52 protein-coding genes, 1 rRNA gene, 1 pseudogene, 1 riboswitch and 2 other annotated features are annotated in these 57,671 nt (G+C 54.2%); of the genes and pseudogenes, 5 read left to right on the forward strand and 49 right to left on the reverse strand.

The features are described 5' to 3' along the window. From HYD27_RS25650 to HYD27_RS25735, 19 genes and pseudogenes are all read right to left on the reverse strand, one after another. Nucleotides 1-80 (reverse strand): 16S ribosomal RNA (locus tag HYD27_RS25650); the annotation flags it as partial. 729 nt (nucleotides 81-809) lie between these two features. Then, entirely contained in the window at nucleotides 810-2,363 is a 1,554-nt protein-coding gene (locus HYD27_RS25655; protein WP_219219947.1) for a LysM peptidoglycan-binding domain-containing protein, read from the reverse strand. 373 nt (nucleotides 2,364-2,736) lie between these two features. Further along, on the reverse strand, nucleotides 2,737-3,618 hold the full coding sequence (ilvE, locus tag HYD27_RS25660; RefSeq protein WP_219219949.1) for a branched-chain-amino-acid transaminase: 882 nt from the start codon (nucleotides 3,616-3,618) through the stop codon (nucleotides 2,737-2,739). Nucleotides 3,619-3,622: 4 nt separating this feature from the next. Further along, nucleotides 3,623-4,510 carry a prephenate dehydratase gene (gene pheA / locus HYD27_RS25665; protein WP_219219952.1) on the reverse strand — a complete coding sequence of 296 codons (888 nt, stop codon included), beginning with the start codon at nucleotides 4,508-4,510 and terminating at the stop codon, nucleotides 3,623-3,625. Continuing rightward, complete coding sequence (gene thrB / locus HYD27_RS25670; protein WP_219219954.1) at nucleotides 4,507-5,487, reverse strand: homoserine kinase; 981 nt, start codon at nucleotides 5,485-5,487, stop codon at nucleotides 4,507-4,509. The genes pheA and thrB overlap by 4 nt, the downstream gene beginning before the upstream one ends. A gap of 56 nt (nucleotides 5,488-5,543) precedes the next feature. Then, nucleotides 5,544-6,830, reverse strand: a complete 1,287-nt coding sequence (locus HYD27_RS25675; RefSeq protein ID WP_219219956.1) for a homoserine dehydrogenase — start codon at nucleotides 6,828-6,830, stop codon at nucleotides 5,544-5,546. Between the two features lie 184 nt (nucleotides 6,831-7,014). Then, the gene (locus HYD27_RS25680) at nucleotides 7,015-7,452 is read right to left on the reverse strand and encodes an ACT domain-containing protein (protein ID WP_219219958.1); all 438 of its coding nucleotides are present in this window, start codon (nucleotides 7,450-7,452) and stop codon (nucleotides 7,015-7,017) included. 211 nt (nucleotides 7,453-7,663) lie between these two features. After that, a complete protein-coding gene (locus tag HYD27_RS25685) occupies nucleotides 7,664-8,425 on the reverse strand; it encodes a hypothetical protein (RefSeq protein WP_219219960.1) in 762 nt (253 codons plus the stop codon). A gap of 15 nt (nucleotides 8,426-8,440) precedes the next feature. Beyond that, nucleotides 8,441-9,187, reverse strand: coding sequence for a hypothetical protein (locus HYD27_RS25690; protein WP_219219962.1), 747 nt, complete (start codon nucleotides 9,185-9,187; stop codon nucleotides 8,441-8,443). Nucleotides 9,188-9,199: 12 nt separating this feature from the next. Continuing rightward, entirely contained in the window at nucleotides 9,200-9,676 is a 477-nt protein-coding gene (locus HYD27_RS32775; RefSeq protein ID WP_309242129.1) for a zinc ribbon domain-containing protein, read from the reverse strand. A gap of 75 nt (nucleotides 9,677-9,751) precedes the next feature. Continuing rightward, nucleotides 9,752-10,353, reverse strand: a pseudogene (locus tag HYD27_RS32780) (SPFH domain-containing protein); the annotation flags it as partial. A gap of 293 nt (nucleotides 10,354-10,646) precedes the next feature. After that, nucleotides 10,647-11,957 (reverse strand): GTPase ObgE, encoded by a 1,311-nt coding sequence (obgE, locus tag HYD27_RS25700; protein WP_219219965.1) that lies wholly within the window; start codon nucleotides 11,955-11,957, stop codon nucleotides 10,647-10,649. Nucleotides 11,958-11,972: 15 nt separating this feature from the next. Next, nucleotides 11,973-12,713 carry a Spo0B domain-containing protein gene (locus HYD27_RS32205; RefSeq protein WP_228745334.1) on the reverse strand — a complete coding sequence of 247 codons (741 nt, stop codon included), beginning with the start codon at nucleotides 12,711-12,713 and terminating at the stop codon, nucleotides 11,973-11,975. A 192-nt stretch (nucleotides 12,714-12,905) separates the two neighbouring features. Next, nucleotides 12,906-13,217: a 50S ribosomal protein L27 gene (gene rpmA, locus HYD27_RS25710; protein WP_019908993.1), complete on the reverse strand. Its 312-nt coding sequence runs from the start codon at nucleotides 13,215-13,217 to the stop codon at nucleotides 12,906-12,908. Nucleotides 13,218-13,235: 18 nt separating this feature from the next. Then, complete coding sequence (locus HYD27_RS25715) at nucleotides 13,236-13,571, reverse strand: ribosomal-processing cysteine protease Prp (RefSeq protein WP_219219967.1); 336 nt, start codon at nucleotides 13,569-13,571, stop codon at nucleotides 13,236-13,238. A gap of 12 nt (nucleotides 13,572-13,583) precedes the next feature. After that, nucleotides 13,584-13,895 (reverse strand): 50S ribosomal protein L21, encoded by a 312-nt coding sequence (gene rplU / locus HYD27_RS25720; RefSeq protein ID WP_219219969.1) that lies wholly within the window; start codon nucleotides 13,893-13,895, stop codon nucleotides 13,584-13,586. Between the two features lie 14 nt (nucleotides 13,896-13,909). Then, nucleotides 13,910-13,995, reverse strand: a sequence feature (ribosomal protein L21 leader region). A 102-nt stretch (nucleotides 13,996-14,097) separates the two neighbouring features. Continuing rightward, nucleotides 14,098-15,339 carry an Rne/Rng family ribonuclease gene (locus tag HYD27_RS25725; RefSeq protein ID WP_219220054.1) on the reverse strand — a complete coding sequence of 414 codons (1,242 nt, stop codon included), beginning with the start codon at nucleotides 15,337-15,339 and terminating at the stop codon, nucleotides 14,098-14,100. 66 nt (nucleotides 15,340-15,405) lie between these two features. Beyond that, nucleotides 15,406-16,248 (reverse strand): M50 family metallopeptidase, encoded by an 843-nt coding sequence (locus tag HYD27_RS25730; RefSeq protein WP_219219971.1) that lies wholly within the window; start codon nucleotides 16,246-16,248, stop codon nucleotides 15,406-15,408. Beyond that, on the reverse strand, nucleotides 16,241-17,104 hold the full coding sequence (locus HYD27_RS25735; protein WP_219219974.1) for a M23 family metallopeptidase: 864 nt from the start codon (nucleotides 17,102-17,104) through the stop codon (nucleotides 16,241-16,243). The genes HYD27_RS25730 and HYD27_RS25735 overlap by 8 nt, the downstream gene beginning before the upstream one ends. Before the next feature lie 238 nt (nucleotides 17,105-17,342). Between HYD27_RS25735 and HYD27_RS25740 the strand changes: the two genes are divergently transcribed. After that, entirely contained in the window at nucleotides 17,343-17,570 is a 228-nt protein-coding gene (locus HYD27_RS25740; RefSeq protein ID WP_219219976.1) for a helix-turn-helix domain-containing protein, read from the forward strand. Between the two features lie 130 nt (nucleotides 17,571-17,700). Continuing rightward, nucleotides 17,701-18,552 (forward strand): EamA family transporter, encoded by an 852-nt coding sequence (locus tag HYD27_RS25745; protein WP_309242128.1) that lies wholly within the window; start codon nucleotides 17,701-17,703, stop codon nucleotides 18,550-18,552. Between the two features lie 148 nt (nucleotides 18,553-18,700). On the opposite strand, the gene minD is transcribed toward HYD27_RS25745, so the two are convergent. The 16 genes from minD to HYD27_RS25825 all read right to left on the reverse strand — a co-directional run bounded on the left by minD (nucleotide 18,701) and on the right by HYD27_RS25825 (nucleotide 36,929). Continuing rightward, nucleotides 18,701-19,495, reverse strand: coding sequence for a septum site-determining protein MinD (minD, locus tag HYD27_RS25750; RefSeq protein WP_219219980.1), 795 nt, complete (start codon nucleotides 19,493-19,495; stop codon nucleotides 18,701-18,703). Nucleotides 19,496-19,500: 5 nt separating this feature from the next. Continuing rightward, nucleotides 19,501-20,160 carry a septum site-determining protein MinC gene (gene minC / locus HYD27_RS25755; RefSeq protein WP_219219981.1) on the reverse strand — a complete coding sequence of 220 codons (660 nt, stop codon included), beginning with the start codon at nucleotides 20,158-20,160 and terminating at the stop codon, nucleotides 19,501-19,503. A gap of 82 nt (nucleotides 20,161-20,242) precedes the next feature. Beyond that, nucleotides 20,243-20,773 carry a rod shape-determining protein MreD gene (mreD, locus tag HYD27_RS25760; protein WP_219219983.1) on the reverse strand — a complete coding sequence of 177 codons (531 nt, stop codon included), beginning with the start codon at nucleotides 20,771-20,773 and terminating at the stop codon, nucleotides 20,243-20,245. Further along, nucleotides 20,773-21,651 (reverse strand): rod shape-determining protein MreC, encoded by an 879-nt coding sequence (mreC, locus tag HYD27_RS25765; protein WP_219219985.1) that lies wholly within the window; start codon nucleotides 21,649-21,651, stop codon nucleotides 20,773-20,775. The genes mreD and mreC overlap by 1 nt, the downstream gene beginning before the upstream one ends. A 58-nt stretch (nucleotides 21,652-21,709) precedes the next feature. After that, entirely contained in the window at nucleotides 21,710-22,744 is a 1,035-nt protein-coding gene (locus HYD27_RS25770) for a rod shape-determining protein (RefSeq protein ID WP_219219987.1), read from the reverse strand. 40 nt (nucleotides 22,745-22,784) lie between these two features. After that, nucleotides 22,785-23,474: a RadC family protein gene (radC, locus tag HYD27_RS25775; protein WP_219219989.1), complete on the reverse strand. Its 690-nt coding sequence runs from the start codon at nucleotides 23,472-23,474 to the stop codon at nucleotides 22,785-22,787. A gap of 15 nt (nucleotides 23,475-23,489) precedes the next feature. Then, entirely contained in the window at nucleotides 23,490-24,104 is a 615-nt protein-coding gene (locus HYD27_RS25780) for a Maf family protein (protein WP_219219992.1), read from the reverse strand. Between the two features lie 35 nt (nucleotides 24,105-24,139). After that, nucleotides 24,140-24,385, reverse strand: a complete 246-nt coding sequence (locus tag HYD27_RS25785) for a DUF4321 domain-containing protein (protein WP_074086580.1) — start codon at nucleotides 24,383-24,385, stop codon at nucleotides 24,140-24,142. A gap of 286 nt (nucleotides 24,386-24,671) precedes the next feature. Then, nucleotides 24,672-25,943, reverse strand: a complete 1,272-nt coding sequence (locus HYD27_RS25790) for an SPOR domain-containing protein (RefSeq protein WP_219219993.1) — start codon at nucleotides 25,941-25,943, stop codon at nucleotides 24,672-24,674. 166 nt (nucleotides 25,944-26,109) lie between these two features. Next, on the reverse strand, nucleotides 26,110-27,285 hold the full coding sequence (locus HYD27_RS25795; protein WP_219219995.1) for a glycosyltransferase: 1,176 nt from the start codon (nucleotides 27,283-27,285) through the stop codon (nucleotides 26,110-26,112). 192 nt (nucleotides 27,286-27,477) lie between these two features. Continuing rightward, nucleotides 27,478-28,659, reverse strand: coding sequence for a glycosyltransferase family 4 protein (locus HYD27_RS25800; protein WP_219219997.1), 1,182 nt, complete (start codon nucleotides 28,657-28,659; stop codon nucleotides 27,478-27,480). 198 nt (nucleotides 28,660-28,857) lie between these two features. Next, nucleotides 28,858-30,036 carry a GGDEF domain-containing protein gene (locus tag HYD27_RS32785; protein ID WP_219219999.1) on the reverse strand — a complete coding sequence of 393 codons (1,179 nt, stop codon included), beginning with the start codon at nucleotides 30,034-30,036 and terminating at the stop codon, nucleotides 28,858-28,860. A gap of 52 nt (nucleotides 30,037-30,088) precedes the next feature. Then, nucleotides 30,089-31,249, reverse strand: a complete 1,161-nt coding sequence (locus tag HYD27_RS25810; protein ID WP_219220001.1) for a GGDEF domain-containing protein — start codon at nucleotides 31,247-31,249, stop codon at nucleotides 30,089-30,091. Nucleotides 31,250-31,525: 276 nt separating this feature from the next. Further along, entirely contained in the window at nucleotides 31,526-32,902 is a 1,377-nt protein-coding gene (gene murC, locus HYD27_RS25815; RefSeq protein ID WP_219220003.1) for a UDP-N-acetylmuramate--L-alanine ligase, read from the reverse strand. A gap of 7 nt (nucleotides 32,903-32,909) precedes the next feature. Beyond that, the gene (locus HYD27_RS25820) at nucleotides 32,910-34,286 is read right to left on the reverse strand and encodes a bifunctional folylpolyglutamate synthase/dihydrofolate synthase (RefSeq protein ID WP_219220005.1); all 1,377 of its coding nucleotides are present in this window, start codon (nucleotides 34,284-34,286) and stop codon (nucleotides 32,910-32,912) included. Between the two features lie 6 nt (nucleotides 34,287-34,292). Beyond that, the gene (locus HYD27_RS25825) at nucleotides 34,293-36,929 is read right to left on the reverse strand and encodes a valine--tRNA ligase (RefSeq protein ID WP_219220056.1); all 2,637 of its coding nucleotides are present in this window, start codon (nucleotides 36,927-36,929) and stop codon (nucleotides 34,293-34,295) included. A 144-nt stretch (nucleotides 36,930-37,073) separates the two neighbouring features. After that, nucleotides 37,074-37,357 (reverse strand) — a binding site (T-box leader). A gap of 476 nt (nucleotides 37,358-37,833) precedes the next feature. Here HYD27_RS25825 and HYD27_RS25830 point away from each other — a divergent pair. After that, entirely contained in the window at nucleotides 37,834-38,586 is a 753-nt protein-coding gene (locus HYD27_RS25830; RefSeq protein WP_219220007.1) for a hypothetical protein, read from the forward strand. A gap of 235 nt (nucleotides 38,587-38,821) precedes the next feature. Here the strand turns inward: HYD27_RS25830 and HYD27_RS25835 are convergent, their stop codons facing one another. Further along, entirely contained in the window at nucleotides 38,822-40,204 is a 1,383-nt protein-coding gene (locus tag HYD27_RS25835) for a LysM peptidoglycan-binding domain-containing protein (RefSeq protein WP_219220008.1), read from the reverse strand. A 291-nt stretch (nucleotides 40,205-40,495) separates the two neighbouring features. Between HYD27_RS25835 and HYD27_RS25840 the strand changes: the two genes are divergently transcribed. After that, nucleotides 40,496-41,737 (forward strand): GGDEF domain-containing protein, encoded by a 1,242-nt coding sequence (locus HYD27_RS25840; protein WP_219220011.1) that lies wholly within the window; start codon nucleotides 40,496-40,498, stop codon nucleotides 41,735-41,737. A gap of 136 nt (nucleotides 41,738-41,873) precedes the next feature. Here the strand turns inward: HYD27_RS25840 and ypfJ are convergent, their stop codons facing one another. Continuing rightward, a complete protein-coding gene (gene ypfJ / locus HYD27_RS25845; RefSeq protein ID WP_219220014.1) occupies nucleotides 41,874-42,719 on the reverse strand; it encodes a KPN_02809 family neutral zinc metallopeptidase in 846 nt (281 codons plus the stop codon). A 517-nt stretch (nucleotides 42,720-43,236) separates the two neighbouring features. Here ypfJ and HYD27_RS25850 point away from each other — a divergent pair. Then, complete coding sequence (locus HYD27_RS25850) at nucleotides 43,237-43,470, forward strand: hypothetical protein (RefSeq protein ID WP_219220016.1); 234 nt, start codon at nucleotides 43,237-43,239, stop codon at nucleotides 43,468-43,470. A gap of 346 nt (nucleotides 43,471-43,816) precedes the next feature. Here the strand turns inward: HYD27_RS25850 and HYD27_RS25855 are convergent, their stop codons facing one another. The 12 genes from HYD27_RS25855 to HYD27_RS25910 form a co-directional block, all read right to left on the reverse strand. Continuing rightward, nucleotides 43,817-44,437: a hypothetical protein gene (locus HYD27_RS25855; RefSeq protein WP_219220017.1), complete on the reverse strand. Its 621-nt coding sequence runs from the start codon at nucleotides 44,435-44,437 to the stop codon at nucleotides 43,817-43,819. A 100-nt stretch (nucleotides 44,438-44,537) separates the two neighbouring features. Further along, entirely contained in the window at nucleotides 44,538-45,635 is a 1,098-nt protein-coding gene (locus tag HYD27_RS25860) for an RluA family pseudouridine synthase (RefSeq protein ID WP_219220019.1), read from the reverse strand. Then, the gene (hemL, locus tag HYD27_RS25865) at nucleotides 45,632-46,933 is read right to left on the reverse strand and encodes a glutamate-1-semialdehyde 2,1-aminomutase (RefSeq protein WP_219220022.1); all 1,302 of its coding nucleotides are present in this window, start codon (nucleotides 46,931-46,933) and stop codon (nucleotides 45,632-45,634) included. Before hemL ends, HYD27_RS25860 begins: the two co-directional genes overlap by 4 nt. A gap of 110 nt (nucleotides 46,934-47,043) precedes the next feature. Beyond that, nucleotides 47,044-48,042 (reverse strand): porphobilinogen synthase, encoded by a 999-nt coding sequence (gene hemB / locus HYD27_RS25870; protein WP_219220024.1) that lies wholly within the window; start codon nucleotides 48,040-48,042, stop codon nucleotides 47,044-47,046. Between the two features lie 167 nt (nucleotides 48,043-48,209). Further along, nucleotides 48,210-49,757 carry a uroporphyrinogen-III C-methyltransferase gene (gene cobA, locus HYD27_RS25875; RefSeq protein WP_219220026.1) on the reverse strand — a complete coding sequence of 516 codons (1,548 nt, stop codon included), beginning with the start codon at nucleotides 49,755-49,757 and terminating at the stop codon, nucleotides 48,210-48,212. Nucleotides 49,758-49,762: 5 nt separating this feature from the next. Continuing rightward, entirely contained in the window at nucleotides 49,763-50,716 is a 954-nt protein-coding gene (hemC, locus tag HYD27_RS25880) for a hydroxymethylbilane synthase (RefSeq protein WP_219220028.1), read from the reverse strand. Nucleotides 50,717-50,939: 223 nt separating this feature from the next. Continuing rightward, nucleotides 50,940-51,587: a precorrin-2 dehydrogenase/sirohydrochlorin ferrochelatase family protein gene (locus tag HYD27_RS25885; RefSeq protein ID WP_219220030.1), complete on the reverse strand. Its 648-nt coding sequence runs from the start codon at nucleotides 51,585-51,587 to the stop codon at nucleotides 50,940-50,942. 620 nt (nucleotides 51,588-52,207) lie between these two features. Next, a complete protein-coding gene (gene ccsA, locus HYD27_RS25890; protein ID WP_219220058.1) occupies nucleotides 52,208-53,032 on the reverse strand; it encodes a cytochrome c biogenesis protein CcsA in 825 nt (274 codons plus the stop codon). 5 nt (nucleotides 53,033-53,037) lie between these two features. After that, nucleotides 53,038-54,429, reverse strand: coding sequence for a glutamyl-tRNA reductase (hemA, locus tag HYD27_RS25895; RefSeq protein WP_219220031.1), 1,392 nt, complete (start codon nucleotides 54,427-54,429; stop codon nucleotides 53,038-53,040). A 373-nt stretch (nucleotides 54,430-54,802) separates the two neighbouring features. Beyond that, nucleotides 54,803-55,915 (reverse strand): NADH:flavin oxidoreductase, encoded by a 1,113-nt coding sequence (locus tag HYD27_RS25900; RefSeq protein ID WP_219220033.1) that lies wholly within the window; start codon nucleotides 55,913-55,915, stop codon nucleotides 54,803-54,805. Nucleotides 55,916-56,017: 102 nt separating this feature from the next. Continuing rightward, nucleotides 56,018-56,353, reverse strand: a complete 336-nt coding sequence (locus HYD27_RS25905; protein WP_219220035.1) for an ArsR/SmtB family transcription factor — start codon at nucleotides 56,351-56,353, stop codon at nucleotides 56,018-56,020. Between the two features lie 87 nt (nucleotides 56,354-56,440). Then, the gene (locus HYD27_RS25910; protein ID WP_219220037.1) at nucleotides 56,441-57,289 is read right to left on the reverse strand and encodes a protein phosphatase 2C domain-containing protein; all 849 of its coding nucleotides are present in this window, start codon (nucleotides 57,287-57,289) and stop codon (nucleotides 56,441-56,443) included. Nucleotides 57,290-57,537: 248 nt separating this feature from the next. Then, nucleotides 57,538-57,640: riboswitch (purine riboswitch) on the forward strand. The last annotated feature ends 31 nt before the right edge of the window (nucleotides 57,641-57,671 follow it).

Raw genomic sequence — 57,671 nt, forward strand, 5'->3', positions numbered from 1 at the left:
CCATTCCTGCTCCGCTCGACTTGCATGTATTAGGCACGCCGCCAGCGTTCGTCCTGAGCCAGGATCAAACTCTCCAAATTGGTATTCAGAAAGAGCGATTGCTCATTTTGAAACATCTGACGAGAATTTGCATTCTCTTGATGAATTCCTCAAGCGTCCAAGACGCTATGAAACCCACCGGTTTTGGAATCACCGGAGTGAATTCCGATACTCACTCGTTGTTCAGTTTTCAAAGATCAAGCTCGTTGTCGGCGCCAATTATCTCGTCACCAGCAACTTTTATAATATATCACGTTTCCTGATCCAAAGCAACACTTTTCTTTTGCAGTGTGTTAAGCTTTTAATCAATCTCCATGATTCCAATCTTCAAACTTTCATAATCCCGTTTGCGACTGGAATTATAATATAACATGGATTACCCATCAAAAACAACCCCCAATGTTCACAAACTCCAAATCAGTTCTTAAGCTCCATTGCTTCAATATATATGACTTTTCACCTATAACGAATCACAGACAAAAAGCATGCAGCGCTGCACTAGATCATGCAGGACTGCATGCTTGAAGAAAACCATCTTAGCTTATAAGTAATTTATATAGATTGAACTTGTGATTGTTATAGTTTAGGTTCGGTCGTGACTCCAGAGAATGTTTGGATTTCCGGCCGCTGCCCGCCCTGCAGATTTCTTGATTCAATACCGCTGTCCGCGGTGGAAATCCGCAGACAAAGGCGGACGCTTCCGCTCCTGCAGTTCCAAACTTCCCTTCCGCCACTCTTCCTTTGTCGATGATGTTTTAAGTTCAATCTATTTAGTTCGAAATCCATGGATTTTTGCTTTTCTTCGCTGTACTTTTGCGGGCACTATGATTGGTCCGCTGCTTCGCGGATGATTTGCTGGTATTATTCGTATTTTGACCTGAAGTTTTGACTTTTGCCGCAGATGCTTTTGCCTTCCCGCCCTTGCTCTTCACCGCGGTCTCAGAACGGCCTGCTTCCACCGCCTGCGTTGGCTCCTGCTCAATAAATTCAGGCTCCTGAATTTCGGGTACCCGGTTATGCGCATGATTCTCTACCGCCGGATATATTGGATAGGCTGGAATATTAGAGGTTATAGGAGCTGCAAAAGTACTTGGTGATACTGCGTTAGCCTGGGAAGGCATATCCACTCCATACGGTGAGACCATCCCGGGCACCGGCTGCTGCATATAACCGGGATAATTATTGAACATGGGCTGCTCATAAGCATACGGTTGAACTGATTGTAACGGCACCCCCGCACCGCAACCGCATGATGGCCATGGCAAATTCATGGATTGCCCGCCATACTGGGGAGCATAAGATGAGTTTTCATTAACTGGGCTGACATTGGTATATTCAGGCGCTGCATTGGGATACCAAGCCCCAGGGTAATTTGCTGCCGGGTACACGCCGTACGGTGAAGCATACTCCGGTATATAGCTCGCTGGTTGAGCATAGCTCGGCGCCGAGTTCATCCCCATAACAGCCATAGGTTCATAGAGCGGATAAGCTGGCGGACAATCCATGAAATATGGATTGGTATTTAACCCCGGATAGCCGAATGTATTGTCGCATGACGCTGCCTTATTTTCATGCCAGGAAGTTGGCTGAACCTCTGAATTGGACTTTTCTTCAGGCGTCTCATAAGATATTGCTTCCTGGGCGGGAACTGAAATCTGCACAAATAAACTTTGTTTTTCATGAATCATTTCGTGAACAGGCGACACTTCTGGAGCTTTATTCACAGCAGGTGACACTTGAGGGGCCTTATTCACAGTAGGCGACACTTCTGGAGCCTTGTTAACAGCAGGCGACACTTGAGGGGCCTTGTTCACAGTAGGTGACACTTCTGGAGCCTTGTTTATTATTGGAGCTGCTTCAGGCTCTTTATTCGGTGCAGGTGTTGCAGCAGGCGGCTGCTCTTTCACTCCCGTGTAATCTTTTGCCCCCAGCTTTGTTTTGTCGACTATAGTAGCATTGCTGGAGGATTGGGGCTGAATAGCAGAGGGGGTCCCCTTCTTAGGAATATTGACAATTTCACCAACCAAAAGGGCATTGGGATTCTTGAGCTGCGGATTGGCATCAATCATATCCTTCAGAGTAATTCCCCAAGCTTTGGACAGCTTCCACAAGGTATCTCCTTGCTTGACGGTATGTTTGTAGTAGACCTCATTATTTTCCGGAACCGGGACAGCAGCCGAAGGTATTTTGACCTTATCACCAATGGCAAGCACATCCGGATTGGTGATTTGCGGATTGGCTTCAATGATTTTTTGCAGCGGCACTCCGTACTTTTGCGATAATGCATACAGCGTATCGCCTGATTTGACAATGTGTATTTTCACGCAGGAATAACCTCCTAAATTTTTTTTGAGCAGTACACCCACGAACCGCTTTGCTAATTGCTTCGAAGGCATATGCTTAAGTTTGGCGAGCCTATACTTCTGTGAACGACGTTGTACTAAAATAATAGCCCAGAAGCATACCCCTAATGTCCTGAAGCCATGCATTCTGCACAGCTATGCTGCAAACTCCGGTGCCGAAAGCCTTCCTCAGGCCACTCTGCTCTCCAGCATCTTTATATGCGGTACAGCCGCCTCCTTCGTTACTACATCTTATGCAGCCCATGGGCGATTGACATCCCTAATGCAAAAAAAATCCTTTCATGCATGGCATGAAAGGATTTGTCGTGTAAAGAGAGATTTGGATTGAACCAGGTTATTCCCAAACCTTATAGCCGTCTTTGTCCACAACATTGCGGAATTCCTCAAGCAGCTGCAGTGTAATTGGGCCTGCATGGCCTGGGCCGATAATGCGTCCGTCGATTTCCCGTGCTGCGATAACTTCAGCTGCTGTTCCGGTGAAGAATACTTCATCCGCAATATACACATCATGCATGGTGAACGGCTCTTCTTTCAGAGTCAGACCCAGCTTGGCGCATAGCTCAATGATTGCCAGACGGGTAATCCCCTCAAGCGCTCCCAGGTAGCAAGGAGGTGTGTAGACAATGCCTCTTTTAACGATAAAAATATTGTCGCCGGAGCCTTCGGTTACATAACCTTGAGCATTCATCATAATCGCCTCGTCGGCCTCCGCCAAGTTGGACTGGATCTTGACCAGGATGTTATTGAGGTAGTTCAGGGATTTGATCTTCGGATTCAGCGCATCCGGGATATTGCGGCGCTGCGAGACGGAAACCGCCCGAAGTCCGTTCAGGTAGGCCTGCTCCGGATAAATGGCCAGCTGTTCAACAATAATGATGACGCTGGCTGTGGGGCAGCGGCGGGGATCCAGACCCAAATTGCCGGGGCCGCGGGAAACGATCAGACGGATATATCCATTGCGCATTTCGTTGAGACGAATCGTTTCGGCCATGGCTTCCAGCATTTCATCATAGCTCAGTGGAATTTCCAGCATGATGGACTTCGCTGAATCATACAGTCTGTCCAGATGCTCCTTGCATTTGAAAATATTGCCGTTGTAGATACGGATCCCTTCAAATATGCCGTCTCCGTATAGAAATCCGTGATCGAACACGGATACCTTTGCATTTTCTTTTGTTACATGTTGTCCATCCAGATATATCCATTGCTCAGCCATGAACTTACTGCACCTCCGCTTTCTCTTCCTCATAGGTGTATGTGGGGTAGGAGCCCAGAATCCGCACCTGACAGCCCAAGGCTTTGATCTCTTCAATCGCCCCGGGCAGCAGGACCGATTCTATCGGTTCCAGCACATCAATATAAAAGTAATAAGTACCCAATTTCTTCTTCGTCGGCCGTGACTCTATACGAGATAAATTCAGCCGCCGCCAAGCAAATGCAGCCAGCACCTGATGCAGGGCTCCCGGAAAATCCTCCGGCAGGGTCACCAGGATACTGGTCTTGTCCCCGCTGCTCTTCCGGGGAAGCTCCAGCTTCTCATGGCCCACGAGCACAAAACGCGTGTAATTGTTATTATGGTCCGTAACCTGCCGCTCTACAACCTCAAGCCCATGCGTTGCCGCACCCAGAGCTGTACCGATCGCAGCCCAGCCTTTGCCGGGATTGCCGGAAACGATCTCCACAGCTTCGGAAGTGCTTCCGACAGACTCCAGCTCAGCCCAAGGTGCGTGATCACGGATAAATTGCAGACATTGCGCCATCGCGACGGGATGGGACAGGATCTTGACCACTTTGGTATAATCCTTCTGGCCTTCAGCATCCGTAAATTCCTGAGGATTACTGATCAGATTCTGTATGGAAGGAAAAATCCACTCCGCCTGCATCGGCAGGTTCACTTCATTAATGAGCCAATCAATATGCAGGCTTACCGAACCCTCGATTGTATTCTCAATGGGAATCACGCTGTAATCGGTCACCCCGTTGGCCGTAGCCAGAAAAACATCGGAGATCAGCTTATGATGCTCAATATTTACAGGCTCATCACCGAATAAATGCAGCAGCGCTTCGTGCGATACCGAGCCCTGCGGCAACACTGCTATTGATTTCATGACTGTTTTTCTCCTTTTATCATATCCAAAAATGATTCGTTTTGCATCTGCTTTGTTTCAACCAGCTCTGCGGCTACCCCCGAAGTACAAGGCGGCAGCCAGCAGGTACGTGCGGAAATATTATGCTCCTGCATCGTTTGCTTCAAAAAAAGCTCAAGCTCAAGCTTGCGGCTCTCCTGCCGTTCAACCATGCACAGCAGTGTGGGGCCAGCACCGCTCAGGGCAATGCCGAGCGCCCCATGCCGGGTCGCTTCGGCCAGCAGCTTCTCCATGCCGGGCACCAGCGGTGCGCGGTAGGGCTGATGCAGGCGGTCCTGCATGGCCCGGCCGATCAGATCCAGCCGGCCTGCAGCCAAGGCAGCCGTCAGCAGAGAGGTCCGGCTGATGTTATATACAGCATCACCCATAGAGATCTCAGACGGGAGAACACCGCGCGCCTTGGTCGTTGCCAGCTCAAATTCGGGAATGACCACAAGAACCTCAAGCTCCTGCGGCGGCTCAATCCGGATATAATCCGCGTGCTCGCCATCCCAGACAGCGGTGATAATGCCTCCGAAGAGTGAAGCGCCGACGTTGTCGGGATGCTTTTCCAAGGCAGCGGCCATATCGAACAGCTTGGCATTGTCCAAGGGGGAACCAATCATAGCGTTCGCTGCCGCCATCCCGCCGACAATCGCCGATGCACTGCTGCCGAGTCCGCGGGTGAGCGGAATATCGGAATACATGGAGATGGAGAGCTCAGGGACGTCTACACCCGCCTCTGCAAAAACCATTTGCGCTACCTGGTAGAGCAGATTGCTTTTGTCCCGGGCTATGCCTTCCATCTCATCCCCGTAAAGATGAAATACTGTTTCCTCAGCCTCCTCCATTTCAATCCAGGCATACAGTGAAAGCGCCATGCCCAGCGTATCAAAGCCCGGCCCCAAATTGGCGGTACTGGCGGGCACTTTAACTCTAGACCTTCCGTACATACTCATAGCTGGTAGATCTCCTTCATTATTTTTGCGTGGAGCTGGGGGCAGGGACTTAAGATTTATCCTTCTACCCGGTAGTGGCTCTTAATCCGGTGAATAACCTTGAGCTGCTCCAGATGCCGCATTACTTTATTCATACTCGCTTTACTGGCATTGTGCGTCACAATAATGATCTCCGCATCCGGATTAGTCGGATTGGCCTGCTGCACCACCGAATCGAGACTGACATCATACTCGGCAAAAACCTGGGTAATCCTGGCCAGCACGCCTGCCTTGTCATCCACATGCAGCAGAAGAAAATTTTTATAAAAGATATCCTCATCGCTTTTGAGCTTCTTCTGTTTGTACGGAACAATCTGCTTCAGGCCGTTAACACCCAGCTTCAGGTTCTTAATAACTGCGACGAGATCCGCCACAATTGAGGTAGCTGTAGGCATTGCACCTGCTCCGGCGCCATAAAACATGGTTTCTCCCACGGCTTGGCCATATACATATACCGCATTGTATACACCGTTCACGGAAGCTATGGGATGGCTGGCACGGATCATGGTTGGCTGCACGCTGATGCTGAATTCATCGTCCTTGCTTTCGGCAATGCCCAGCAGCTTCAGTTCATAGCCCAGTCTTTTGGCAAAAGCGATATCCTCCTTGCTCACCCCGGAGATTCCGCTGACGCTGACATCGCTCAGCTCAACATTGGTACGGAAGCCCAGAGTCCCAAGAATAGCCATTTTGCGGGCGGCATCCAGGCCTTCCACATCGGAGGTCGGGTCAGATTCGGCATACCCCAGCTCCTGTGCCTCCTTCAGCACATCATGATATGACGCGCCCTCCTGGCTCATTTTGCTCAGTATGTAATTGGTAGTCCCATTTACGATGCCCATAATCTTTACAATTTTATCCGAGGAAAAGCCTTCGATAAGCGTGCGGATAATCGGAATCCCTCCGGCCACACTTGCCTCATAAAACACGTCGCACTGCTTTTCCTGAGCCTTGGCCAGAATCTCCGAGCCATGCAGCGCCATCAAATCCTTGTTGGCGGTTACGATGTGCTTGCCGCGCTCCAGCGCCTCAAGAATATACTCCTTCGTTCCTGCAATTCCGCCCATCACTTCAACAATGACATCAATCTCCGGGTCACGGATAACCTCCCAGGGATCATCGGTGATTTTGGCGGCATCCACTTCAATATCCCGGGGCTTCTCGGTATTCTTAACGGCAATGCGCTCAATGAGAATCGGCGAGCCAACCTGGCTGCTCAGATCCTCCTGATTCCCTTCCACGATACGGACTACACCCGTACCTACTGTTCCCAGACCCAGCAACCCTACTTTGACCGGCTTCATTACAATCCTCCTAAAAGTTTTATGCAGCATTACCTTCTTGAATATTCTTCGCAATAAAACTGGCTGCGGAAGCATGCGCTTAGTTTTGTTAGCATCGCTTCCTGATTCAGCTTCGTACAAAACACGCTGCGAAAGCATACGCTGAAAGTTTGTAAGCGTTGCTTCCTGCACCCTCGTACGCACTCTACCCCTGCCCGATAATCAAGGCGCGCTTCACTCCGGGTATCGCCTTCAGACTATCGAGCATATTGCCCAATTCCTCGTTCAAATGCGATATTTCCACAGAGATGACCACATTGGCCCGCCCCTGCAGCGGAATGCTCTGATGAATTGTTAACACATTGGCTCCATGCACAGCCACAGATCCCAGCACCTTGGACAGCATCCCTGACTCATGCTCCAGATCAATGGAGATCGTCACAATACGTTCGCGTTCCAGCTGATGGATCAGATGAATGCCATCCTTATATTTATAAAATGCGCTGCGGCTAAGCCCAACCTGTTCTACACCCTCATGTACCGTCTTGGCGTCTCCCGCCTCCAGCAGCTGCTTGACCTGCATGGTCTTCAGCACGGCGTCAGGCAATATGTCCTCGCGGACCAAATAATAGCGTTCTTTCACGAACGTCCTCACCCCAAAGACTTTTGTGTTTACCTAGTGGACATTATACGGGATGGCCGCTACAGATTGCAACAACTTTTCATATAAAAGCAGGCTATGCCCGGTTGCAGCCAGGCAACATTGAGCTGAGTCCAAGCCCGGAGCTGCCGGACGGTACCGGCATAGATGCAGCAAAACCCCCGAATTGACCGGGGGAGGCCCTTTATGAACATCAGCATTTGAGTAACCAGCTATAGGCTAGAGTCGTTCCGCAGTAATCACAGTTCTTGGGCTGGCCGGGAGAAACGGTATTCTGCGCGCCGCAGCCCGGACAGCGGACAGACTTAGGCAACAGCGGCGGTGCCGCCGCTGCCGTCTGCGGGGCAGCCTGGGGCTGTCCTCCAAACGGGCCATGGAAAGATGAGAGCCGTTCCTGCACAGGATTCTGCGGCGCGGCTGCTGTACGGCCCTCGTTAATTACAAGCTCCGGCGCCAGAACTCCGTGACCCTGGAGATACAGAATATCCCTGCGCACATCGCTTTCACTTTGTCCGGTCAGTTCGGAAAGATTCCCGATGTAACGTATTCCTGAACCGTTAATCAGCTGCATGTAGTGCTTCACAAGCTGGGAGAATCTGAATCTGGCCTTGGCTGCACTTCTGGCAAAGGCTGAAGCCGGCAGCAGCAGAATCACCGTAAAAGAAACCAGCAGCGAGATGAAGGTTGCTGTATCTTCAGGAGCTTCGTTCAAGGTAAAGAGCACTGTTCCCGTCATCTGCACAAACCCGCCGACAAAAACATGGTAGAACAGGCTGATGTTTGCCGGTTTGCGGTAATTTTTGAAATGGCTGCCCATCATACGCAGCAAAGCAAGCACCACCCCCAGCGGCATGAAAAGATAACCTATCGCAAGAATAATGTAATCAAAGATTGTACGGTCATATTTAGGAAGGCGGACAGCGTTCTGGCCTTCCTGCTCATTCAGCATGATCATGCAGTGCAACTCCTCCTATTTAAGTGCCGCAAGCTCCCGGTTTCGCCGCTGGAGTGTGCAGGCTATGCGCTCGGTTAATGCCCTCGTCTCACTTTTCCAATCAGCCGGAGGTTCCCGCAGCGTGAGCAGCAGCGCCACATGATCATGAAGCAGGGAAATCTGCTGGCTGATGATATCCTCCGTCTCATACATTGCCGGGCTTGATATAGGATCGCTGTACTTGAACTGCTCCTCAAGCTCAATGAGCAGCTCCTTCAAGCCCTCTGCTCCCGGATTGTTCCAGCTGCGGGCGATGACCGCGATTTCCGACATCTCCATTTGGTGAAGGCGAAGACTGCGGGTGACATCAGCCGTCTTCTGCTCCTGGGCTGCGGCATTCCAGCCGTATACCCCGACAGCTCCCAGCGCAATAAGACTCAGAATCAGAACGCTTAGCTGCTCCGCGGCATACCAGTAAGGCTGCAGCGCCAGCATCCGGTCAAGTACAATCGTCGAAAAGAACACAACAGCCGTATATACGGCCAGAATTACAGCACCGCTTATCAGCACAGGCGGAGTCCGCTTTGCGGTTCCAACGGTTCGCAGCCAGCAGAGGCTGTAGGCATAAACCGCACTTTCCGCAGTCAGGAGTGCAAGCATGGACACCGCCGTACGGAGCGGAGAATCTGTTAAACCAAGCATTATCAATAACAGCAGGGTGAGAATTACAATTACGGCATAAATCAACGTAATGAAACCGGCATATTTTCTGTTTTTGTTCATGTTCGTCTCCCCTTAACCAGCCCTCGTTCCGCATTCCGCGCAAAATTTCTGTCCCGGCTGCAGCACATGCCCGCAACCCGTACAATTAACGACCAGGCCTGCTCCGCAATGCGGGCAAAACTTCGCACCGGACACAGCCTGCCCTCCACAGCTCCGGCACACATTGCCGTTCGCGGGTGCGCCTGCTGCCTGCGGCGGCAGAAAGCTGCGGCCGCAGCCGCTGCAGAAACGGGCAGCGGCTGAATTGCCAGTCCCGCAGCCTGAACATGCCTTAGCCTGGAAGTCTGCAGCGGAGCCTCCGCCATCCATATTGATGCCTCTGGCCATACGGTTCATCATCTCGGAAGCCGGTCCGGCAAATCCAAGACCCATTCCAAGACCCAGGCCTGTATTCATCATACCGGCACCGATATTCCCAGGATTCCCCGCAGCTTCCTCCATGGTGTCGAAGCTGCGCTCCTGCTGGTAGGTGAAGCCGATAATGTCCATCTCCGCTTTTTTGGCCAAGGCTTCCTTCAGCCTGATCGTTGCCGGATCATCATCAGGAATATTAATGGAATCAATATAAAAGTTATTCAGCTCAATGCCGCTTTCCAGAAAGGTTGCAGCCAGACGGCCTTGAATATGCTTGGAGATTTCCGCCACGTAGGCATTGACCTCCAGAATGCTGATTTTTTTGCGCACCAGGTAGGTGGAAATCAGCTCATTGATATTGGACATCAGCAGCCCGCGGAAATAGCTGAGAAGCGTATTCTGATCAAACTGCGGCAGCGTCCCTACCAGCTTCAGCAAAAATTTGCGCGGTTCGGCAATACGGACTCCAAATTGCCCAAAGGCGCGGACGGAGACCATAATTTTGTATTTTGGGTCCTGAAGCTGCAGCGGAGTGCTTGTCCCCCAATTCACACGTACCAGATTTCCGCCGTAAACGGCGATTTGCCGCCAAAAGGAAGGTTCACAATATTGGAGAGAATCGGAATGTTCGCTGTGCTGAGCGTATGTCTTCCCGCCGTAAATGAATCCAGCGCCTGACCGCCTTTGAACAAAATCGCCTCTTGGGATTCATTGACAATCAGCTGCGTCCACGTTCCCAGCTCCCGGTTCGGATGCTTCCAGGCAAATACGCCCGGAGGCCCGTCATATTTCACGACTTCAATGATTGCCATCTGCCTGTTCCTTCTTTCTTGATCATAGGTATGTAGTCTATATCGGTTTTTTTACCGGAAAATTTCCCTGCTATATTGTATACGCCCCCAAGCGGTTTTGGGTTCTTCCTGCAAGTGAAAACGGCTTCGCCGTCCTTATAAGGACGGTATCCGTTTCAGCGGGAAAGATAAGGCTAATGTATATCATGAAGCATATAAATTCTTATCTTTCAAAAAAAACACCGGCTGCGCCTCCCCCTTTTCCGGGAAAGCACAGTCGGTGTATGGCATGGAGCCTCAATCGGCCAGCAAACTTAATAATAGCTGCTGTTCTCTACAAACTCGAATTCGAAATCGGCGATACGGACAATGGTGCCTTCCACGGCACCGCGTTTGCGCAGTTCGGCATCCACACCCATATGGCGCAGCGTACGGGCCAGCTTCAGAATGGCATCATGTGTGCTGAGCTGCATCCGCTTCAGCATCCGTTCGATCCGCGGGCTGCTGACCACAAAGGCCTCGTTATCGCGCGTAATGGTGAAGGTATTGTCCTCTTCCGCTTCCAGCTTGTATACCTTGCGTTCTTTGGTCTCCGCTACTTCTTCCACAACCGGAGCTACCGGAATGCTGTCAAGAATATCAGTTGCCCGGTAGAGCAGCTCCTGCACCCCTAGGCGGGTAAGCGAGGAGATCGGCATGATCTCCAGATCCGGCCGGAGCTCCGCGACCTTCCCGCGGAAGGCAATCAGGTTGGCCTCTGATTCAGGCATATCCATCTTGTTGGCCGCCACAATCTGCGGACGGTCAATGAGACTGGCATTATATTGCTTCAGCTCATCGTTAATCTTCACCCAGTCCTCAAAGGGATCGCGTCCTTCAGAGCCGGACATATCCACTACATGGATGATAATACGGGTACGTTCAACATGACGCAGGAATTCATGCCCCAGGCCCACACCTTCGCTCGCACCCTCAATCAGTCCCGGCAGATCAGCCATAACAAAGCTGCGGCCATCCCCTACATCCACCACTCCCAGATTCGGAGTAATGGTTGTGAAGTGATATGCACCGATCTTCGGCTGTGCCGCCGAAACGACAGAGAGCAGGGTGGATTTACCCACACTGGGGAAGCCCACAAGCCCCACGTCCGCCATAACCTTGAGTTCCATTACAATATACCGCTCCTGGCCTTCTTCGCCATTCTCCGCCAGCTCAGGCGCCGTATTGGCAGCTGTGGCAAACCGGGTATTCCCGCGTCCGCCCCGTCCGCCGCGGGCAACCACCACCTGCTGCCCGTGACGGGTCATGTCGGCAATTACTTCCTGGGTGTCATCGTCGATCAGCACGGTTCCCGGAGGAATGCGTACGATCATATGCTCGGCGTTCGCCCCGTGCTGGCTTTTATTGCGCCCTTTTACCCCGCGCTCCGCTTTGAAATGGCGCTGATAGCGGAAATCCATCAGCGTGCGCAGCCCTTCATCGACACGGAAAATCACGTCCCCTCCGCGTCCGCCGTCACCGCCGGCAGGTCCGCCTTCCGGCACATATTTCTCCCGGCGAAAGGCCACAAGACCATCGCCGCCGTCACCGCCTTTTACATAAATCTTAGCTTTATCTACGAACATTCATGTTCACCTTCCCTACATCTCCAGCGGCAGCCGCAGCTCAACATACGCTTTGTCCTGCCCGGACTGGTCCGCTTTGATGATTTTGCCTTGTACTATATTATAAATTTGTCCCTGCAGCAGCTCGGGATTGCCTTGATTGCCCTCGCCTTCGAAAGAGATGAGAATGTCTCTTCCATCCTGTGCAAAACTAAGCCGGAGCTTCCGTGTGTCGCCTTGCGGGGCAAGTCCGCTGTACTGGTAAGCCCTAACTGTCTGCATGATCGCCTGTGTCAGTTCTTCCCCCATGGCCGGACTCAGCTTGTCTTCCAGCTGCAAACCCTCCTCTACCTGCACTTCCAGCTCCAGGCTGCTTCTGAAGGTGCGGAAGGACTGCAAATAGAACACGAGCGAAGGAATACCCAGCTTGGCGATCCGGCTGTCCAGCGCAATCCGTTCCTTTATTCTTCCCACACACTCCAAGGATTTATCAGGCTTGCCAAGCTGGATATATCCGTAAAGCACCTGCAGATCATTCATCCAGTCATGACGGTGATGATTCAGTGTCCGATTCGCCGCCAGCTGCAGAGTCTTCTCCTGGATACGCAGTTCCTCTTCATAATGACGCCGGTTGTAAATAAAGCTGAAAGCAAGCACTGCAGCTACCCATACGCCGAGCAGCAGGCAAGTGAAAAGGGAGGTATGCCAATACAAGAGACCCAAAGGAAGCGATACGGATAACATGACTGCCCAGACCAACCATTTCCAGGATTTCATTCTTTCTCCCCGTCCCTCAGTTCGCAAAATTCATGCCTATTTAACTGTTTCTCTTTGCTTGATATTTACCATTTTCCAGTATAACACAGGCTTTGGCTGCAATCACCAGCATTTAATCATCTTCTTATATTCTGAAAAAAAGCCCCCGGCACTCTGCCGGAGGCTTCTGCTTGCGATTTGATTCCGGAAACTTTACGCTTCCAGTGCCGCTGCTACCGGAGCGACATCAACCGGGTACACGCTCACTTTTTTACGGTCACGGCCCCAACGTTCGAACTTCACTACGCCATCAACCAAAGCGAACAACGTATCATCTTTACCGATGCCAACGTTAGTGCCCGGGTGAATTTTGGTTCCGCGTTGACGAACCAGGATGTTGCCGCCGGTAACCGCCTGACCGTCAGCACGCTTCACGCCAAGACGCTTGGAGTGGGAATCACGTCCGTTTTTTGTGGAGCCTACACCTTTTTTCGATGCGAAAAACTGAAGATCCAATTTCAACATGTTGGTCAACCTCCTTCTTCAAATAATGACTTGCTGTATCTTAATATACTTCCCGTATGAATCTGCGATATCGCTGAGCATAACGACCATGGATTCCAGCAGCAGCTGGATCTTGGCGGATACTTCCGGATCCTCTACCGGAACCAGCGTTCCGCTTAGAAATCCATCATTCATTGAAGTATCCAGAATAACGCCGGTCAGCTTCTCAATCGAATTCACCGTTCCAAATGTAACTGTGGAGACCCCGGCGCAGACGATATCCCAGCCTTTTCTTGCATATTCCGCATGCCCTTTTACGGCAAAACCGACAATCGCACCTTGAGCAGAAGCCCGTGTAATCCGCACGTTAATCATTAACGCACCTTCTTACGCTTGAATCTTCTCGATAGTTACTTTGGTGTACGGTTGACGATGGCCTTGTTTCTTGTGGTAGTTCTTCTTAGGTTTGTATTTGTAGATTACAACCTTCTTACCCTTACCATGCTTCTCGACTTTGGCTGTTACGGACGCGCCGCTTACCAGCGGAGTTCCTGCAGTCAGACCACCGTCGTTAGAAACAGCCAATACACGGTCAAACGTTACGCTTGCGCCGTCTTCAGCTACCAGCTTTTCAATGAACAACACGTCGCCCTCTTGGACTTTGTATTGCTTACCGCCAGTTTCGATAATTGCATACATTGTACTTGCACCTCCTCATGTCTCAGACTCGCCTAGTCAAGGTGGCAGATTCCCGCAGGAACCGCGCTTATGTACCCGATCGGAGCGGTTACAGCATGTGCAGGATTAGAACAACCAAACACATACCTGAAGATAGTATCACACTTATTGAACACAGTCAACGGCAGAGAAACGCAATATCGTGAGTTTCTGCAAAAAACTGCTATTCCAGCCACGCGCCAACCTTGCCGGTGCCGCCGCAGCATTGGCAAATTACCGGGGCAAAGCCCGCGGAATCATGTCTGGCCTTCTTGCGGGTCATCTCCAGCAGTCCCAGATGGGTCCAGCCAAGAATATGTGTCTGCGTGCGGTCGCGGCTGATGACTCCCTCAAGCCGTTCCGTAACCATCCTCCGGTGCTCATCGCGCTGCATATCAATAAAATCGATAATAATGATTCCCCCCGTATCCCGCAGGCGGATGAGCCGTCCGATCTCCTCCGCCGCCAGGAGATTTGTCCGCGTTACAGTCTCTTCCAGCGTAGAGCCGCCGGTGTATTGCGCGGTATTGACATCAATTACGGTCAGCGCCTCCGTCTCATCCCAGATCAGCGTCGCCCCGCCCTCGAGAGTGATTTTGCGCCCGAAGCTCCTGTGGAGCTGCTCCTGCACCCCAAACGCCGTAAAGATGGATTCCTGTCCATGATAGAGCTGTACGGGCTTGTACTTCCCGGGAGCCATATCGTTCAGAAAAGCCTCCGCTTCCCGGACCGCCTTGGCCGAATCAATCGTCAGCTCATCACGCTGCGGATTGAAGGCATCCCTGATGAATCGCTGGACAATGCTGAGATCAGAGTGGAGCAGGGCAGGTGCCACCGTCTCCTGCGCCCGCCGTACAATCATCTCCCACTGGGCCCGCAGGAAGGAAAGATCGCCTTCCACCGCCCCGGCCGGCTCATCCTCCGAGACGGTCCGCATGATAAGCCCCTCCTCCCGCCGCCGCAGCCGTTCGCCGATCCCCTTCAGCCGGGCACGTTCGGATTCACGGCTGATTTTTTTGGATACGCCGACATACTCTGCAAAGGGCATGTACACCATCCAGCGTCCCGGGAGCGTATAATGGGTGGTTACGCGCGCTCCTTTGCCGCCCCGCGGCTCTTTTCTCACCTGGACCACAATTTCCTGGCCGGGCTGCAGCAGCGTTTCAATGGAGGGCTTCACCTCAGGCTGCTTCTCAAGATGGGGGTGGAGCACATCATCTACATATAAAAAGGCATTCTTCTTCTGTCCGATATCAACAAAAGCGGCCTGCATGCCTGGCAGCACATTCATAACCCTTCCCTTGTAATAGCTGCCGACCAGTCCTTGCTGCTGATCGCGTTCAGCTGCATATTCCACCAGGCTCCCGTTATCCAGAAGAGCCATCCGTGTAATATGCTGCGTGCAGTGAACGATCATTTGTTTCATGGCTTCACCTCTGGTTTGAATCAATCTTTCGCGGCCACCCGTGGGCTGGATGGTCCATGTCCACATTTACATTCCAAAATAAGAAGAAATTAATTTCTGCTCCGGCACAACGGCCACTATGGTCTTGTCCTCATTCATTACATAGATAAAATGATAATGGTTACGTTTAAATAGACGCAATATATCATCCAAAGGTTTCGCGGAAAAGGCAACTATTGGGCGCGCAGCACTCCCCGACAGCCGGTAGCGTTCGTAAACGATCTCTCTGTTCATCAAAAAAGAAACAAAGCGGTACGGCAAATTGCGTTGATCCGTAAGGTTCGAATAGAGCAGAAAAGCGCCGATCATCAGCAGATTCAGCCGGATTCCACCGCCTGTGCCAAGCGGCTGCAGTGCATATATCAACACTGTTATACTTGCAGCAATGCTCACTCTGCCGCACCATAGCAACGTGGCGTAGTAAGGAAGCAGCAGACTAAGCGCCGCCTGAAATATTTTGCCGCCATCCAGAGGAAGAACCGGCATGAGGTTAAATAATGCGATAATGGCATTGGCCTGTATAAAATAAGCCAGAAACCCGCTGCTGCCATAGCCCGCCTGCTGAAGCCCATAGGCCAGGAATATCAGCAACAGATTCTGCAGCGGTCCGGCAATCGCGATGCCGATCTCCCGGGCGGCGGTAAGCCGTCCATGATCCTCCATGACCGCTACACCTCCGAAAGGAAGCAGCTGCACGGACTTCACGCTGATCCCGCAGAGCAGAGCAGCACAGACATGTCCCATTTCGTGGATGAATACAATCGTGAATAAAGTCAGCAGCTCCAGGAACCGGCCTGTGATCACGGAGAGCAGCATAATCAGAACGAACAGGGGGTGCAGCGACAGCTGGATGCCCCTGAGCCTAATCAAACGATACCACTTCGGCAGGATCAATATAAGTCTTGTCTTTCATAATTGCAAAAAAAAGCAGCGGCACCGAAGCACTCTCCGTTTCCTGCAGCCAGCCGACGGCATCCCCGCTCTGCACCCAATCATCCGCTGCCAGCTTCGTCCCGCTTAAATGTCCGTATTCAGCCGTCAGATCCCCGGTATGTCGTACCGTGATCCGGATTCCGCCCTGCGTCTCCCTGGAAACAGACAGCACCCTTCCTGTATCTACACTTTTCACCGTGAGCACGCCGCTTGAATCTTCTGCCGGCATAATCTCCACACCCTTCAATGTAGCGGCAAAGGGCCGCACAATGCTGCCCGCAACCGGAGCGTTCAGCTCATGTCCGGCGGATACCTTCTCTGACGGCTGGTCCTTGTCGCCAAAGATGGGAATAAAGGCCGGCGCTCCGCTGAAATGCTCCTCATACCAGACCTGGGCGGCGGCAAAATCCATATCTCTGCTGAGGGCATCGGCAATAAACGCCTGCGCCTTCAGCGCCCAGGGCTGCTGGACGGCGAAGATCCCCCACACGGCGCCAAACACAACGATGCTCGCGATGGTCCTCCGCATAAAGCCCGGAATAAACCGCGGCTTATCTCCTCCCCCTTCGTCCACCCAGCCGCCGCGCCGCTGCTTCCACATAGCCTCGGGGTCGGGTTCGGGAAGCGCGGAGTAATCCTGCCTCACGCCTTCTCCCCATTCCTTGAAGGTTGTTGTCTGGTCCGGCAAACCGAACAGCGGCGGAGCAGCCGTTGTCTGCGGAGCGTCGTCCAGCTCCAGCAGACTGCGGATGCGTTCCTTGCGGCGGCCTTTGATATCTGATTTCTGTTTCATATTGATCCCTCCGGCGGGCTTGTTTTACTTTTATTTTATGAAGGAAGCAAGCCGCTTTAGAACAAGCCCCGCGTGGGCGGGGAAACAGAAATGGCACACTTGTTTCCGGAGGATATCATATTGCTCTTTCAGGGCTGGCTATACATAATAAAGTAGAAAGGAGGGGCAACAATGAACAATTCCCGGTTTGGCTTGTGTGAACTGAGAACTTATACGTCAGCAGCCGAAACCCATATGCATGGATATGGCCACGGCCTGGTTCAAAAAAATAACCGGCGTCACCCCCTCCGCGTATATTCTTGAGCTGCGAATGAAGGCTGCGAAGCTGCTGCTGCGCGGTACCAGCCGTCCCATATCCTCCATCAGCGAGGAAGTCGGCTACGAATACGCGGCTTCCTTCAGCAGGCTTTTCACCCGTTATGAGGGGATGTCTCCACAAAGCTACCGTAAGCTCGCCCAGCGCTGATAAGCTTATATTTGAACAAGCAGCATCTTTATGTAGAACAATTGCCTGCCCGTTCTTCCCTGTATAATTGCACACAGGACGCAGACACTGCCTCCTGAAACCTGAAAATATGGAGTGGAGGTTCTATGCTGTGAAACGCAACTTGGCCATTCCCGCTGTTCTGCTGGCAGCACTGTTCTGGGGAACGACGGGAACCTCGCAATCCTTCGCCCCGGAGGGCGCATCGCCGCTGGCTTTCGGAGCTGTCCGTCTGGCCATTGGAGGATTATTCCTCTTAAGCTTCAGCGCAGCCACGGGCAGGCTTAAGCTTAAGGGCCTGCCGCTTCCCGCTTTACTGGTCTCTTCTGCTGGAATGGCTCTGTACCAGCCGCTGTTCTTCTCCGGAGTAACCCAAAGCGGAATTGCCGCCGGCACCGTGGCGGCACTCGGAAGCGCTCCGGTGATAGCCGGACTGCTGGAGTGGCTGCTCACTGCCCGCAAACCGGCGGTCAAATGGTGGATCGCTACGGCAGGGGCGGCCGGCGGCTGCCTGCTGTTGTTCGCGGACAAGCCTTCCCGGGGGTTTCAGCCGGCGGGGCTTCTGCTATCCGTGGGAGCTGGCGCCGCCTTTGCAGTATACGCGCTGTTCAGCAAGAAGCTGCTGGAGCGGCACTCACCGGAAACCGCCGCCGCTGCCGTCTTCTCGCTCAGCGCACTGTGGCTGTCTCCCCTGCTGCTGTTCACAGACCTCTCCTGGCTGATCACCGTCCGGGGAACTGCAGTCAGCCTGTACATCGGCATTGCCGCCACGGGCGTAGCCTATCTGCTCTTCAACTACGGGTTATCCAGACTGCAAGCCTCAACTACGGTAACCTTCTCACTGGCTGAGCCGCTGGCCGCCGCAGTCTTGGGCATTCTCGCCTTAGGTGAGCCTATCAGCGGATGGGGAATCGCCGGCCTCCTCCTGATGCTGGGAGCACTGCTTCTGCTCGCCGGCAAATGAAGAGCAAGCCGGTCGCTCCAACTTTATATATACTTATCTGCAGCAAAAGAAATCCATAAATTCCCAAACCATAAAAACCCCGCCGCAGATTAGTCTGCAGGCGGGGTTTTGCTGATTCTTGCTATGCATGCCGGTCGCTCAAGTCTGCTCAACCCATACCGAAGAACTTCTTCAATTTCTTGAAGGCACCCGGCTTCCGCTCAAGCTGCATCAGCGGCACGGCATCCCCCAGAATACGCCGGGCGATATTCCGGTAAGCGATAGCCGCTGCCGAATCGGGATTCATGACAGTCGGCTCTCCGCTGTTCGCTGCCTTGATGACCAGTTCGTCATCGGGAACAATTCCAATCAAATCAATATTGAGCACCTGCAGGATATCCTCAATATCGAGCATATCCCCTGATTTCACAAGCCCCGGCCGAATCCGGTTAACCACAAGCTTCGGCGACTCTACATGCGACTGCTCCAACAGGCCGATAATCCGGTCCGCATCCCGCACGGCCGCATGCTCCGGCGTCGTCACGACAATCGCCTTGTCTGCTCCGGCAATGGCATTGCGGAAGCCATGCTCAATTCCGGCCGGACAATCGATCAGGATGTATTCGTATTCCTTCTTCAGTTCAAGAATAATATCCTTCACCTGCTCCGGCGTAACAGATGTTTTGTCTTTGGTCTGGGCTGCGGGCAGCATATACAGCTCATCAAAGCGCTTGTCCTTGACCAGCGCCTGATTCAGGCGGCAGCGTCCTTCCGCCACATCAACCAGATCGTAAATAATGCGGTTCTCCAGCCCCATGACCACATCCAGATTCCGCAGTCCGATGTCGGTATCGACCAGACATACTTTTTTGCCCTGCAATGCAAGTGCGGTGCCAATATTGGCCGTTGTGGTTGTTTTGCCAACTCCGCCTTTGCCCGAGGTTACGACAATCGCTTCTCCCATGGAGGCTACACCCCTTTAAACACATTTAAACCCTGACGTAATTTGACTATATTATGAATTTTGTCGATCTGCATAGCGCCGCTCGATAAATAGGCAAATTCCATGCTGCTCTCCCGGGTTCCCCATTCATCCGGCGGACGGCTGATGACATCGGCGATCCGCAGCTGTGTGGGCGCCAGCAGGGACGCGGCGATAATTGCCTCCTGATTGCCGTCTACCCCGGCATGAGCCATTCCGCGGAGCGCCCCAAGAATATAGATATCACCCGTACAGGTAATTGACCCGCCGGGATTCACATCGCCCAAAAACAGCAGATTCCCCTCATGGTGCAGCACCTGGCCGGAACGGATCATGCCGCTGATCAGAAACAGAGCATCACTGTCCTTGTCCCCGGGTTCTTCCAGGGCTTCAACGGAACGGATCAGCAGATTGCCCTGGCTCTTCAGGATATCCAGCACAGCTTCCTTATCTTCCTCGGTCACGGGACGGTTGCCCAGCTTAATGTCCACATGCACAATCGGACCAGTCAAAATATTCTGATGGCTGTGCTCCAGCTTGTAGCGAAGCTCGCTTAAGAGATCTTCAAAGGGGCACTTGTCGTCTAGCAGGAATACCAGGCCATCCTTGATGCCCTTGATCCTTACATGCTTGGATTGTACTGTCATATGCCTAGTCCCCCCATTCTCATTCATTCGTGCCGGGCCGGGCAAATTCCTTCTTTACCATGTAAGAAAATGCGGTCCGGCTTCAGTCGGCTTCTTCCTTGCGTGTCTCTATCTTCAGCAATTCAAGCTGTTTCCGCAGAGGGATATAGAGAAGCAGAGCGATAGCAAAATGAAATAACATGGTCGGCAGCATATGATGCAGCAGTGCCCAATTATAAGGAACCTGGCTTAAATTAAATACACTGTAAATGGCAAAAAGCACACTGTCCTCAAGCAGGCTGCCCAGCAGCACTACCGTCATCATCAGCGGGAGCGGTGCACGCGGCAACTGGAACAGCAGGCCTATCAAATAAGCGGAGACCCCCATCGCGAAGGAATGGGCGCCGAGAATCCGTCCATAAAAAACCACATCATGCAGCATCCCGAAGGATAGGCCCAGTATAAGTGCCGTATGACGGTGATGGTAGACAGTCACAAATAAAATCACGACAAACACCAGATTGGGAATAATCCGCATTTGCCAGGCATCCGGAAGCAGCCACGGCATGACCGTTCCTTCCAGCAGAAACAAAAGTATTAACAATAAAATAAGGACGGATCTGCGCATCTTCACTATTCAGCACGCTCCTGCGTAAAGACAACGATAAGTTCCTTCCAATCCTGAAATTCTGCACTCGGCTTGACTGTGGCCGTTGAGGTCAATCCGTATTCCCCTACATCAACACTCTCAACCGTCCCAATTGTCATTCCCCGCGGGTATACCCCTCCAATGCCTGAGGATATAATGGTATCCCCTTCAGCTACCGGATTTCCTACCGGAATTTTGTTCATCTTCAGCATGCCGGTTTGCTGGTCGTAGGTTTCAACCATCCCAAAGGTCTCGCCTTCCTTGTTGAAGACAGTTGCTGCAATCGGCGGCTGGGAATTGGGATCATTGATATCCATCATCGTCATCAGCTTCACAGTGGAAGTGAAATTGCTAACCTCGCTGACAACCCCCACCAGGCCCTCAACGGAAATGACAGACATGTTCGGCTTCACTCCGTCTTTGGAGCCTAGATTAATGACAAGGGTGCTGTTGCTTGGTTCTGTGGACAGACTAAGCACCTGCGCAATATGATATTCATATTGATAAATCTGCTTCTGCGCCTCGGTGAAATCATTGAGCTTCTGCAGCCGCACGTTCTCGGCCTTGATGAAATTATACTGGGCCTTGTCGCGGGCATACTGGGCGGCCAGGATTTTGAGCCGCTGGTTCTCCTTGGCAAGATTATGCAAATTCCCGATATCTTCGAACAAGCCCGCTACATATCCAGCGGGCTTGTAGAACAGATTCTGCACGAAACCGGTCGTGTCTCTAAGGAAATTCTCCGGCCAGGACAAGGATTTCCTTGGCCCCAGACTGAAACCCATGACAACGATAAACATCACCAGTGCAATTAATAATATGAACAGACGTTTATTGTTAAACAGCTTAAACAGTTTCAACACCCTCTAACAAACGTATTTCTCCCACATCAGGGGTTGACGTTCACAAGCTAATCCGGTTCTAGCGCTTGGAGCGGAGGCCGGAGCCGCTGCGGCTCTTGAAGAGATGAATATTCTCCAGGGCTTTGCCTGTTCCAATGACTACACAATCCAGGGGATTCTCAGCGACAATGACCGGCATCCCGGTCTCACGGGCCAGCAGCTTATCGAGGTTGCGCAGAAGCGCACCGCCGCCGGTGAGAACAATTCCCCGGTCCATAATATCGGCGGCAAGCTCGGGAGGGCATTTCTCCAGCGTTACTTTTACCGCTTCCACAATGGCATTCACGGTATCCGACAACGCCTCGCATATCTCATCGGAGGTAATGGTCAGCGTCTTCGGAAGACCGGTCACGAGATCGCGTCCGCGGATTTCCATGGTTTCCGTCTGTTCCAGCGGCAGGGCAGAGCCCACATCCATCTTGAGCTGCTCCGAGGTGCGCTCCCCGATCATAAGATTGTACTGGCGCTTGATATATTGAATGATGGACTCATCCGCTTCATCTCCGGCAACCCGCACCGACCGGCTGGTTACGATCCCGCCAAGGGAAATGACAGCCACCTCGGTAGTGCCTCCGCCGATATCAACAACCATGCTGCCTGTCGGCTCCCATACCGGCAGGTCCGCACCGATGGCAGCAGCAAAAGGCTCCTCGATAATGTAAGCCTCGCGCGCGCCTGCCTGCTTGGTGGCGTCTTCAACGGCACGTTGCTCCACAGCGGTAATTCCGGACGGTACACACACCATTACATTCGGATGGCGCTGGAACACTGAGCGCTGCTTCTGCGCCTGGCGGATAAAATATTTAATCATGGTTGCCGTGGTATCGAAATCGGCAATGACTCCGTCCTTCATTGGACGAATGGCACGGATGTTCCCCGGCGTGCGGCCAATCATTTTTTTGGCGGATTCGCCTACGGCTTCGATTGTCTTGGTATCTGTATTAATAGCCACAACGGAGGGCTCTCTTACAACGATTCCCTTGCCCCGTACATAGACGAGCGTATTCGCTGTCCCCAGGTCAATTCCCAAATCTTTCGTAAAACCACCTAACATGCTTGTATTCTCCTTTTCCTTGTATATCTGGCCAATGATACTACATAAACCCTTTTTCTTTTAAACTCACAAAACCGCTGTCTCCAATGATCAGGTGATCCAGCACATCGATTCCGACAATCTCCCCGGCCTGAAGCAGTCTTGAGGTTAAGGAGATGTCTTCCGGACTGGGCGTAGGATCTCCGCTCGGATGATTATGTGCGCATATGATAGCTGCGCTGCTGCATTTCATAGCTGCCCTGAACACCTCGCGGGGATGCACGATGGAGGCGTTGAGGCTGCCCATGGATAATGTCTCCTGCGCAATAACATGATTCTTCGTATTCAGAAAGAGGCAGACAAAATGCTCCTTCTGCAAGTAACGCAGCTGCTCGGTCAATATTTCCGCCGCGTCCTGTGGAGAGCGGATGATGACCGGCTCGGTCAGCCGGGAATTCGCCATCCGTCTTCCCAGCTCTATGCCAGCTTTGAGTTGCACGGCCTTGGCAGGGCCGATGCCTTTGATATTCGTCAGTTCTTCAATGCTCAGGTCCGCCAGCCCGCGAAGACTGCCTGCCTGTCCCAGCATCCGCTGGGCAATATGAATAGCCGATTCCGCCCGCGTACCTGTACGCAGCAGAATGGCCAGCAGCTCCGCCTGGCTTAGTGACTCCGCCCCATAATGCATCATGCGCTCTCGTGGTCGTTCTTCATGGGGGAGGTCCCGCAGCATAAATGATTGCGACTCCATCCCTATCCCTCTTTCCTAGTGCGATCCGTGACGTCCCAGCACAGAGACGCCAAAATCCGACAGCATCTTCCCAAGCAGCGACAACGGCAATCCGACCACATTGAAATAACAGCCTTCAATCCGTTCCACCAAAGTCGCACCCAGCCCTTGAATCGCATAGGAGCCGGCCTTGTCGGCAGGCTCTCCGGTCGCTATGTAGGCGGAAATTTCGTCGCTGCCCATCGCTCTCAAGGCTACAGAGGTTACCCGGTGCTCTACCAGGGTCTTGCCTTCGGGCAACCCTATGCAAGCTACGCCGGTATATACCTGATGCGTCCGGCCTTGCAGCAATTGCAGCATAGCTCTGCTGTCATCCGGGTCTGCAGGCTTGCCGAGCACCTTGCCGTCCAGCACCACGATCGTGTCGCTGCCAACAATAACGGCGGCACGGCCTCCTGCGGCAGACAGCACGGCCTCCGCTTTGCGGAGCGCCAGGCTGCGCACAATATCGTCCGGCGCCAAGCCCGGCGGTGTGGTCTCGTCAGCATCGCTTGAGATAACCTCAAAGGGCAGGCCCAGCAGAGCCAGCAGCTCCCGGCGGCGCGGAGAACCCGAAGCAAGAATAATTAGTCGTGAGTTGTCATGCTCCACTGTACAAACGTCCCTTCTGAAGTGAGCAGCGGGTGCTACAGCCTCCGGTAGAGCCACAGGGCCGTAATAATACCGGCAAGACTGAGCAGGCACAATTTCAAATGAATAGTGATGTCATAGGTTATGATGTCCAAATCGGCTTGCGGGGACCATTTGAGTACAGTCGAGGCTGTAAGAAAAGACAGAGCTTTTACAGGTTCCAGCAGTTTGGCGATCCACGCCCCGGCCAGCCAGCCCAGAATTAGAAATAACAGCAGTATTCCCACATTTTTCTTCTTCATCTAAGTCTTCCCTCGCCATTTTTTGACACCCTAATTATTATACGGTGAAACGGAGTTCAACACAAACGCAAAATCCGGTCCGGAAATGATTACCACTCGCCCGGGTGAACAGGCTGCTGCAGGCCAGTCTTCGGCAGTTGCAGTTCACTAACATTACCTTAGCCCGGCAGAATAGGCAACAGATAAATATTGAATATTCCGGTCCTAAAAAATAATGGCAATCCCCCGCCCGGCAGACTGCCGGAAGCGGGGGATTGCCAGGCCTTATTCACATGGGCTTGAGCGTTCAGGACAGAGCGGACAGCAGGCTTTTCTGGCCGGTGAGGAAACTCATCATTGACTCCTGCACCTCCCACAGCAAGCCCTGGGCCTGGTTCTTGTTATACTCATTCAGTGCGGAAATTCCCTGACTCATGAATTTCTCCAGCCCGGCGCAGAGCTTCTGCGCTTCAATCGGCAGGCCCGGCTCCAGCGCTTTGACCGCTTCGGTCCACTGCATGTGAAGATCGCTTACCGCCGTGCTGTCCACCGTCCCCGCTTGTCCGCTTAAATGGGAAGCGGACAGCCTGCTTAGCTCAGCGAGCAGCTTCCCGCTGGCATCGAAGTAACTGTTCACGGTCTCAGCCGTCCCCGCATAGGCAGCCAGTTCCGCTGCGGGGAGCGTAACCTCTCTCACGTACAGCTCGATTCCCTGGTTCTTCAGACCGCTGCTGAGCAGCTTGGCCTGCTCGCGGTCAGGCGACATGCCGGCATACACCCGGTTGCCGTCCGCCGGATCGAGACCGGCGGCCAGTCCGGCTACCAGCAGCTCCTGCCGGGCCTGTTCCGCCCCTGCGGGAGTGCTGAACACGCCATACTGCAGGAGATAATAGGTCTGTGCGGCAACCTGCACCGGAACACGGGTCACAGCCGCATTTCCGCCCGTTTCCGGCGGAAGGACTGCGGCCGTGTCCGTTTCACTCTGAACGGCTGCCGAATTCACGCTCGGAGGGGCGCTGTTGCCAGTGAGGCTTCCGCCGCCTATAAAGGAAAGTGCAGCATACCCCAGCAGAATGCCTGTCCCCAGAGCGCCTGCTATGGAGAGGGCCAGCTTCCACCAATAGGAGGGACGGCGGGTATGATAGGAGCCTCCATAACTGCCATAGCGCCCGGGCTCTGCTGTCCACTCCGGACCACGGCTGCGTTCCCCGTATTCCGCCTCTTCCAGAGGGGCAGGAGGATAACGCGGACTCTGCTCCCATAAATCGGGAGAACGATCCGGGCGGAAGAAAAATTGTCTTGTATCCCCGGCGGTTCCGGTTCCGTCCTCCTGCTGCCCCTGCCGGAAGTGACCGGGATAATCCCCGTCCGGTTCCTTGAAATTCTCCCTCTGCGGAATTTCCGGACCGCTGTCCGCCGGGTGTCCCTGCTGCTGCAGCAGCTCCGCTTCCCGCCGCTGCTCTCTTTCCGCGTATTCCTTTGCTGTACCCAGCCCTGCTCCCGGTCTTCTTTCGGGCGGCTCCGGGTTCTTCCGGCCGGTATCCGCATCAAACCTGAATGTCATTCTTCCGTTACTCAACGCTCACACCTCACTATCGTCTATTCTATAAGGAATATATGATAGATGAGAGAAAGATATGCTATTTTTGATGTGGCGGCTCCCCATCCGCAAAGGCAGGGGCTTTCTCGGATCACCCAGCCTTGCAGCCCACACAGGTACAACGGTGAATATGAACTGTAATGCCTTATACGAGGCTTAGCACCTTAGCCTTAACATTACTCGCCTCATAGTGGTTAAGCAGTGTCCGGTAAGCCTGGTCAGCGATGAGGGAGCCAAGCTCCGGAATCTGCAGCAGCCTGGTCACATGCTCGGCAATGCCACCCGCCGTGCCGGCCAGCAGGATATTCCGCCCGTTCTCGCAGATTAATTCCTCTGCGCCTCTCAGGCTGGTCACCACCGGAGTGCGGAGCGCCCAGGCCTCCAGGATCTTCTTCCGGCCCTCGCAGCCTTCACGCAGATAAGCAATAACCGCTTTCGAGCTGCGTATGTATTCTTTGGCAAGCCTGTAATCCTCAATAATCTTCACCGAGGGATCAGCTTTGGATAGCGCCAGAACCTCGGGATGTACGGCGCTGCCCACTATGCAGCATTCAACATCCGGCACTTCGGCCTGAATCAGCGGATAGACCTTCTCATGGAATACTATAGCTGCATTCTTGCCGTGGACGGTGTTCATCGCCCAATGAAGCATAACCCTATTCTCTCTGGACACAGAACCGGCATATTGATAATCCTGCAGATCCACAAAAGGCGGCACAACATGCACCTTGCCGGCATCGGCAAAGGACAGTGACTTGAATAACAGGGCATCCCATTCGGTAGCCGTCAGCAGCAGGCCGGTCTTGTTCATCAGCCTGCGCTCCTCCCGGCGGACCCGTGCCTCATTTATTCTATGGTAATGATGCCTGAGCTTCCGCCGGACGGGTCCCTCATTCTCCCCGCCACTGCTCCAGGCATGTTCGGCATCCGTAATAATGACCGCCTCGGGAAGCAGGGAAACAATCAGGTCGATGCAGTTGCCGAGCAGTCTGTGGGAGACAAATACATGACTGTAGGCATGATGGCTGCAGAGTTCCCTAATCTCGGTCCGCAGATCTTTACCGGCGTCTTCAACGTGGGCTTTTGGTCGCAGCCTGTTCAGCGGCCGGAGCAGCAGCCTGCGGGGTCCAGCCGCCCGCCCCACACGGTGGACGGTAAGCGCGGGGCGGGAATCCGCAATCCCTCCGCGCTCGCAGCTGCAATACTCCAGGAGATCAATATCAAATTTCTCCAGAAGGATTTCAAGAAAACTTTCTGTACGGAGTTCCGCTTCCTCATTGCATTGATTTCGCGCTGAAAGGAACAGCATTCTTTCTCTCATGGCTCTGACTCCTTGGTTATCTATGAAAATATTCATCGGCATATGCAGGTGGATGCGCAGAAAAAAAGCAAGCGGATGACATCCCGCCGCTTTTTCATGAAACTTTAGATGTAGATCAATAGTACCGCATTTCCACCGGAATGATTGTCGATTTATGGGATAAAAAAATCTTTTTTTGAATTTTGCAACAATTTAGACCAAACTAAGCAGCTTTGCCCGCACACTTGCCGCCTCATAATTCGCAAGCAGCGTATCATACGCCCGTTCCGCCAGCACTTTTCCCCGTTCGCAGTCCAGAAGAAGCTGAACCACACTGTCCGCAAAGGTTAAGGGGTCATCGGCGATTAAAATGTTGCGGGAATGCTCATAGAGCAGTCCCTCCGCTCCTTTGGAGCTTGAAATTACAGGCGTCCTGAGCGCCCAGGCTTCCAGGATTTTCAAGCGTGTTCCGCTTCCCTCCCGCAAGGGAACGACGACCGCCTGCGCTTTGCGCACGTAATCCGCTACACTGTCTACATAACCGGTGATCACAATCGAAGAATCCTTTTCAGCCAGAGCCGCGACCTCCGGGTGCACATCCCGGCCCACGATATACCACTTGATCTCCGGCACCTTCGCCTTTATGAGCGGATAGATATCGCGGTTGAAGTACGCGGCTGCGTTAATATTCGGAAAGTAGTTCATATTACCCGGTAAAACAATCCACTTCTCTCTCTGGATGTTCGTTTTTGTCTGATAATCTTCAATGCGGATAAAGTTGGGAATGACATGAACCTTGTCCGAATTTTTGCCGGAAAGGGATTGAAAGGCCAGACCATCCTGCTCCGAGGCGGCCAACAGCAGATCCGTCTTGTCCATCAGCTTGAGCTCGTCCCTTTTCGTCCATACTGCATTCAGGGAATAAAACAGCCCCGCCAGTCCCTTCTTCTTGGCTGCAAGCTGTGCGGACAGGCCGCTCTCGAAGTTGTGGGCATCGGTAACGATCAAGGAACCGGGCAGCGCTTCGCGCACAATGTCTATGCAGATTCCCAGCAGGCTGTGGGAAATGAAAACATGGCTGTAGCCGTTCTGACGGCACAGCTCTGTGATCTTGCCGCGCATATCCACATCCACATGGCTCATGTAGGAGCAGTTGCGCCATTTATATAAAGACCTGAGCATGGCTTTGCGGTAATTCATCGTTCTCGGGGCTTCGTATACAGTAAGTCCCGGCTCTTCCTGCTTGTCCGCCGATGGCCTTGAATTGCGGTAAGTAAGCAGATCCACATCATATTTAGCCAGTAAAATATTCAGGATATTGCCGGTTCTCAGCTTGCCGCCGCTGTCCTGCGGAAAAGGATTCTCTGCGGATATAAATAGCAGCTTCTCCCTCATGTCCTCGTCTCCTACTCTCATTTTGCCCTCATCTCTGCCGCATCGTTAAGTGTTTAGCATATATTACCCCAAAGTGAATTGTATTTCTGTCGGTTTATGTATTTTTCAAAAATATATTCCAAAAACATGCAATTCCATGCCAAACAGCACCGCCCACGGTGAGGTGAAGAAGTGCTTCCGGGCCCGTTATTTCGTTATTCAGGCCTTCCCGCCGGTTTCCCGGCTTCGCACCACGCGGTTTCTTCCTTGCTGCTTCGCCTGATACAATGCGGCATCGCTCAGCCTGTAGAGTGTGTTCAGCGGAACCCGCTCGCCCGATGGGATGGTAATGACCCCGATGCTTACCGTGTAAGGCATGGGAACGCCGTCAATTATTGCGTCCAGCACGCTGAGGCGCAGCTGCTCTGCGGTTACCCCGCTCGCCTCCTCATCTGAACGGTGCAGCAATACAGCGAATTCTTCGCCGCCGAATCTGCCGAACAGATCGCCGTTGCCGAGCTGTCCTTCGATTTTGCCGGCAAAATCCCTGAGCACCCTATCACCCGTATCATGCCCGTAGGTATCATTCACATTCTTGAAATGATCGATATCAACCAGCAGAAAGGAAAAGGGGATTTTCTCTTTGGACGAAGCGGCAATCATCGAGCGGGCACGCTGCACAAATGCTCCGCGGTTAAGAATCCCGGTCAGCTCATCATAGGTGGCTGCCCGCTCCAGCTCCGCATACGATTGTTCACGGGACAGCAGCATAAATCCCGCCGTTCCCAGGAACATCAGCAAATATATTCCGGTATAGTACAAGATTTGAAGGAAGGCCGGAGCAGAAGAGCCTCCGGTCACCGGAGTATAGAATATCAGGGCTGCCCGGCCCAGCATCGTCAGAATCACAATCCCGTAGAGAAAGCCCATCAATTCCTGCAAGGGCGTTATTTTGAATTTCATGCCCAAAATATAAGCCGGATAGATCAGGAACAGCACACCCGCCAAAGCTGCCGAGGCGATATGCAGCGGCTTGTCTGGAAACAGGAGGTAAATGGACAGCAAACAAACGGCAGACAAGCCCGCCAGAAGAAAATAATAGGTTCTGACCCGGCCTGAGTAAGCTCCCAGCAGCTTCAGCAGAGAAAAGGCTTCCGCCGTGCCTGCGCCCACAGCCAGCAGAACGTTAAGCGGAAGTGTCACCCGGAGACCAAGGTTACCCTCGTTCATGAAGAGCAGCAATAACGCCAGTTGAAGAAGCTTAGCCAACACAAACAGCCCGGAGGTCCCATCCTTCGGATAACGTGAACGGTAGGCTATAACAAGCAGCACTGTAAAAAAGTTGCCAAAAAACAGACAAACCAGCAGTGTCTTCAGATCCAGATGGACGGCTATCACACTCACTCCTCATACATGGCACAACCATATGTATACCCGCCGCCCCGCAGCTTCAACGGGAACGCACTACACGGTTTCGGCCTTGCTGCTTCGCCTGATACAGAGCCCGGTCACTAAGCTTGTACAGCATATTCAGGGAAGTGAGGGAATCCGGCAGAACCGTAACAATGCCTATACTGACCGTATACCCGCCGGGATTCGTAAAATCCGCGGCTTCCTCCTTGACGGCCGCCCGGAGACGTTCAGCCTTGTGCCCGCTCTCCTCTTCATCCAGTCCATAGAGCATAACAGCAAATTCTTCCCCGCCTACTCTGCCGAACAGATCAGAGGAACCAAGATGGTTCTGAAGAACAAGCACGAAATCCTGCAGGACTGTATCGCCAGCTTCGTGTCCGTGCGTGTCGTTCACGCTTTTAAAATGGTCCAGGTCCAGCAGCAGAAGAGAGAAGAAATCCCTTTTTTTCACGGCAAGGGCCAGCTTCAGTTCCGCCTCCAGCATAAATGTCCTGCGTCCCAGGATACCGGTCAGCCCGTCATAGGTTGCGATTCTTTTCAATTTCTCATAGGTATGTTCATTGGATAACAGTATAAAGGCCGCCGTTCCCACCACCAGCAAAAAGAACATGCCCATAAAATATAAATACTGCGGCATGTTGGGCGTGAGCGCTCCCATATCGGATTCCAGCAGCAGCGCCGCCATCGACCGGATCAGCATCGCTGCGGCAAAGGCATAAAAAATGAAGCCCATCAGCCTTTGCAAAGGTGAGCCTGCCCTATTGGCCGTCAAGCGATAGGCCGGATAAATGACAAACATGATCACCCACAGCGAAGTGGTCGCTACCCGCATATTCGGGCTGTTGAAAAAGAGCACAACAATACAAAAGCTGATTACACTGCAGATTGTAATCGTCCAATAATACAGCTTGGCCTTGCGTCCAAGCAGGCCCATCATCAAGAGAAGAGCGGCAATCTCCAGGCCTCCGCCCGCCAATATGAGGAAATTGCTCAGTGGAATGGCAATATAGTGCGGCACCGCAGCCCACAACAGAATCGAGGACCAATAGACCACCTGCAGCCACTTCGCTGCTATAAATAGAGTTGAGGCCGTGTCTCTGGGGAAATGGAGGCGGTAATAGCTGATCAGCAGGGCAGTGAATAAATTTCCAAAGATGAACAGGTATACTAGTGTTCGTATATCAAGCTGGAAAGCCATAAGTCACACCACCATGTGCACGGGAATAGAGGAAGGCTTGTCCCGCTATAAGCAGAAACGTCCACGCAACCTCAAATGGAGCGTATGCTTCCGAAGCAGCGATACTCCGTATCGCAAATCAGGCATCCGTTTCAGCAAGAAATACGAAGGATGACGGAGTGCGTGAAGCAATAAATCCTTATATTTGAAGAAGAAACGGCATAGCCGCCCCTTCATAAAAAGAGCGGTATCCGTTTCTGCATAAAGTGTACAAATATTAGGTTGCAGGCTTCAGGCTTAAAGCTCCTTGAGCTGCTCGGCAAGCGCGTATCCAACCTTCCAGATGTCTCCCGCCCCCATCGTAAGGACGAGATCTCCCGGAGCAATGCGGCCCTGCAGATCCGTTAATACAGCTTCCTTGGTAGGCAGATGCCTTGCGCCGGCATTGCTGTTCTGTACAATCAATTCCACAAGCTTCGCGGAAGTGACACCTTCAATCTGCTTCTCTCCCGCCGGGGAGTAAATGTCGGTGATAATTACTTCATCGGCTTCACTGAAGGCACGGCTGAAGGCATCCAGCAGGAAAAAGGTCCGCGTATAGCGCTGCGGCTGGAATACGGCTATAATCCGTTTGCCCGTTGCCTTGGCCGCGCTGATCGTCGCCTGAATCTCTGTAGGATGATGCGCATAATCATCGATGACCAGAATATCATTGATCTCGCCAAGCACTTGAAACCGCCGCTTCGCCCCATGGAATTTCAGAATGGATTCCGTAATCGCCTGGAAGGAAATCCCCGCTTTGAGACAGGCAATTACAGCCGCCATGGAGTTGTACAGATTGTATTTGCCGGGAATGGAAAGCTCAATGCGCCCCAGCACCTCGCTGCCGAAGCTCATTGTATACGCTACCTGGCGGTCGCCCAGAACAATGTCAGTCGCGGTGTAATCCGCAGCCTGCGAATGAATGCCATAGGTAATGACGCTGCCCTTGACCTCGGGCAGAAGGGAAGCGGCCGTTTCGTCATCCGCACATACAATCGCAGTTCCGTCCTCACGCATCTGATTCATGAACTGGACATAAGCGGCCTTCAGACGGCCAAAATCGCCGCCGTAATTCTCAAGATGGTCCGCCTCAATGTTCGTAACGATGCCCAGCCAGGGATGGTATTGCAGAAAGGAGCCGTCGCTCTCATCCGCCTCGGCCACGACGAACTCCCCTTGACCCGCTTTGGCGTTCGTGCCGACATTCATAATTTCCCCGCCGATAATATAAGTGGGGTCCACTCCGCAATCCTCCATAATCAGCGCGATCATGGATGAGGTGGTGGTTTTGCCGTGGGCACCGGCAATGGCTACACCCTTGCGCTCATTCAGCAGCCGGGCCAGCATTTGCGAGCGGTGCAGGACCGGAATTTTCAGCCGCTCCGCTTCCACCCATTCCACGTTATCGCTCGCCAGGGCTGTGGAGTAGACCACAAGATCCGCACCTTTGACCTGCTCGGCCGTATGTCCGATATAGACCTTGGCCCCTTTGGCAATCAATTTCTCTGTCAATTCCTGGGCCGCCACATCGGAGCCTGTGACCGTATATCCCATTTCCAGCATTACCCGGGCAATCGCGCTCATGCCATAGCCGCCGATCCCTATAAAATGCACGCGTTCAGTAGTATCCAACAGTTCGTCACCAGCCTTTTTCAGAATCGGGTTGCCGTAAAAGCGTACTGCGCACATCAGAAATCAGATACAGCGTTCCGGAGACGACCGCAAGGTCGCTCTCCGCTGTGATCGACTGCAGCAGCTGCAGCGCTTGGCCCCAATCATGTTCTACTATGATTGCCAAATTTTCTTTGGCATATTTCTCCCGCAGACGTTCTGCGATAACCTGCAAATCTCCCGCGTCCATTTTCTTCCGGAAATCCGGTTCGGTCAGGATGAGCGTATCCACTATAGGCAGTATATGCTTGAAGTATGACTCATGATGCTTATTTGCCAGCATCCCCATAAGCAAATTTAATTTATCGTACTTATAAAACCGGGGCAGGCTCCTGGCCAGACTCTCCGCACCTTCAGGATTATGCGCCCCATCCAGTACAATCCGCGGAGAGCTGCCCACTTCCTCCAGTCTTCCCGCCCAAAAGGTGCGGCGGAAGCCTTCCAGCACATCCTCGTCCTCCAGCATAAAAGCCATATATTGACGCAGAACCTCCAGCGCCATCATCGCTCCGGCGCTATTGCTGAGCTGGTGCTCGCCTTTCATGGCAATGCCAAGCTCAAGCGTACGGAAAGGGCCCTTGAAGTCAAAAATCTGCAAGCCATCCTTAATTCTAACATTCTCATAGCCGAAATCCTCTCCGGCAAGGTAGAGTGTGGATTGGCTGGCCGCGGCTTTTGCCTTGAGCACGGCTACCGCCTCCGGCTGGCTCACACAGCTGACCGCCGGAACACCGGGCTTGATAATCCCGGCTTTCTCACCCGCAATCTTCTCCAGAGTATCTCCCAGAACATCGGTATGATCGTGGCCGATATTTGTAATGATAGACACAATCGGAGTTACAATGTTCGTTACATCCAGCCTTCCCCCAAGACCAGTCTCCCATACGACTACATCGGGATAGCAAACCTCCGCATAATAAAGAATCGCCAGAGCGGTAGCAACCTCGAACATCGTTGGCGAGCCCAGCTCGCTCTGTGCAATCTCTTCAACCAGCGGGCGCAGCTTGTTCGCAAGCTCTGCCAGAACCTCTTCAGGAATATCCTTCCCGTTATACTGGAAACGGTTCGTAAATTTGGTGATGTAGGGAGAGGTAAAGGTTCCTACGCTGTAACCGCTTCTAATCAGCACACTGGTCAAAAAAGCGCAGGTCGAGCCTTTGCCGTTCGTACCCGCCACATGAATGAACTTCAGCTTGCGGTGCGGCCGGCCGAGCATCTCCATCAGCCGTTCGATCCGTCCGAGGCCCGGGCGGATGCCGAAAGGAATCAGGCCGTTAATCCAATTCACTGCTTCTGTATAAGAACTTAAGGGAGCGGTTCCGCCGCTCCCGGTCAACTCTTCCATAGTCCCTTATCCCCTCAGCTCTGCGATGCGGGCCAGCACTTTCTCGCGTTTGGCAGAATAATCCGCCTGCTTCGCCCGTTCCTCTTCGATGACTTTAGCCGGCGCCTTGGCGACAAAGCTCTGATTGCCAAGCTTCTTCTCCACACGCTCTACTTCGCTGTTCAGCAGCTGCACTTCTTTTTCCAGACGGATAATTTCCTGCTCAATGTCAATCAGCCCGGCCAGCGGCAGCAGCAGCTCCGCTCCCGTAATCACAGCGGACATGACCTTATCCGGTGTATTCGGCGCAAGGCCGGCTTCGAAGGAAGAGGTGTTGCAGAAGCGCCCGATATAATTATTGTTGCGGGAAATGATGCTCAGTGTCTCTTTATTGGCCGCTTTGATGATCAGCTCCACCTTTTTGCTCATCGGAACATTGACCTCAGCGCGGACATTGCGAACCGCACGGATCACATCCATCAGCAGGTTCATTTCCGCAACAGCCTGCGGCTGCTCCAGAGCGGCTTCATACACCGGCCACCCGGCGAGGGTAATCGTCTCCCCCTCATGAGGCAGATGCTGCCAGATTTCCTCAGTGATGAACGGCATGAACGGATGAATCAGACGCAGCGTACGGTCGAGTACATAAGCAAGCACCGATTGCGTCTTGGCCTTGGCGGCAGCGTCCTCTCCATATAGCGTAAGCTTGGAGAACTCGATGTACCAGTCGCACAGATCATCCCAGATGAAGTTGTACAGGAGACGGCCCGTCTCCCCATATTCGTACGCGTCAATTAGACGCGTAATATCGCGAGAAGTTTCGTTCAGCCGATGCAAAATCCAGCGGTCCGCTGTCGAAAGCTCGCCGGTAATGTCAATATCTGCAAAACTCACACCCTCCAGATTCATTAGCGCAAAGCGTGAGGCATTCCAAATTTTATTGGCAAAATTACGCGCCTGCTCTACCTTTTCGATGCGGAAACGAAGGTCCTGTCCGGCCGTGATGCCTGTGGAAATCATATAGCGCATGGCATCCGCGCCATACTGCTCGATAACATCCAGCGGATCAATCCCGTTGCCGAGCGATTTGGACATTTTGCGTCCTTCGGCGTCGCGCACCAGTCCGTGGATCAGCACATCGGAGAACGGCTTTTTGCCTGTAAATTCAAGCGCGCTGAAGATCATCCGTGCTACCCAGAAGTAGATAATATCGTAGCCGGTAACAAGCACGTTGTTCGGGTAGTACCGCTGGTAGTCGCTGCTGCTCTCATCAGGCCAGCCCAGTGTGGCAAACGGCCACAGGTTGGAGCTGAACCAGGTGTCCAGTACGTCCTCATCCTGCTTCAGATCGTCAAGGCCGCTGATTCTGCGCGCTTCCTCTTCACTGTCGGCAACAACCACTTCGCCGGTAGATTCAGAGTACCAGGCCGGAATGCGGTGGCCCCACCACAGCTGGCGGGAGATGCACCAGTCGCGTATATTCTCAATCCAGTTCAAATAAGTCTTCTCAAAACGCTCCGGAACGAAGTTGACTCCGGTTCCATCCTTCTGGGCGGCGATGGCGGCTTCAGCCAGCGGCTTCATCTTGACGAACCACTGGGTGGACAGATAAGGCTCAACCACCGCACCGGAACGCTCGCTGTGTCCAACCTGGTGCACATGGTCTTCGATGGAAACCAGCACTCCCTGCTCCTGCAGCTCCGCGACAATGGCTTTGCGGCACTCACTGCGGTCCTGGCCCTGGTAAGGACCGGCTTCCTCATTCATGATTCCGCTCTCGTCCATCACATTAATCTGTGGAAGGTTATGGCGCAGGCCCACCTCAAAGTCGTTCGGATCATGGGCCGGAGTGATCTTAACCGCACCGCTGCCGAAGTCCTTCTCAACGTATTCATCGGCAATAACCGGAATTTCACGGCCGATGATCGGCAGGATCAGGGTTTTGCCGATCAGGCCTTGATAGCGCTCATCCCCGGGATGCACCGCAACCGCCGTATCCCCCAGCATTGTCTCCGGCCGTGTTGTGGCTACCGTAAGGAAGCCGCTGCCGTCCTTCAGCGGGTAGCGCAGATGGTAGAGATGGCCGTTGACCTCTTTGTATTCAACCTCAATGTCGGACAGGGCTGTACGCGCAGCCGGGTCCCAGTTGATGATCCGCTTGCCGCGGTAAATCAGGCCCTTCCGGTACAGCTCCACGAAAACCTTGCGTACAGCCCCTGACATTCCCTCATCAAAAGTGAAGCGCTCGCGGGAATAGTCCAGGGACAGGCCCATCTTGGCCCACTGCCCATGAATGGTCTCTGCATACTGGTCCTTCCAGGCCCAGACCTGCTCCAGAAATTTCTCGCGCCCCAGATCATGCCGCGAAATGCCCTGCTGGCGCAGCTTCTGCTCCACCTTCGTCTGCGTGGCGATGCCCGCATGGTCTGTTCCCGGCAGCCAGAGCGTATCGAAGCCCTGCATCCGCTTGGTGCGGATCAGAATATCCTGCAGCGTGAAATCCAGCGCATGCCCGATATGCAGCATCCCCGTTACATTCGGCGGGGGAATTACAATGCTGTAAGGCTCTGCTTCCGGCCGTTTGCCGGCTTCAAAGAAGCCCTTCTCCATCCAATAAGCATACCACTTCTGTTCTGCCGACTTCGGATCATAGGTAGTCGGCATATCGCTTTTTTGCTTGGTGCCCGGCGCTTCGGCCTGTGCCGTATCCTGCAAGTCCGGCAGTTCAGCCGTTCTGTTGTTATGATCAGCCATTGTTGAAACCCTCCATTTAAATAGCATGTTAGAAACACAAAAAGGCCCTTCGTCTCAAAGGACGAAAGGCCATTCTTTCGCGGTACCACCTTTGTTTCGCGCTATACAAAATAAACCTCCGCCCCGGTTCCTCACGGTTCCAAAAGCCTAGCGCGACACTCATGCAGATAACGGCTGCGTCCGGCCACATCCTACCCTGATTACCATATCGTGAAGCCAGGCTTAGAAGGGCGACTCCGGGGCGACTTCGGGGGCTGCATCCTGCGGAAGTTCACAGCAACTACAAATTCCGCTCTCTGAAGGGCTGACCGCCTACTCTTCCCGTTCCCAGTCTTTTGCTTTTACTTATTCCCATAATACATTCAGTACTAATCCTAGTCAACCAGCATACGCACAAACTGCGGTTTTTATACGTACCCGGAGCGTTGATCCAAGCGCTGGCCTGTCCAGCTTTTTGCCCATTCCCCTGAGCGGCGAAAATCCGGATACAAAGGCCGGTGCAAAGCATATAAATTCTATATTTAAGAAGAAACGGCTTCGCCGTCCTCTGAAAGAGACGGTATCCGTTTCTCCAAAAATAGGAGGATAATGGATAGCGTGAAACATATAAACCTGAATTTCGAAAGTAAGTATCCACAAATCATCTAAAAAGCTCTACACGAAGGAATTTCTTGCTAAAAACAGCTTGCACCCAATGGGTGAAGGAAAAAGAGGGGTTATCCCTCGTCCGATCCGGATTGGTTCAATTCACTTTCGAAATTCAGGATAAAGTCTTATCTTTTAAGAAAGACGCCTATCGGTGTCCTATATAAGAATGCTGCCATTTCAGTGGGGAGGAGAAGAAGCATTTCCCGCTGATTCCACCGTCCAGCCGCCTTCGGGCGGATTCAAAGGTACTTCTGCCTCTGATTCCACCGTCCAGCCGCCTTCGGGCGAAATCAAAGGCACTTCTGCCTTTGATTCCCTCGTCCAGCCGGCTTCGGGCGAATTCAAAGGCACTTCTGCCTTTGATTTCACCGTCCAGCCGGCTTCGGGCGAATTCAAAGGTACTTCTGCCTCTGATTCCCTCGTCCAGCCGGCTTCGGGCGAAATCAAAGGTACTTCTGCCTTTGATTCCCTCGTCCAGCCGGCTTCGGGCGAAATCAAAGGTACTTCTGCCTTTGATTCCACCGTCCAGCCGGCTTCAGGCGAAATCAAAGGCACTTCTGCCTTTGATTCCCTCGTCCAGCCGGCTTCGGGCGAAATCAAAGGTACTTCTGCCTTTGATTCCACCGTCCAGCCGGCTTCGGGCGAAATCAAAGGCACTTCTGCCTTTGATTCCCTCGTCCAGCCGGCTTCGGGCGAATTCAAAGGTACTTCTGCCTTTGATTCCCTCGTCCTGCCGGCTTCGCGCGAAATCAAAGGCACTTCTGCCTTTGATTCCCTCTACCTAACCCCGCTGCGGCCAACGCAATCGCGCAGTTTGCTTGGCCGAAGTCCCGATCCATTCTTTCATTTACAGCGCAGCCGTGAAATAACGGATAAGCTTCGCTTCCCCAAAACATATAAACCTGAATTTCGAAAGTAAGTATCCACAATTCGTCTAAAAAGCTCTACATAAAGGGATTTTTTGCTAAAAACAGCTTGCACCCAATGGGTGATGGAAAAAGAGGGTTTATCCCTTGTCCGATCTGGAATTGTTCAATTCACTTTCGAAATTCAGGATAAATTCTTATATTTGAACAAAACGCAAAGCAGCGATTCTCCAATAACGGGAGTCGCTGCTTTGCGGGCTTTTTGCGGTTTGCAGCAAGCAGGAAGGATCAAGGGATATAGAGAACCTGGCCTTCCTCCACATTCTGTCCGGAGAGACGGTTGTACATTACCAGTTCGCGCGCGCTGAGCTGATACTTCTCCGCAATCGTATCCAGCGTTTCTTCCCGCTGCACAATGCAGAGGCGGACCTTGCGGAACAGCTCCGTTCCGCCCAGACCCCCGATGAACCTGCTTTTCCATTCCGTATCATTGCCGCTATCCGGAGCCGCCTCAAGGGATTCCGGCTCCTGTTCCTGCTGATTCTCCTGTTCCTTGCGGGCCCGGCTAGAGCTGAGCAGAGAAGAGAACGTGAGATGCTCCTGTGCTTCGGGCTTCTCTTCTTGCTTGCTGCCGAGGGCAATCTTCAGATCAGGCTTCTCCTCGGAGAGGGGCTGAACATCGGGCGGCACCAGATTCTCGTTCTCGCTCACGTTCTCTTGCACGGACTCCGCCGCAGCCTCATTAGGCAAGGCTTCCGCCTTCTCCACGGGCTGGGCATAGCTTGCAGGCTCCTCCTGATATGCGGCATGAATCTCAGCGTCCGGCTGGCCGGCCTTGGTATCCGGCGCGTCCGTACTGCCCGAAACCTGCGCGGTTTCCGCAGTATTCAAGGCATTCGCAGTGAAAAAGTGGCTGGCAACCGGCTCCTGGACGGCTTTATCGGCCTTTTGCCAGTGGTCTGTTGGCTGAGCGGCAGAGCTGGACTGGGCATCCAAGCTGTGGGTCCGGACCTTGGATTCCTTGTCCTTTGCCTGCGGCTCCGCAAATGCGGCGGGCTGAGCATATACCGCTCCATCCAGAAACAGCGGATTCACCGCAGAGGCGGAATTTTCCGCTGGTACAGCGTTGGCATGCTCGTGCTCAGGGGCAGCAACGTCCGTCGCTCCTTCTCCGTAGGTCCAGAGCGAATTCTCATAGAGCGCATCATTCTCGTGCTCACGCTTGTCAGCTTGCGCTTCCTGGCTCCGCTCCTCCTCCTCGGCAGAATAAGCCACCGTGTACTCCTCCTGCTGCCAGGCCGGCTGCGTTTCACCGCTGCCGATTCCGCGCAGCGAGAGTACGCCGGTGATATTGACAGTGCGCATCGTAAGCAGGTCAATATCGAAATTCTCGATCTCCACCCCTATGTCTTCAAGCGAGCTGACCCGTGTCAGCGGAACTGTGATCTCAACGGGAATCGCATGCTCCAGACGCTGGGTCCGGTCATCTTCTCCGCGGTAGAGTCCGGTAAGCAGCAGCTGGCCATACAGCTCGGCACGGTCCTCCCGTTGAATTACCTGAATGTCCGGGATCAGCTCAACCTCTTCCAGCTCAGCGATCCCCGGAAGTTCTGCAGGCAGATGAATGCGTTCATAAATATCAAACCGCAAGCCGTGGGACTGGTCAAACACGGGAAATGTCCTCCTTCTTGGCATAATCTAACCCTGAGACAAGCCCAGAGCATAAGCCCAAAATGTTACTCCCCTCATGTATATGCTTGAATCGCTGGGGCATGACAACTTTGGATGCAGCTTATGCCAGTAGAACCGGGGATTGTCTGTCTGCTCAGAGAGAAGCAAATTATTGTATGACAAGACCCCGGGCCGGGACATGGATAGATGGCAAACTTCCAAAATAACTTTTAATCACAATCGGAATTTTCGGGTATAATCGGAATAACTCCTGAAAGGAAGGCAAACGTTATGTCCAAAGCAAGGTTATTTGACCTTTTTCTGTTTGTTGCCTCCCTGGCCGTAGCCTTCGGCGCGAGACACGCTGTGGTGCTGGACCATACATATCTCAAAGCTCTGATTCTATACTGGGCATTTTCCAGCTTTTATTTTCAACTGCGCATTGTGACCCGAAGCGGCAACTCCAATATAGATTATGCGATCAGCTACACCTCTTCCTTCGGCATTTTCGCCGGACCGCTGGGTACCTTTTTATTCGAGCTGTTCTACCGGTTTACGGTGTTTTTCTATAAAAAGAAGACAAAATCCGCCGATCCCGGAGAACTGCTGGATACCTTTTACAATATCGGTTCCTTCACGCTCGGCGGCTCAGCCGGATACTACCTCTATACCCTGCTCCACCCTTACGCCGACAGGTTCCCGCTGGGCTACTGGCTGCTGTTTCTCCTTGTAGTCTGTGTGACAACATTTCTGTCCTCTGGCTTCATTACAATGACCTTTGCGCTCTCAGGCGACATCACCACCCGCAAAGAGGCCATGAACCTGCTGCTGCGCAGCAGAAATTTGCTGGACTTCAGCAAGGTGGCCTTGACCAATGCGCTGCTGCTGCGGCTGCTGCAGATGGGGAATTGGGAGATGGTAATCGCGCTGTTCCTGCTGAACTACATCGTCAGCCTCTCTTTTTATTCCAAGTCGCAAAGCGCCCAGCACAAATTTGAACGGGACAAGTTCGAGCAGATGGCCTACCGCGACTTTTTGACAGGAATCTACAACCGTGCACATATGGACAAAATGATGCAGGAGCTGGACCACAGCGGAGAGTGCATCGGCATCGTCGTCGCTGACATTGACCGGTTCAAAAAAATCAACGATACCTATAATCATGCCGTCGGCGACAGGGTGATCATCCATTTTGCCGATATCCTCAAGGCGCACATGCTGGAAAAGGACATCCTGTTCCGCAGCGGCGGCGAAGAGTTCACCATGTTCCTGAGGCATAAATCCTTCGAGGCCTGCTATGCGCAGATTCAGAAGATCCTGGACGCAATTGCCGGACACAGCGTTACCGCCGAATATGAGGACAAGCAGATCAGCGTGGCTTATTCGGCTTCTTTCGGGCTCTATTATTACAAGGCCGACCCCGGCCAGAAAACGTCCATTGAAAAAGGATATGTTTATGCCGACCAGCTGCTGCTGGAATCTAAAAAGCTTGGCCGGAACCGGCTATCGTATAAAAATGAGCTGGAAGCCTGACGCAGCGGAGAGTGCGCAGCCGGAGGCGCACCGCTGTGCCTGCCGCTCGTCCGCCAGGCACTCCGTTGCCGCAGCAAAGAGCCGTTCCGCCGGCTAGGTTACCGGGGAAACGGCTCTTTGGAGGTATCCGGCTGATTTACAGCTCTGCGGCATTAAAGGTATCTCCGCCTTCAATTGTGCCGGAATTGAAGCCCTTGTAGAACCAGCGCTTGCGCTGCTCCGAAGTGCCGTGCGTGAAGCTGTCCGGCACCGCATACCCTTGCGCCTGCTTCTGGATTGTATCATCGCCGACCGCGCTTGCTGCCGTCAGCGCCTCTTCCAGATCGCCCTCCTCCAGCAGGTTCATCCCCTGGGCGTGATTGGCCCAGACTCCGGCCAGATAATCGGCCTGCAGCTCGAAGCGGACCTGGTATTTGTTGTATTCCGTCTCGGCCAGGCTCTGGCGGAGCGAATCCAGCTTCGCTGTGGTGCCGAGCAGCGTCTGCACATGATGCCCCACCTCATGGGCAATTACATAGGCCATGGCGAAATCGCCCGGCGCCTGGAAGCGCTGCTGCAGCTCGTCATAAAAGCTGAGATCAATGTACAGCTTGGCATCACCCGGACAATAAAACGGCCCCACCGCCGACGTTGCCGTGCCGCAGGCCGAATTCACGCTTCCGGTATAGAGCACAAGCGTCGGGTCCTGATAAGCCTTGCCCTCTTCCTGAAAGATCTCGGTCCACACATCCTCCGTATCCGCCAGCACAACGGACACAAAGTCTGCCAGCTCCTTCTCCTGCGCCGTCTGCTCATAAGGCGCCGAAGAATTTGTCCCTCCGGAGGTGATCGCTCCAAGAATATCTCCGGCATTCCCGCCGCTGAGCAGCGTTACAATCACGATGACAATAATGCCTCCGATGCCTCCGCCTACCAGCTTCCCGCCGCCCATGCCCCGGCGGTCCTCCACATTTGAGCTGCCTCTTCTTCCCTGCCACCGCATGGTGCTGCCCCCTGTCCTTCGCGCATTGTTATTTTGAATTTAGCATAACGATATCCGAACAGCGGATATCGGGTGGGAAATCCCTGAATGGGCGAAACCAGTTCCAGGGTCCTTCCTGAAAGTCCATCACCTGGAGTGCCGCGAAAGAGCGGCATGGATGTCTATTAGTGTTATACCCAAAATCTGCGGATAAAGACACTGTCCTACAGCCGGGGGAGCAAAACGCTTCAGAAGAGTGTACCGCTTACCGTGACTGAAGATCGCTGTCAGCCGGAGATCCATCCCATGCTCCGGTTAATTTTCGGAAGTGATGTTAATATACTCTATAGCAGGGCTGATTTGGTACTAATCCGGGAGTGCTTCACAGCAGCCGTTGTCCGCACAATTTATCCACCCTCCCATGCTCATTGTCTATTATAGTTCAAGGTGTCACCAATAGGACCCGGCGGGAATACGCTGTCTCATTGCTTCATTGAGGATTCCAAGCTTACTCCCGTTAGAAAGGATGCTGATTGCATTGACAAGCGCTGATCCGGTATATCAAATTCTGAAAATCATTGAAAAAGAGCAGGAGCCGGAGGTCCGGAAAATTGGTGTGCATCCCAGAGAATTCAATACGGTGCTGAAGCATATTCAAGAAGCCGGCTATGTAAGCGCGGACCGGCTGACCCAAGCAGGCCGCGGGTATATTCAGGCATATGAGCTCAGGCTAAAGTCCGGTCTGCGGACCAGTCAGCGGGGGAGGGCATAGGCCGATTCGGCGGAAGGCAGCAGAGAGAGGTCTGCATTGAATAAACCCCGCAAGCCTGCCGTAGCGCAGCTTGCGGGGTTTTATTCAATCTTAGAACTTATCCCAAATAGGTTAACAGGGAATGGGCGGGCAGTACTCTTCTCCAAACGATCCGTGCGCGGGCGAAATGAAGTAAGGCTTCATGTTCCGTGTCTTCTTTCAAAACGAACAACACCCCGCATCCCTTTTTTCTGAGTGTCCAGTCTATAGGCACCCGTGTAGTGTGCTTTTTTTGCTTTTTGGGCTTATCCCTTTGTGCAGGTGCGGAGTGGGCAAGCTGAGCGTCCGGCAGCTCCCTTCCCAACGCTTACTTCCACACTCCTTCGCTTACTCTTTCTCGCTCGCTGTGTGAGATTATTCCCAAGATTACTGCAGCGCGCCCCGAAATAACGGCAGAATTGCCGTTGTTCAGGCGGGGATGGACCGCGTGACCTGAAATAACGGCAGAATTGCCGTTGTTCAGGCGGGGCTGGACCGTGCGCCCCGAAATAACGGCAGAATTGCCGTTGTTCAGGCGGAGCTGGACCGCGTGACCTGAAATAACGGCAGAATTGCCGTTGTTCAGGCGGAGCTGGACCGCGTGACCTGAAATAACGGCAGAATTGCCGTTGTTCAGGCGGGGATGGACCGTGCACCCCGAAATAACGGCAGAATTGCCGTTGTTCAGGCGGAGCTGGACCGCGTGACCCGAAATAACGGCAGAATTGCCGTTGTTCAGGCGGAGCTGGACCGCGTGACCCGAAATAACGGCAGAATTGCCGTTGTTCAGGCGGAGCTGGACCGTGCACCCCGAAATAACGGCAGAATTGCCGTTGTTCAGGCGGGGCTGGACCGCGTGACCTGAAATAACGGCAGAATTGCCGTTGTTCAGGCGGGGCTGGACCGTGCGATCTGAAATAACGGCAGAATTGCCGTTGTTCAGGCGCACGAGCTAACTCTCATCCCCTCTTACTTTTTTCTTACCCATAGTTCTTACTTAATTTATTCTGGGATAGGCTCTTAATGTGCATGTCGACAGGAAAATACAATCACGCCGGAGTCTGAGGCCCTCCGCAGAGCAGCGCCCGCAACCGGAGCATATCTTCGGGCCAGGGGTCGGCCACCTCAAGCTTCTCCCGGGTCCATGGATGGCGGAAGGCAAGCGACTCGCCATGCAGCGCCTGCCTTCCGCCGGAACGGATAACGTTGGAAGCACGGCCGGAACCGGGAAGGCCGGATGCAGCCGGGCCCAAGCCCTCGGGGCGGAATCCGGGAGTATCAGCGGCATCGAAACCGGAACCTATATCCTCGCGGCCGCGAGACGCTCCAGCCTGACCAGCGGTCCAGAACGGACCGCCATACAGGCCATCCCCATAGAGCGGATGGCCCATATGGCTGAGATGGACGCGAATCTGGTGCGTACGCCCGGTCTCCAGCTGCACCTTAAGCACGGTGCCGCCCCGCAGAGCCTCGCGGCCAATAATCCGCGTCACCGCCTCCTGCCCGCCCGGCGATACCCGTCTGCGCGCTGCATGGTGGCGGTCGCGGCCAATCGGGGCATCGATCACCTTCAGCCCGGGCGGCACGATGCCTTGCACAATCGCGGCGTACAGCCGTGAGACGGCTTTGGCGCGCATGTCCTCGTCAAGCGCCAGCTGGGCATACTCATTCTTCGCGTACAGCACGGGGCCAGTCGTATCCTTGTCCAGACGGTGAATATGGCGCACAGCGACTCCGCCGCCAGACGCCGCATAATGTGCGGCAACCACATGGTCCAGCGTGACCTCTGTCCCGCTGCCGTCAGGATGAACCGCCATACCGGCAGGCTTATGGACAACGAGGCAGAAGTCATCCTCGAACAGCACCACGGCTTCCTGCCACACCGGTTCAAGCCCCGCTTCGCGGTAAGGAAACAGCGCCAGCCGCAGGCGGTCGCCCTTCCACCGGATGCCGCCTTCGCGGCGCAGGCGCGCATGGAGCTTCGCGGGCATCCCCACGGTGTCCAGCAGCCAGCGGTCAATGGCCGGCGCGGGATCTGCCGCGGCCGTAATCACCCTGCCGGGCATGGCCTCCAGCCATTCCCCGCGGCGGGTCCAGGACCCGCCCCCTGCGCCCGGCAAGGACAACGGCTGCTTCTCCGCCGTCACAGCGACTTCAAGGCCCGATAATGGGCCTCAAGCGTATCGTCAATATCCTGCTCGCTGTGCGCGGCAGAGACGAACATGCCTTCAAATTGCGAAGGCGGGACGCTGATGCCCTGGTTCAGCATTTTGCCGAAATACGCGCGGAATCTGTCCAGGTCACTGGCTTTGGCCGTATCGTAATTGGTCACCGGGCCTTCGGTGAAGAACGGGCAGACCATGGAGCCGACACGGTTAACTGTCAGCGGAATACCGGTCTCGGCCGCATTGCGTGCAAGTCCCGCTGCCAGGCGCGCGGCGAGCGCTTCCAGACGGTCATACACCGCCGGTGTCAGCAGGTTAAGCGTAGTCAGACCCGCTGCCATCGCCAGCGGATTGCCGCTGAGCGTCCCCGCCTGGTAGATCGGTCCGTCAGGGGCAATCTGCTCCATAATCTCCCTTTTGCCGCCATAAGCGCCAACCGGAAGACCGCCGCCGATCACTTTGCCGAAGCAGGTCAGATCCGGCTCCATGCCGAACAGCCCCTGGGCACAGCCCCGGTCCACCCGGAACCCGGTCATCACCTCGTCAAAAATGAGCAGCGCGCCGTAGCCCGTAGTCACCTTGCGCAGCCCCTCAAGAAATCCCGGAAGCGGCGGCACAACGCCCATATTCCCGGCGATCGGCTCCACGATTACAGCGGCGATCTCATTGCCGTAGCGTTCGAAGGCGATTTTGACCCCTTCCAGGTCATTGTAGGGTACGGTTATCGTATTCACCGCCACGCCTTCGGGAACGCCGGGGCTATCCGGCAACCCCAGTGTGGCCACACCCGATCCGGCTTTGATCAGCAGGCTGTCCGCATGACCATGGTAGGAGCCTTCGAACTTGAGAATTTTGCTGCGTCCGGTATAGCCCCGGGCCAGGCGAATCGCACTCATGGTAGCTTCCGTGCCTGAATTGACCATGCGCACGATGTCCACCGACTGCACGCGCTCAACCACGGTTTTGGCCATTTCCGTCTCCAGCAGCGTCGGTGCACCGAAGCTTGTCCCTTTGACCGCCGTCTCCTGCAGTGCCTTAACCACCTCAGGATGGGCATGGCCCATAATGAGCGGTCCCCACGAGCAGACGTAGTCGATAAAGCTGTTGCCGTCGATGTCGTAAATGCGCGAGCCCTGGCCATGATCGATATATACCGGGGTCAGCCCCACAGACTTGAACGCCCGGACCGGACTGTTCACCCCGCCGGGGATGTACTGCTTAGCTTCTTCAAAAGCCTTGCGGGAAGCCTCTTCCCGCCGCGCCAAAGGCACGCTCTCCATAGTCTCCACTCCTGTCCTGTTCGATTTGTTGGCTGTCACCAGCCTCTTAAAGTCCGTCAGGCCAACCGGATAATTTCATCCTGAGAAAACTGAAGCCTGCTTATCTCCGCTTACCCGCGCAGCCAGCGTGCCGCATCTTTGGCAAAATAGGTAATAATGATGTCCGCTCCGGCGCGTTTCATCCCGGTCAGCATCTCCAGCACAACCGCCTGCTCGTCGATCCAGCCTTGCAGCGCCGCCGCTTTGACCATGGAATATTCACCGCTCACATTGTAGGCAACCAGCGGCAGATCAAACTGGTCACGGATGGTGCGGATGACATCCAGATATGCAAGAGCGGGCTTCACCATCAGCATGTCCGCGCCTTCCAGCACATCCGAATCCGCTTCACGGATCGCTTCGCGCAGATTGGCGGGGTCCATTTGATACGTTTTACGGTTCCCGAACTGCGGTGCGGAGCCGGCGGCTTCACGGAACGGGCCGTAGAAGGCCGAAGCATATTTTACCGAATAGGACATAATCGGCACATGCTCGAAGCCGTTCTCGTCAAGCCCGGCGCGGATCGCATGCACGAAGCCGTCCATCATGTTGGATGGGGCGATAATGTCCGCACCGGCCCGGGCCTGGGACACAGCCGTGCGGGTCAGCAGATCCAGCGAAGCATCGTTGATCACATCCCCGTGCACCACGCCGTCCACCGTATGGGTATGAACCATGCCGCAATGACCGTGATCCGTGAATTCACACAGACAGGTATCCGCAACCACGAGCAGCTCGGGGTACCATTTTTTGATCAGCCGCGTGGCTTCCTGCACAATCCCATCCTCAGCGAACGCAGAGGAACCGACCGCATCCTTCGTTTCGGGAATCCCGAACAGCAGCACGGCCGGAATGCCCAGCGCCGCAATCTCGTCCACCTCCGCCTTCAGCGTATCCAGCGAAAAATGAAATACGCCCGGCATGGAGCCGATCTCATTTTTCACACCCGTTCCGCAGGTCACAAAAATCGGCTGGATGAAATCCAGCGTATTCAGAACCGTCTCCCGCACCATCCCGCGGATTCCGGCTGTCCCCCGCAAACGGCGGTGCCTTGTAATTGGAAAACCCATTATTTCATCCTCCTGTACAGTAGATATTTAAACACAAATAGAGCTGTGGATGCAGCTTGGGCTGTTGATAGCAAAGCAGGAGCACAATTAGCGCCAGAAATACGGTATTTCGCATCCCTTTTTATTTGGAGCAAATACAGCTGCTCCGCCTGCGAAAAAAACCGAAGCTATCTCACCCTCGTTGACTCGTTCCAGCGGCACAGCTCCTGAACCAAAGCTTCTATTGTCGCTTCCTCCGGAAGAAGTCCCGGCGTAAGTCCCGCCTCCACGGCGGTTTGTTCGGTTACGGGACCGATGCAGGCAATCTTGACGCCTGCCAGCAGCCGGAGCGGGTCCTCCAGCCCCATGCGCCGCAGAATGCCGAGGAAGTTGCGAACCGTCGAAGAGCTGGTGAAGGTCACCGCATGAATACGCTTCTCCTCCAGCAGCTTCAGCAGCTCAGCATCATCCTCGCCGGTCACCACAGTCTCGTAAGTGTCCGCTTCGGTGACCTCCAGGCCAAGCTCCCGCAGCTTGGCCGGCAGCCACCCGCGCGCCAGGTCGCCGCGCGGGAGCAGCACCTTCTGGCCCGGCTGCAGCCTTGGCCCGAAGGCTTCGAGCAGCCCCTCTGCCTGGAAGCGTCCAGGCAGCTCCTCGGCCATCAGCCCGCGCTGCGCCAGCGCCGCGGCCGTGGCCGGTCCCACCGCGCCGATACGGGCGCGGTGCAGCCTGCGGACGTCCACCTTCAGCTCCTCCAGGTGGCGCCAAAAAAATTCCACGCCGTTCGCACTGGTAAAGAACACGTAATCGTATTCTTCCAGCGCCCCCAGCGCGGCGGCAATGCCCGCTTTTTTCTCCGTGCCTTCGGGCATCCTCGTCTCAATCACCGGGAACTCATACGGCTCGCCGCCGAGCTCCTCGATCAGCTCCACCAGCTCGCTCGCCTGGCTGCGTGCCCGTGTGACCACAATGCGCTTGCCGAACAGCGGCAGCGCCTCTGCCCACATGAGCTGCTCGCGCTGCAGCACGACCTCGCCGACGACGATGACTGCCGGCGGCTGGAAATCCGCCGCCTTCACCTTCGCCTCAATGTCGGCAAGCGTGCCGGTCAGCGTCTCCTGATCCGCACGGGTGCCCCAGCGCACCAGGGCCACCGGCGTCTCCGGCGGCCGCCCGTGCTTGATCAGCTGGGCGCTGATATAGCCGATTTTGGCCACGCCCATCAAGAATACCAGTGTACCCGTCGCATTCGTCACCTTATCCCAGTGAATGGAATGATCCAGCTTATCCGGGCTTTCATGGCCCGTAATAATCGACAGTGAAGACGCCAGGTCCCGGTGGGTCACCGGAATTCCGGCATATGCCGGAACACTGATGGCCGAGGTAATGCCCGGCACAATCTCATAATAAATACCGTGCCTGCGCAGCAGCTCCGCCTCTTCGCCCACACGGCCAAAAATCGTCGGGTCCCCGCCTTTCAGCCGCACCACCGTCTTGCCCTCCAGCGCCAAATCAACCAGCAGCCGGTTGATTTCCTCCTGCTTCATCGTATGGCGGTCCGGAAGCTTGCCTACGTATATTTTTTGCCCGCCGGGCTTCATCCACTTCAGGAATCTGGGACTAGCCAGCCGGTCGTATACCAGCACATCCGCCTTCTTAATGCATTCCAGGCCTTTGAGCGTAATCAGCTTCGCATCCCCCGGCCCCGCGCCTACCAGATAAACCTTCCCCGTCAATTCCCTCATCCCCTTGCATCTGCCAAAATCTGTTCCGCTCCCCCGGCGATGAGCTTCCCCGCAATTTCTTCACCCAGCTGCACCGGATCTTCTCCACTGCCGGTTTCTTTCAGAATGACCGAGCCGTCCGGTGTTCCCACCATTCCCGTCAACTTGATCATCCGGCGGACAGAGCCTGCTGCGGCGACTTCCGCTCCCAGTACCGCATACGCACCAATCGGCACCTGGCAGCCGCCATTCAGTGCGCCGAGGAAGGTCCGCTCCGCCGCTACCGTCAGCGCCGTGTGCTCATCATTGTATAACTCCAGCAGCTTCCGCAGTTCGGCATCATCCGTCCGGCACTCAATCCCGAGCGCCCCTTGGCCTACAGCGGGCAGACAGACCTCAGGCGGCAAATACGCCGTTATCCGGTCCTGCCAGCCCATCCGTGACAACCCTGCCGCCGCCAGCAGGATCGCGTCGTATTCGCCGCTTTCCAGCTTGCGCAGCCGCGAGTCGATATTGCCGCGCACCGGCTCAATCTTAAGGTCAGGCCGCAAAGCGGCAAGCTGGCTGGAGCGCCGCAGACTGCTGGTGCCGACACGCGCGCCCTGCGGCAGCTCCTCAAGCGAAAGCCCTCCGCTGGAAATCAGGCAATCCCGTGGGTCCGCACGCCTCGGAACCGCGCCATTTATCAAGCCCTCCGGCAATTCGGAGGGCATATCCTTCATACTATGTACAGCCATATCGATCTCATGAGCCAGCATGGCCTGCTCAATCTCCTTCACGAACAATCCCTTGCCGCCTACCTTGGACAGCGTCACATCGAGAATACGGTCGCCCTTCGTCACAATCTTGTGCACTTCAAAAGTAAACTCCAACCCTTGCTCCCCGCTTAGCCGCTCCAGATCCGCAACCACTTGCCCTGTCTGCGTAAGCGCAAGCGCACTTTGTCTGCTTCCTACAATAATTTTCCTCATGCTCCATCCCTCCTGGTAACCATCCTCACCCGCTGCTTCGCACGCACTGGCCGTTTCCGGCCCCGGCTTCTTATTCAAAGGTATTTCTGCCTTTGATTCCGCCGTTTCCGGCGCTGGGTCATACGCGCAACAGCTGTTCTCTCCTCTGCGCCAAGTCCGGCACCTGTTCCGGCTTCATTAGCAGCCAGCTCTCTTCCTCCAAAATCCCGGTATTCCCCGCACATTAGCGCTCAAGGTTGCGGGCGATCCAGTCGTCGATCTCTTCCGCACTCCACTCTATAAAGGTGCCCTGCCTCATCCGGTTCAACACATCGGCCTCCCCGAGGCTGCGCAGAAGCCGCCCGCGCAGCTCGGGCGGCAGCTCCCTGCGCTTAATCTCGGCCCGCATGCCGTGCAGCCAATCCAGATAGGGCTCATACTCCTCGCCCAGAATCCCGGCCAGCTGCTCCGTAATTCTCGCAGCGGCTGACGGTCCCGCGCCTGAGGTCGACACGGCGACCGTCAGCCGCCCCCGGCGAAGCACGCCGGGGGTAATGAAGCTGCCAGCCTCGGCCCGGCCGGCTACATTCACCGGAAGGCCCAGGCTGCGCGCCTCCTGGGCCACCGCCTCATTCACCGCCGCCTCATTGCTGGCGGCGTAGACCAGGAATGCCCCCTCCAGATCTCCGGGGGCATAGCGGCGGCTGACCCAGCACAGCCGCCCCGCTTCAGCCAGTGCGGCTAACGTTCCGGTCAGCGAAGGGCTGACCAGTACCACCGCCGCCCCGGCTTCCAGAAGTGCGCCCGCCTTGCGCTCGGCCACCGCGCCGCCGCCAATGACAACCACACGCCGGTCCTGCAGGTCCAGCATTATGGGGAAATACTTCACCATGAAGCCACACTCCTACTCCGGCCAATACTGAAGCCTCCGGTCTGATCTGCAGCAATTCCAAGCAGCTTAAGAGCGTGCTCTGTGCACCTGTCCCAGCCGGAATCACCATTAACTCCTTCTCAATTTTACTACTGCTATGGCCGAAGGGAACCCCTTCGACATATCATTCTTTCTTATACTTAAGTTCATCCGGCCGAACGGGCATTCTAATCATAAGCAGAGCACAGATAAAATCCATTACGGATGCATTCATATGCGCAGCATTTCGCACTTAGGAGCTGCGAGGAAATTAGTACCCGCTTTTGTTGACAAAATCTCCACGGTTTTGGGAGTTTTGTCAACAATGAAGCGGTACTTTATTTCGTCGCAGTCTCTTAGGCACACTGCACAGACAGTACTCCCACGCATATCCCAATCCCACTTACAACAATAGCAGCCGCACGCACACACACATTGCTCCCATGCTGCGCAATCGCCCTTAGGCTCAGCGCTGTCTCATTCACACACATAACTCAGTCGCACTAGAACGCAGACAACCATTTCCTTCATAACACTGCTGTACCTGCATGCGGCATCCTTCCGGCCGCCGCATGCAGGACCAGCCTCCCCACTGCCCCTTTTCACCCTCCCCAGCCGTGAAAGTCGGACCAGGAATTCAGCAGGAAGTTCAGGATAATGAAGCCGTAGCCGACGATGGCCCAACGGGCCATGGAGGTGCCGCTGCGCCGGGCGGAGCGCTTAAGGATGATGTAGGCAATGTAGACCGCAAGCCCGATCAGCGTGGTCAGCACCTTGGAATCCTGAAACAGCGGCGTGCGCCCTTCGGCGACAATCGACATCGCGGCCAGCACCAGCGAAGCCAGCAATAGCGGAACACCGGCCAGAATTGCTGTATACGAATATCTGTCCATCGTTTCCAGGCTGGGCAGGCGGCGGATGCGGTCATCCCATTTTTTGTGCTTCAGCCGTGTATGCAGGAACAAATACATTATGGCAAATACCGTCCCCAATGTCAGTGCGGCAAAGCTCAGGTTGGCCAAAATAATATGCATCGCCAGCCACCCGTGCACCGCACTCCAGCTCTGCAGCGTATGATCCCCGGCGGTCAGCCAGACCCGGTTCAGCAAAAAGACGCTGAAGCCCGCCATGCTGAGCAGCAGAATCGTAAACTCCCCCCCGCGGGTGTAGGCAACCGCAAGCGAGGTCAGCACAATGAGAAAGGAGAACCAGAACAGGAAATCATACGGCGTGAAAATCGGCAGGCCTTCCTCCTGGGAGAACCGCACCGCCAGGCCTGACGCCTGCAAAAGCCCCACAACAACAAGAAGCCCTGTGCCCAGCCGCTTCCCGCCCGGATTGCGCTTCAGGCAATCCGAGAAAATAAACAGCAGGCCCAGGGCATATAGCAGCAGAGCGGCGTCATATATTCCGTTCAGCAGTTGCATCTTGTTCACCCGCCCAGCAGACCTGCCGGAGCGAACACCGACTTCGGCAGCGTGAAATCGCCGCCTGAGGAGCGTTCAGCTTCCTTCCGTTCCGACGGTGCAGGACTTTCGCCGTCCGGCCCGGAGCCAAGCTGCTCCTGAAGCGCGAAGATTTGCGTGAAGTACTCCAGAGCTTCGGTTCCCTGCTTGCCGCCGGACAGCTCCTTGATCACATTGATGGGATCATGCATCATCTGGTTGACAATGCTTTTGGTGAGGCGCCGGATCACCTTGCGCTGATGCTCGTCCAGCTCGGGCAGCTTGTTGAAGAGACTGTCCATTGTATCTTCATAAATTCCGTTCGACTTGTCCTGAAGGGCGCGGATGACCGGCCGGACACCCAGCGTCTTCAGCCACAGCTGGAAATCCTCCAGCGCCTCTTCAATCATGACCTCTATCTTGGCGGCTTCAATGCGGCGCATTTCCAGATTGGTTTCCACAATGCCTTCCAGATCATCGATGTCGTACAGGAATACATCCGGTACACCCGCCGCCTCCGGATCAATGTCACGCGGAACGGCAATATCAATCATGAACAGCGGCCGCGACGGACGGCTCTTCATGCCTTCGGCCACCTGACCGGCTGTCAGCACATAGCCGTCCGCTCCCGTCGAGCTGATCACAATATCCACCTCATCCAGATGCTGCAGGGCTTGCTCAATCGTGCTCGGTCTGCCCGAGAACTTCCCGGCCAGCTCTATAGCCCGCGCCAGGGTACGGTTGGCGACAATCACTTCCGCCGCACCGCTGCTGTACAGATGCTTCACCGTCAGCTCGCTCATTTTGCCGGCGCCGAGAATCAGCACTCTTTTGCCGGTGAACATGCCAAAAATCCGCTTGCCCAGCTCCACAGCCGCATAGCTGACAGATACTGCGCTTTCGCCAATCGATGTTTCGCTATGAGCGCGTTTGCCCAATGTTACCGCTTGCTTGAACAGCCGGTTGAACCAGGTTCCCGTCACGCCTTCCGTCTGCGCGGTCAAAAAAGCACTGCGCACCTGTCCCAGAATCTGCGTCTCGCCGATCACCATCGAATCGAGGCCGCAGGTTACCCGGAACAGATGGGCAATCGCCTGCTCATCTTCGTATATATACATATGCTGTGCAAATACATCGCTTTTCACTCCAAACCATTGCTCCATATAGCTGCGGATGAAATATCCGCACATGTGAAGCCGGTCCACAACCACATAAATTTCCGTCCGGTTGCAGGTGGCGACGACGACCCCTTCCAGCACGCTTTTGGTCTGCATCAGCTGATGCAGAGCCGCAGGCAGATCCTTTTCGGCAAAAGCGAACTGTTCTCTGACCTCTACGGGCGCCGTACGGTAATTCAGGCCAACGACGACAATATGCATCGTTTGTTCACCATCCTAATCTCTATTCATTGGTGCAGGCACTGTTGCCGCTCTTCCCAAATCCACTGGTACCACTTTCACAAGTTCCTCAAACGCTGTGTTAAGTATATCACATGAAAATACGGCTTTTGGCAGAACCTTTGAACTATTTATGAAATCCAGATAATAATTATTATAAACAAGCAAAGCACTTTTGTCGTCATTAAAATAGGGCGATCTCGTTACAACTCAGCCTCTTGTCTAGAATCGGTTATTTAATGGGAATTTATGAAAACAGCTTACAGCAAAAAACCTTTAACCCCCGGCTAACGCAGGATTAAAGGCCTTTGTTGTTAGTGCCTGTACCTATTCTGCAGCAAGCACTCTTATGAGATCATTTCAGTGTTGCAAGGTCCTCACGGGTGAACGGAAGCAGTTCTTCGGTACGGCCGTCACGAATCTTGGCTGCCCAGGCCGGATCGCTCAGCAATGCGCGGCCGACGGCAACGAGGTCGAACTCTCCGCGTTCCAGACGCTCGATCAGGTTGTCGATGCCGGCGGCTTGCCCTCCCTTGCCCGCCGTGAACAGCGAGGCGACGTCGGAGTCCAGTCCGACAGAGCCAACAGTAATTGACGGCTTGCCGGTCAGCTTGCGTGCCCAGCCCGCCAGGTTGAGATCTGAGCCGGCAAATTCCGGCTCCCAGAACCGGCGTGTGGAGGCATGAAAAATATCAACGCCGGCATTAGACAAAACTGCGAGGAAACGCTCCAGCTCCTCTGGAGTTGCCGCAAGCTTTTCTCCGTAATTCCCCGCCTTCCATTGCGAGAAACGGAAGATGACCGGGAAGCCGGGTCCGACGGCGGCTCTCACCGCCCCGATAACCTCCACCGCGAATCGGGTACGTTCAATCAGGTTGCCTCCATACTCATCCGTACGCTTGTTCGTGACATTCCAGAAGAACTGGTCAATGAGGTAACCGTGCGCACCGTGAATCTCCACCGCATCGAAGCCAATGCGCTTCGCGTCAGCGGCGGCTTGACCGTACGCCTTCACAATATCCCGAATCTCCTCAACTGTCAGCGGCTCGGATAGAGACTCGCCGGTCAGGCTAAGACCTGAAGGCCCGACGGGGCTGGCTGTGGAATCCGGGAATTTCTCCCGCTCACGGGCCATGCCGGTATGCCAAATCTGCGGAGCGATTTTTCCGCCGGCTGCATGCACTTCCCGGACGACCTGCGACCAGCCTGCCAGGGCTTCCTCTCCATAGAAATGCGGAACACCGTGGTCGGCGGCTGCCGCAGGATGGTTAATAACCGTGCCTTCGGTAATGATGAGGCCAACGCCGTTTTCCGCTCTGCGGCGGTAATAGCTGGCCACGTCGGGACCCGGAGCGCCCGCCGGTGAAAAGGAGCGTGTCATCGGGGCCATGACAATACGATTACCGAGCTTCAATCTGCCTCCTTCAAAAGGCTTGAACAGCACATCTGCTGAATTGGACTGGGTCATTTTATGGGCTCCTCCTGCAAATGAATGAATTTAATATCGATATATACGAATATATAGATTAATAGATTACAATGCAAGCCCTGCGGAATTTATTTCGCCGGCTCATCCTTCCTTCCTTGCTTGCAGTCCCGCCGTAATTCCCTCCAGGAAAGCGCTGATCGCCTCTTCATTGCGCCGGTAATACGTCCATTGTCCGTAGCGCCGGGTCTCCAGCAGCCCGGTCTTCTGCATAGACGACAGGTAAGAAGAGATCACCGACTGCGCCAGGCCGGATTTCTCCTGAATGCTTCCCACGCACACACTGCCCGGGAACTCTTCTTTTATGACCTTGGGCAGCTCCTCGTTCAACAATTCCGGCTCCTTCAGCCAGCAGAGGATATTGAGGCGGGTTTCATTGGACAATGCCTTCAGCACAGCAAGCATCTCTTCGTTAGTCATCAATTAACATCCATTCTAAGTTGTTTTTTTTCAGTATACCAAAAGTTCTGCTCTTACAGCTAAATTGGATTTAAGATTTCTCCAAATTCAATTGCTTCCGTCCAAATGCAGCACGACACAAGACTTATCGTCAGAGACCTTCAGCCGTGGAACTTCCAGCAGCAGCCGGTCTGCTTGCTCCTTCCGGTATAGTTCTCTGGCATAGCCCTCCGCCCCATGGGTGTCCAGGCCGTTGATCACATCCTCCCACCGCTCCGCTCCGGTGTACAACCCGTCCGTGAACATATAGAGACTCTCCAGATTCGCCCGGTTGAACGTCCCTCTCTCCAGGAACTGCGGGAAACGGGGGTCGCCGTTCAGTACGCCATAGCCTTCGAGCGTATTGGCCCTTTTACGGTTGTCCTGCAGCAGTGGCATGAGCCTTCTGCGCAGCTCGGCCGGGTTCTCCACTCCTTCGGCGCGCAGCTCCTGCATCCGCTCCACCGTCCGTTTGTCCACATGCGCCAATTGGGAATGCGTCAGCGCCCTTAACGTCCCGTCCCTGTATTTGCCCAGCAGCATGCAATCGCCGGCCTGCACATAATCGATGCTGAATTCATGGATTTGCACGATGACCAGAGCGGCCGACCACCGGCCGGAGGCATCGGTGAGGTCCACACCCTCCGCAGCCATGGCCTCCTGCAAAGCCAGGTTCGCTTGCACGGCAGTCTGCTCCAGCGCCCTGCCTTCCATAGCGATGAAATGTGCGGCGGCCAGCTGTGCGGCGATATATCCTCCGGTCTTCCCCTCGACGTTACGGTAAGCTGACAGCGAGGTCGCCCCGTCCACCACACCATAGACGGACGCAGCCTCATTGACTGCCAGGGCGTCCTCATTCCATTCCCCGTCCCCCTGAATTGAACATGCATCCATTCTCCATTGCGTTGAATCCGGCATCGAGCTTGTCCACTCCTTCTTGCTGTAGTTGTCCTTAAATCTAACACAAAAATAATTAAAAGGCATACAGCAAAATCCGCATGCAACCACATCATCTGGATTATGTTAATTTTCATGACGCAAAAATGAATTATTGACACACAATATTGCGAATGATAGCATATAACAAATGATTGAAGTCACTGTTTCTGACATATACATGATTAAAAGCGATCCAATCCCCGCATAATGTTACTTTTACATTCATAATTCACTAATTTCATACCTCTTGTATAAGCTCATTAATTTGGTTTGAGCGTTTCTACAGGCAACCGTAAATTGCCCCAGGCTACAAGAGGCACCGCAAGGCTGAAGGATATTCAAGGCGAGAGCCCGCATAATT

Origin of the sequence: Paenibacillus sp. S150 (assembly GCF_019352175.1) — a bacterium.
Classification (GTDB): domain Bacteria; phylum Bacillota; class Bacilli; order Paenibacillales; family Paenibacillaceae; genus Paenibacillus_AQ.

Coding starts and splice junctions, on each gene's coding strand:
- ypfJ (WP_219220014.1), bottom strand. CDS start 42,719: ATGCGGTGGCAGGGAAGAAGAGGCAGCTCAAATGTGGAGGACCGCCGG.
- HYD27_RS25825 (WP_219220056.1), bottom strand. CDS start 36,929: ATGCCGACTACCTATGATCCGAAGTCGGCAGAACAGAAGTGGTATGCT.
- HYD27_RS32775 (WP_309242129.1), bottom strand. CDS start 9,676: ATGGACATTATCGGCTTCACCTACCAGCAGGAGCGCAGCTTCGACACC.
- hemC (WP_219220028.1), bottom strand. CDS start 50,716: ATGAGGAAAATTATTGTAGGAAGCAGACAAAGTGCGCTTGCGCTTACG.
- radC (WP_219219989.1), bottom strand. CDS start 23,474: ATGGAGTCGCAATCATTTATGCTGCGGGACCTCCCCCATGAAGAACGA.
- HYD27_RS25675 (WP_219219956.1), bottom strand. CDS start 6,830: ATGAAGCCGGTCAAAGTAGGGTTGCTGGGTCTGGGAACAGTAGGTACG.
- HYD27_RS25690 (WP_219219962.1), bottom strand. CDS start 9,187: ATGAACAAAAACAGAAAATATGCCGGTTTCATTACGTTGATTTATGCC.
- HYD27_RS25830 (WP_219220007.1), top strand. CDS start 37,834: ATGCTGCCATTTCAGTGGGGAGGAGAAGAAGCATTTCCCGCTGATTCC.
- HYD27_RS25795 (WP_219219995.1), bottom strand. CDS start 27,285: ATGAGAGAAAGAATGCTGTTCCTTTCAGCGCGAAATCAATGCAATGAG.
- HYD27_RS25770 (WP_219219987.1), bottom strand. CDS start 22,744: ATGTTAGGTGGTTTTACGAAAGATTTGGGAATTGACCTGGGGACAGCG.
- rplU (WP_219219969.1), bottom strand. CDS start 13,895: ATGTATGCAATTATCGAAACTGGCGGTAAGCAATACAAAGTCCAAGAG.
- HYD27_RS25800 (WP_219219997.1), bottom strand. CDS start 28,659: ATGAGGGAGAAGCTGCTATTTATATCCGCAGAGAATCCTTTTCCGCAG.
- HYD27_RS25910 (WP_219220037.1), bottom strand. CDS start 57,289: ATGCCGGATTCAACGCAATGGAGAATGGATGCATGTTCAATTCAGGGG.
- rpmA (WP_019908993.1), bottom strand. CDS start 13,217: ATGTTGAAATTGGATCTTCAGTTTTTCGCATCGAAAAAAGGTGTAGGC.
- HYD27_RS25900 (WP_219220033.1), bottom strand. CDS start 55,915: ATGACCCAGTCCAATTCAGCAGATGTGCTGTTCAAGCCTTTTGAAGGA.
- hemL (WP_219220022.1), bottom strand. CDS start 46,933: ATGGAGAGCGTGCCTTTGGCGCGGCGGGAAGAGGCTTCCCGCAAGGCT.
- HYD27_RS25685 (WP_219219960.1), bottom strand. CDS start 8,425: ATGATCATGCTGAATGAGCAGGAAGGCCAGAACGCTGTCCGCCTTCCT.
- hemB (WP_219220024.1), bottom strand. CDS start 48,042: ATGGGTTTTCCAATTACAAGGCACCGCCGTTTGCGGGGGACAGCCGGA.
- HYD27_RS25885 (WP_219220030.1), bottom strand. CDS start 51,587: ATGGTGAAGTATTTCCCCATAATGCTGGACCTGCAGGACCGGCGTGTG.
- HYD27_RS25740 (WP_219219976.1), top strand. CDS start 17,343: ATGGATATGGCCACGGCCTGGTTCAAAAAAATAACCGGCGTCACCCCC.
- minC (WP_219219981.1), bottom strand. CDS start 20,160: ATGACAGTACAATCCAAGCATGTAAGGATCAAGGGCATCAAGGATGGC.
- ilvE (WP_219219949.1), bottom strand. CDS start 3,618: ATGGCTGAGCAATGGATATATCTGGATGGACAACATGTAACAAAAGAA.
- HYD27_RS25735 (WP_219219974.1), bottom strand. CDS start 17,104: ATGAAACAGAAATCAGATATCAAAGGCCGCCGCAAGGAACGCATCCGC.
- HYD27_RS25715 (WP_219219967.1), bottom strand. CDS start 13,571: ATGATTAACGTGCGGATTACACGGGCTTCTGCTCAAGGTGCGATTGTC.
- HYD27_RS32205 (WP_228745334.1), bottom strand. CDS start 12,713: ATGAAATCCTGGAAATGGTTGGTCTGGGCAGTCATGTTATCCGTATCG.
- HYD27_RS25810 (WP_219220001.1), bottom strand. CDS start 31,249: ATGGCTTTCCAGCTTGATATACGAACACTAGTATACCTGTTCATCTTT.
- hemA (WP_219220031.1), bottom strand. CDS start 54,429: ATGCATATTGTCGTCGTTGGCCTGAATTACCGTACGGCGCCCGTAGAG.
- HYD27_RS25840 (WP_219220011.1), top strand. CDS start 40,496: ATGTCCAAAGCAAGGTTATTTGACCTTTTTCTGTTTGTTGCCTCCCTG.
- minD (WP_219219980.1), bottom strand. CDS start 19,495: ATGGGAGAAGCGATTGTCGTAACCTCGGGCAAAGGCGGAGTTGGCAAA.
- HYD27_RS25820 (WP_219220005.1), bottom strand. CDS start 34,286: ATGGAAGAGTTGACCGGGAGCGGCGGAACCGCTCCCTTAAGTTCTTAT.
- HYD27_RS25905 (WP_219220035.1), bottom strand. CDS start 56,353: ATGACTAACGAAGAGATGCTTGCTGTGCTGAAGGCATTGTCCAATGAA.
- thrB (WP_219219954.1), bottom strand. CDS start 5,487: ATGAGTATGTACGGAAGGTCTAGAGTTAAAGTGCCCGCCAGTACCGCC.
- pheA (WP_219219952.1), bottom strand. CDS start 4,510: ATGAAATCAATAGCAGTGTTGCCGCAGGGCTCGGTATCGCACGAAGCG.
- ccsA (WP_219220058.1), bottom strand. CDS start 53,032: ATGCAACTGCTGAACGGAATATATGACGCCGCTCTGCTGCTATATGCC.
- HYD27_RS25785 (WP_074086580.1), bottom strand. CDS start 24,385: ATGAAGAAGAAAAATGTGGGAATACTGCTGTTATTTCTAATTCTGGGC.
- HYD27_RS25725 (WP_219220054.1), bottom strand. CDS start 15,339: ATGAAACAAATGATCGTTCACTGCACGCAGCATATTACACGGATGGCT.
- obgE (WP_219219965.1), bottom strand. CDS start 11,957: ATGTTCGTAGATAAAGCTAAGATTTATGTAAAAGGCGGTGACGGCGGC.